This is a genomic window from Streptomyces sp. 4F14 (assembly GCF_048159485.1).
Lineage (GTDB): Bacteria > Actinomycetota > Actinomycetes > Streptomycetales > Streptomycetaceae > Streptomyces.
Genome location: NZ_JBLRVY010000020.1, coordinates 57,672 through 113,965 on the forward strand (window position 1 = coordinate 57,672; position 56,294 = coordinate 113,965).

General features: G+C 71.3%; 51 protein-coding genes (2 of these 51 cut by a window edge). 20 read left to right on the plus strand and 31 right to left on the minus strand.

Annotated elements, in window-relative coordinates; translation table 11 throughout:
• The 4 genes from groL to ACLZOT_RS30375 form a co-directional block, all read right to left on the minus strand.
• Window positions 1-789, minus strand: the beginning of a protein-coding gene (groL, locus tag ACLZOT_RS30360; RefSeq protein WP_416972321.1) for a chaperonin GroEL. The gene continues 837 nt to the left of window position 1, outside the view; only the first 789 of its 1,626 coding nucleotides appear in the window; it begins with the start codon at window positions 787-789; its stop codon lies off the left edge, out of view.
• Between the two features lie 115 nt (window positions 790-904).
• Complete coding sequence (gene groES, locus ACLZOT_RS30365; RefSeq protein ID WP_018543953.1) at window positions 905-1,213, minus strand: co-chaperone GroES; 309 nt, start codon at window positions 1,211-1,213, stop codon at window positions 905-907.
• Window positions 1,214-1,426: 213 nt separating this feature from the next.
• Window positions 1,427-2,275, minus strand: a complete 849-nt coding sequence (locus ACLZOT_RS30370; protein ID WP_416972322.1) for a polysaccharide deacetylase family protein — start codon at window positions 2,273-2,275, stop codon at window positions 1,427-1,429.
• Window positions 2,272-3,201, minus strand: coding sequence for a polysaccharide deacetylase family protein (locus ACLZOT_RS30375; protein WP_416972323.1), 930 nt, complete (start codon window positions 3,199-3,201; stop codon window positions 2,272-2,274). Before ACLZOT_RS30375 ends, ACLZOT_RS30370 begins: the two co-directional genes overlap by 4 nt.
• A gap of 119 nt (window positions 3,202-3,320) precedes the next feature.
• Here ACLZOT_RS30375 and ACLZOT_RS30380 point away from each other — a divergent pair, with 119 nt between their 5' ends.
• Entirely contained in the window at window positions 3,321-4,484 is a 1,164-nt protein-coding gene (locus ACLZOT_RS30380; RefSeq protein WP_416972324.1) for a THUMP-like domain-containing protein, read from the plus strand.
• On the opposite strand, the gene ACLZOT_RS30385 is transcribed toward ACLZOT_RS30380, so the two are convergent.
• The 6 genes from ACLZOT_RS30385 to ACLZOT_RS30410 all read right to left on the minus strand — a co-directional run bounded on the left by ACLZOT_RS30385 (window position 4,435) and on the right by ACLZOT_RS30410 (window position 13,341).
• A complete protein-coding gene (locus ACLZOT_RS30385; RefSeq protein ID WP_416972325.1) occupies window positions 4,435-7,797 on the minus strand; it encodes an NACHT domain-containing protein in 3,363 nt (1,120 codons plus the stop codon). The two genes, ACLZOT_RS30380 and ACLZOT_RS30385, sit on opposite strands and share 50 nt — an antisense overlap.
• Before the next feature lie 68 nt (window positions 7,798-7,865).
• The gene (locus tag ACLZOT_RS30390) at window positions 7,866-9,113 is read right to left on the minus strand and encodes an RNA polymerase sigma factor (protein ID WP_416972326.1); all 1,248 of its coding nucleotides are present in this window, start codon (window positions 9,111-9,113) and stop codon (window positions 7,866-7,868) included.
• A gap of 49 nt (window positions 9,114-9,162) precedes the next feature.
• Complete coding sequence (locus ACLZOT_RS30395; protein WP_416972327.1) at window positions 9,163-9,519, minus strand: YciI family protein; 357 nt, start codon at window positions 9,517-9,519, stop codon at window positions 9,163-9,165.
• Window positions 9,520-9,679: 160 nt separating this feature from the next.
• Window positions 9,680-10,723 (minus strand): LCP family protein, encoded by a 1,044-nt coding sequence (locus ACLZOT_RS30400; protein WP_416972328.1) that lies wholly within the window; start codon window positions 10,721-10,723, stop codon window positions 9,680-9,682.
• A 73-nt stretch (window positions 10,724-10,796) separates the two neighbouring features.
• Window positions 10,797-12,158, minus strand: a complete 1,362-nt coding sequence (locus ACLZOT_RS30405; RefSeq protein ID WP_416972329.1) for an endo-1,4-beta-xylanase — start codon at window positions 12,156-12,158, stop codon at window positions 10,797-10,799.
• A gap of 127 nt (window positions 12,159-12,285) precedes the next feature.
• Window positions 12,286-13,341: a LacI family DNA-binding transcriptional regulator gene (locus ACLZOT_RS30410; protein ID WP_416972330.1), complete on the minus strand. Its 1,056-nt coding sequence runs from the start codon at window positions 13,339-13,341 to the stop codon at window positions 12,286-12,288.
• 149 nt (window positions 13,342-13,490) lie between these two features.
• Between ACLZOT_RS30410 and ACLZOT_RS30415 the strand changes: the two genes are divergently transcribed.
• Window positions 13,491-15,815: a glycoside hydrolase family 3 N-terminal domain-containing protein gene (locus ACLZOT_RS30415; protein WP_416972331.1), complete on the plus strand. Its 2,325-nt coding sequence runs from the start codon at window positions 13,491-13,493 to the stop codon at window positions 15,813-15,815.
• Here ACLZOT_RS30415 and ACLZOT_RS30420 read toward each other — a convergent pair.
• From ACLZOT_RS30420 to tsaB, 4 genes are read right to left on the minus strand one after another with little or no spacing between them, the layout of a single operon-like run.
• On the minus strand, window positions 15,812-16,063 hold the full coding sequence (locus tag ACLZOT_RS30420; RefSeq protein WP_416972332.1) for a hypothetical protein: 252 nt from the start codon (window positions 16,061-16,063) through the stop codon (window positions 15,812-15,814). The genes ACLZOT_RS30415 and ACLZOT_RS30420 overlap by 4 nt on opposite strands.
• Complete coding sequence (gene tsaD / locus ACLZOT_RS30425; RefSeq protein ID WP_416972333.1) at window positions 16,060-17,157, minus strand: tRNA (adenosine(37)-N6)-threonylcarbamoyltransferase complex transferase subunit TsaD; 1,098 nt, start codon at window positions 17,155-17,157, stop codon at window positions 16,060-16,062. The genes ACLZOT_RS30420 and tsaD overlap by 4 nt, the downstream gene beginning before the upstream one ends.
• Window positions 17,150-17,638 (minus strand): ribosomal protein S18-alanine N-acetyltransferase, encoded by a 489-nt coding sequence (gene rimI / locus ACLZOT_RS30430; protein ID WP_416972439.1) that lies wholly within the window; start codon window positions 17,636-17,638, stop codon window positions 17,150-17,152. The genes tsaD and rimI overlap by 8 nt, the downstream gene beginning before the upstream one ends.
• 11 nt (window positions 17,639-17,649) lie before the next feature.
• On the minus strand, window positions 17,650-18,294 hold the full coding sequence (gene tsaB / locus ACLZOT_RS30435) for a tRNA (adenosine(37)-N6)-threonylcarbamoyltransferase complex dimerization subunit type 1 TsaB (RefSeq protein WP_416972334.1): 645 nt from the start codon (window positions 18,292-18,294) through the stop codon (window positions 17,650-17,652).
• A gap of 92 nt (window positions 18,295-18,386) precedes the next feature.
• On the opposite strand from tsaB, the gene ACLZOT_RS30440 reads away from it, so the two are divergent.
• Window positions 18,387-18,929 carry a hypothetical protein gene (locus ACLZOT_RS30440; protein ID WP_416972335.1) on the plus strand — a complete coding sequence of 181 codons (543 nt, stop codon included), beginning with the start codon at window positions 18,387-18,389 and terminating at the stop codon, window positions 18,927-18,929.
• A gap of 19 nt (window positions 18,930-18,948) precedes the next feature.
• Here the strand turns inward: ACLZOT_RS30440 and ACLZOT_RS30445 are convergent, their stop codons facing one another.
• The 3 genes from ACLZOT_RS30445 to ACLZOT_RS30455 form a co-directional block, all read right to left on the minus strand.
• Complete coding sequence (locus ACLZOT_RS30445; RefSeq protein ID WP_416972336.1) at window positions 18,949-20,070, minus strand: Fic family protein; 1,122 nt, start codon at window positions 20,068-20,070, stop codon at window positions 18,949-18,951.
• Window positions 20,071-20,152: 82 nt separating this feature from the next.
• Entirely contained in the window at window positions 20,153-20,362 is a 210-nt protein-coding gene (locus ACLZOT_RS30450) for a DUF397 domain-containing protein (RefSeq protein WP_416972337.1), read from the minus strand.
• On the minus strand, window positions 20,359-21,174 hold the full coding sequence (locus ACLZOT_RS30455) for a helix-turn-helix domain-containing protein (RefSeq protein ID WP_416972338.1): 816 nt from the start codon (window positions 21,172-21,174) through the stop codon (window positions 20,359-20,361). Before ACLZOT_RS30455 ends, ACLZOT_RS30450 begins: the two co-directional genes overlap by 4 nt.
• A 113-nt stretch (window positions 21,175-21,287) precedes the next feature.
• Between ACLZOT_RS30455 and ACLZOT_RS30460 the strand changes: the two genes are divergently transcribed.
• The 6 genes from ACLZOT_RS30460 to ACLZOT_RS30485 all read left to right on the plus strand — a co-directional run bounded on the left by ACLZOT_RS30460 (window position 21,288) and on the right by ACLZOT_RS30485 (window position 25,688).
• Complete coding sequence (locus ACLZOT_RS30460) at window positions 21,288-21,611, plus strand: hypothetical protein (protein WP_416972339.1); 324 nt, start codon at window positions 21,288-21,290, stop codon at window positions 21,609-21,611.
• Between the two features lie 84 nt (window positions 21,612-21,695).
• The gene (locus tag ACLZOT_RS30465) at window positions 21,696-22,514 is read left to right on the plus strand and encodes a L,D-transpeptidase family protein (protein WP_416972340.1); all 819 of its coding nucleotides are present in this window, start codon (window positions 21,696-21,698) and stop codon (window positions 22,512-22,514) included.
• Window positions 22,515-22,527: 13 nt separating this feature from the next.
• Complete coding sequence (gene alr / locus ACLZOT_RS30470) at window positions 22,528-23,676, plus strand: alanine racemase (protein WP_416972341.1); 1,149 nt, start codon at window positions 22,528-22,530, stop codon at window positions 23,674-23,676.
• Window positions 23,677-23,700: 24 nt separating this feature from the next.
• Window positions 23,701-24,927 (plus strand): alpha/beta fold hydrolase, encoded by a 1,227-nt coding sequence (locus ACLZOT_RS30475; protein WP_416972342.1) that lies wholly within the window; start codon window positions 23,701-23,703, stop codon window positions 24,925-24,927.
• On the plus strand, window positions 24,896-25,402 hold the full coding sequence (tsaE, locus tag ACLZOT_RS30480) for a tRNA (adenosine(37)-N6)-threonylcarbamoyltransferase complex ATPase subunit type 1 TsaE (protein WP_416972343.1): 507 nt from the start codon (window positions 24,896-24,898) through the stop codon (window positions 25,400-25,402). The genes ACLZOT_RS30475 and tsaE overlap by 32 nt, the downstream gene beginning before the upstream one ends.
• 133 nt (window positions 25,403-25,535) lie before the next feature.
• A complete protein-coding gene (locus ACLZOT_RS30485; RefSeq protein ID WP_416972344.1) occupies window positions 25,536-25,688 on the plus strand; it encodes a hypothetical protein in 153 nt (50 codons plus the stop codon).
• A gap of 275 nt (window positions 25,689-25,963) precedes the next feature.
• Here ACLZOT_RS30485 and ACLZOT_RS30490 read toward each other — a convergent pair whose 3' ends face one another.
• Window positions 25,964-27,121: an LUD domain-containing protein gene (locus ACLZOT_RS30490; RefSeq protein WP_416972345.1), complete on the minus strand. Its 1,158-nt coding sequence runs from the start codon at window positions 27,119-27,121 to the stop codon at window positions 25,964-25,966.
• A 166-nt stretch (window positions 27,122-27,287) separates the two neighbouring features.
• Between ACLZOT_RS30490 and sigJ the strand changes: the two genes are divergently transcribed.
• Window positions 27,288-28,187 carry an RNA polymerase sigma factor SigJ gene (gene sigJ / locus ACLZOT_RS30495; RefSeq protein ID WP_416972346.1) on the plus strand — a complete coding sequence of 300 codons (900 nt, stop codon included), beginning with the start codon at window positions 27,288-27,290 and terminating at the stop codon, window positions 28,185-28,187.
• 5 nt (window positions 28,188-28,192) lie between these two features.
• Here sigJ and ACLZOT_RS30500 read toward each other — a convergent pair whose 3' ends face one another.
• On the minus strand, window positions 28,193-29,842 hold the full coding sequence (locus ACLZOT_RS30500) for a M16 family metallopeptidase (RefSeq protein WP_416972347.1): 1,650 nt from the start codon (window positions 29,840-29,842) through the stop codon (window positions 28,193-28,195).
• Window positions 29,839-30,750 (minus strand): hypothetical protein, encoded by a 912-nt coding sequence (locus ACLZOT_RS30505; protein WP_416972348.1) that lies wholly within the window; start codon window positions 30,748-30,750, stop codon window positions 29,839-29,841. The genes ACLZOT_RS30500 and ACLZOT_RS30505 overlap by 4 nt, the downstream gene beginning before the upstream one ends.
• Before the next feature lie 111 nt (window positions 30,751-30,861).
• Between ACLZOT_RS30505 and ACLZOT_RS30510 the strand changes: the two genes are divergently transcribed.
• Entirely contained in the window at window positions 30,862-31,233 is a 372-nt protein-coding gene (locus ACLZOT_RS30510) for a holo-ACP synthase (protein ID WP_416972349.1), read from the plus strand.
• A 68-nt stretch (window positions 31,234-31,301) separates the two neighbouring features.
• Here the strand turns inward: ACLZOT_RS30510 and ACLZOT_RS30515 are convergent, their stop codons facing one another.
• The 3 genes from ACLZOT_RS30515 to ACLZOT_RS30525 all read right to left on the minus strand — a co-directional run bounded on the left by ACLZOT_RS30515 (window position 31,302) and on the right by ACLZOT_RS30525 (window position 35,539).
• A complete protein-coding gene (locus tag ACLZOT_RS30515) occupies window positions 31,302-32,588 on the minus strand; it encodes a DUF2201 family putative metallopeptidase (protein WP_416972440.1) in 1,287 nt (428 codons plus the stop codon).
• Between the two features lie 278 nt (window positions 32,589-32,866).
• Entirely contained in the window at window positions 32,867-34,096 is a 1,230-nt protein-coding gene (locus tag ACLZOT_RS30520) for an AAA family ATPase (RefSeq protein ID WP_416972350.1), read from the minus strand.
• 108 nt (window positions 34,097-34,204) lie between these two features.
• Window positions 34,205-35,539: a hypothetical protein gene (locus ACLZOT_RS30525; RefSeq protein WP_416972351.1), complete on the minus strand. Its 1,335-nt coding sequence runs from the start codon at window positions 35,537-35,539 to the stop codon at window positions 34,205-34,207.
• 127 nt (window positions 35,540-35,666) lie between these two features.
• Between ACLZOT_RS30525 and ACLZOT_RS30530 the strand changes: the two genes are divergently transcribed.
• Window positions 35,667-37,091 (plus strand): NAD(P)H-hydrate dehydratase, encoded by a 1,425-nt coding sequence (locus tag ACLZOT_RS30530; protein WP_416972352.1) that lies wholly within the window; start codon window positions 35,667-35,669, stop codon window positions 37,089-37,091.
• A 112-nt stretch (window positions 37,092-37,203) separates the two neighbouring features.
• Entirely contained in the window at window positions 37,204-37,608 is a 405-nt protein-coding gene (locus tag ACLZOT_RS30535; protein WP_416972353.1) for a hypothetical protein, read from the plus strand.
• 57 nt (window positions 37,609-37,665) lie between these two features.
• Here the strand turns inward: ACLZOT_RS30535 and glmS are convergent, their stop codons facing one another.
• From glmS to ACLZOT_RS30555, 4 genes are all read right to left on the minus strand, one after another.
• Window positions 37,666-39,513: a glutamine--fructose-6-phosphate transaminase (isomerizing) gene (gene glmS, locus ACLZOT_RS30540; protein WP_416972354.1), complete on the minus strand. Its 1,848-nt coding sequence runs from the start codon at window positions 39,511-39,513 to the stop codon at window positions 37,666-37,668.
• Window positions 39,514-39,627: 114 nt separating this feature from the next.
• Complete coding sequence (locus ACLZOT_RS30545; RefSeq protein ID WP_416972355.1) at window positions 39,628-40,944, minus strand: hypothetical protein; 1,317 nt, start codon at window positions 40,942-40,944, stop codon at window positions 39,628-39,630.
• Window positions 40,944-42,227 carry a hypothetical protein gene (locus ACLZOT_RS30550; RefSeq protein ID WP_416972356.1) on the minus strand — a complete coding sequence of 428 codons (1,284 nt, stop codon included), beginning with the start codon at window positions 42,225-42,227 and terminating at the stop codon, window positions 40,944-40,946. The genes ACLZOT_RS30545 and ACLZOT_RS30550 overlap by 1 nt, the downstream gene beginning before the upstream one ends.
• A complete protein-coding gene (locus tag ACLZOT_RS30555) occupies window positions 42,224-43,417 on the minus strand; it encodes a hypothetical protein (protein WP_416972357.1) in 1,194 nt (397 codons plus the stop codon). Before ACLZOT_RS30555 ends, ACLZOT_RS30550 begins: the two co-directional genes overlap by 4 nt.
• A 137-nt stretch (window positions 43,418-43,554) precedes the next feature.
• Between ACLZOT_RS30555 and coaA the strand changes: the two genes are divergently transcribed.
• On the plus strand, window positions 43,555-44,544 hold the full coding sequence (coaA, locus tag ACLZOT_RS30560; protein WP_416972358.1) for a type I pantothenate kinase: 990 nt from the start codon (window positions 43,555-43,557) through the stop codon (window positions 44,542-44,544).
• 24 nt (window positions 44,545-44,568) lie between these two features.
• Window positions 44,569-45,504, plus strand: coding sequence for a DUF389 domain-containing protein (locus ACLZOT_RS30565; protein WP_416972359.1), 936 nt, complete (start codon window positions 44,569-44,571; stop codon window positions 45,502-45,504).
• Window positions 45,505-45,793: 289 nt separating this feature from the next.
• On the opposite strand, the gene glmM is transcribed toward ACLZOT_RS30565, so the two are convergent.
• The 3 genes from glmM to rplM form a co-directional block, all read right to left on the minus strand.
• Window positions 45,794-47,152, minus strand: coding sequence for a phosphoglucosamine mutase (glmM, locus tag ACLZOT_RS30570; RefSeq protein ID WP_416972360.1), 1,359 nt, complete (start codon window positions 47,150-47,152; stop codon window positions 45,794-45,796).
• Between the two features lie 243 nt (window positions 47,153-47,395).
• Window positions 47,396-47,926 (minus strand): 30S ribosomal protein S9, encoded by a 531-nt coding sequence (rpsI, locus tag ACLZOT_RS30575; RefSeq protein ID WP_416972361.1) that lies wholly within the window; start codon window positions 47,924-47,926, stop codon window positions 47,396-47,398.
• Between the two features lie 50 nt (window positions 47,927-47,976).
• The gene (gene rplM, locus ACLZOT_RS30580) at window positions 47,977-48,420 is read right to left on the minus strand and encodes a 50S ribosomal protein L13 (RefSeq protein WP_055718822.1); all 444 of its coding nucleotides are present in this window, start codon (window positions 48,418-48,420) and stop codon (window positions 47,977-47,979) included.
• Window positions 48,421-48,757: 337 nt separating this feature from the next.
• Between rplM and ACLZOT_RS30585 the strand changes: the two genes are divergently transcribed.
• The 5 genes from ACLZOT_RS30585 (at window position 48,758) to ACLZOT_RS30605 (ending at window position 55,689) form a co-directional block, all read left to right on the plus strand.
• Window positions 48,758-49,645, plus strand: a complete 888-nt coding sequence (locus ACLZOT_RS30585; RefSeq protein ID WP_416972362.1) for a hypothetical protein — start codon at window positions 48,758-48,760, stop codon at window positions 49,643-49,645.
• Window positions 49,646-49,839: 194 nt separating this feature from the next.
• Window positions 49,840-51,291, plus strand: a complete 1,452-nt coding sequence (locus ACLZOT_RS30590) for a glycosyltransferase family 2 protein (protein WP_416972363.1) — start codon at window positions 49,840-49,842, stop codon at window positions 51,289-51,291.
• A gap of 23 nt (window positions 51,292-51,314) precedes the next feature.
• Window positions 51,315-52,541, plus strand: coding sequence for a glycoside hydrolase family 113 (locus ACLZOT_RS30595; protein WP_416972364.1), 1,227 nt, complete (start codon window positions 51,315-51,317; stop codon window positions 52,539-52,541).
• A gap of 20 nt (window positions 52,542-52,561) precedes the next feature.
• Entirely contained in the window at window positions 52,562-53,656 is a 1,095-nt protein-coding gene (locus tag ACLZOT_RS30600) for a sugar phosphate nucleotidyltransferase (RefSeq protein ID WP_416972365.1), read from the plus strand.
• 14 nt (window positions 53,657-53,670) lie between these two features.
• Window positions 53,671-55,689, plus strand: coding sequence for an acyltransferase family protein (locus tag ACLZOT_RS30605; protein ID WP_416972366.1), 2,019 nt, complete (start codon window positions 53,671-53,673; stop codon window positions 55,687-55,689).
• Here ACLZOT_RS30605 and truA read toward each other — a convergent pair.
• A protein-coding gene (truA, locus tag ACLZOT_RS30610) for a tRNA pseudouridine(38-40) synthase TruA (protein ID WP_416972367.1) crosses the window boundary here: on the minus strand, window positions 55,667-56,294 show its 3' portion. The gene runs 239 nt beyond the window's last position; 628 of the gene's 867 nt are visible here — the last part of the coding sequence; its start codon lies off the right edge, out of view — the gene reads right to left on this strand; the stop codon is at window positions 55,667-55,669. The two genes, ACLZOT_RS30605 and truA, sit on opposite strands and share 23 nt — an antisense overlap.

Consider the following 56,294-nt stretch of genomic DNA (forward strand, 5'->3'; position numbering starts at 1 on the left):
GACCAGGGTCGACAGGGCCTCGCCCTCGACGTCCTCGGCGATGATCAGCAGCGGCTTGGAGGCACCGGCCTGGATGACCTTCTCCAGCAGCGGCAGCAGCTCCTGGATGGAGGAGATCTTGCCCTGGTTGATGAGGATGTAGGGGTCCTCCAGGACCGCTTCCATCCGCTCCTGGTCCGTCACGAAGTACGGCGACAGGTAGCCCTTGTCGAAGGCCATGCCCTCGGTGAAGTCCAGCTCCAGGCCGAAGGTGTTGGACTCCTCGACGGTGATGACACCGTCCTTGCCGACCTTGTCCATCGCCTCGGCGATCAGCTCGCCGACCTGCGTGTCCTGCGCGGACAGCGCGGCGACGGCGGCGATGTCCGCCTTGTCCTCGATGGGGCGGGCGGTCGCGAGGAGGTCCTCGGAGACGGCGGCGACGGCCGCGTCGATGCCCTTCTTCAGCAGCGCCGGGGAGGCACCCGCGGCGACGTTCTTCAGACCCTCGCGGACGAGCGCCTGGGCGAGCACGGTGGCGGTGGTGGTGCCGTCACCCGCGATGTCGTTGGTCTTGGTCGCCACCTCCTTCACCAGCTGGGCGCCGAGGTTCTCGTACGGGTCGTCGATCTCGACCTCACGGGCGATGGTGACGCCGTCGTTGGTGATGGTCGGGGCGCCGAACTTCTTGTCGATGACGACGTTGCGGCCCTTGGGGCCGATCGTCACCTTGACCGTGTCGGCCAGCTTGTTGACGCCGCGCTCAAGGGCGCGACGGGCGTCCTCGTCGAACTTCAGGATCTTCGCCATGACAGCGGGTGCCCTCTCGGAAAATCTGTGGGTGTAAAAAGCACTGCGCCCCTGGCACCCGGCTCCTCCAAGGGATCGCGGGGCCAGGGGCGCAGCTCAAAAAACCTGAGGTGTACTACTTCTCGATGATCGCGAGCACGTCGCGAGCCGAGAGGACGAGGTACTCGTCACCGTTGTACTTGACCTCGGTGCCGCCGTACTTGCTGTACAGCACGATGTCGCCGACCTTCACGTCGAGCGGCAGGCGCTCGCCGTTCTCGAACCGGCCCGGGCCCACGGCGAGGACGGCGCCCTCCTGGGGCTTCTCCTTCGCGGTGTCCGGGATGACCAGGCCGGAGGCCGTGGTCTGCTCGGCGTCGAGCGGCTGGACCACGATGCGGTCCTCAAGCGGCTTGATGGCAACCTTGGAGCTGGCGGTCGTCACGATCCGACCTCCCCCTTCGGAGATCTCACGGGGTTAACTGTCTGAGGTGGCGACCAGGTGGATCCGTCGTCGCGGGTGCCGGACCTGCCCGTCGCGTTGTTGGCACTCTCCAGTGGGGAGTGCCAGACCTGAGACTATGACCGCGATTAGCACTCGGTCAAGCGGACTGCTAATGCTGTGCGGCACGGAGGCCGAGATTCATGCCGTGATACCTCAGAGGTAGTCCTCAAGTCTCCCCACCGTCAGCCCCCTCTCCCGCGCTTCCCGCAGCACCCGTACCGTCCGGTCCCTCAGCGTCGGGCCGCCCGCCTCGTCGGAGTCCATCGCGACGATGTCGCCGGGCAGGAGGTGGCGGGAGCCGCGCGTGTAGACGAGCCCGCCGGGGGTCATGGCCGCGCGCCAGAGGACGACCGTGGAGATGCCGCAGTCGGCCGCCGCGCGCAGGGTCGCCGTGTCGTACGTGCCGTAGGGCGGGCGGAAGAGCCGGGGGCGCAGGCCGAAGCGGGACCTGAGCTTGTCCTGCTGGCCGCAGATCTCCGCGCGCTGTCCCGCGTACGGCAGGCCGCGCAGGGCGGCGTGGTGGAGGGTGTGGTTCTGGAGGTTGGCGCCCACGGCACGCAGCCGCGCGAAGTGGCCGTAGCCGGGGCCGACGACGCTGTCCGTGAGGAACATGCTGACCGGGAGGCGGAGTTCGCGGACCAGGTCGATGAAGCGGGGGTCACGTTCGGCGCCGTCGTCGTAGGTGAGGAAGACGACGGGGTCGGAGGTGGGGATGCGGTCGAGGACCGGGGGGTAGGGGGGTGCGGGGGTGGTACCCGTCGTACCTGCGGGGGACCCCGGACGACCCGCAGTACCTCCGGCGCCCGCACCGCCGCGCCCCGTAGTACCCGTAGTACCCGTAGTACCCGTAGTACCCGTAGCAGGGGACCCCGGACGGGCCCCCTGGATACGCTCCGCCGCCTTCTTGCCGAGGCGTTCGATCGGGTCGACGGACTGGGCGCAGCCGCTGACGAGGGTCAGGGCCACGAGCAGGACGGCCGCCACCAGCCCCCGCACTCTCACAGGTAGTCCTCCAGGCGTCCCACGGCGTACCCCTTCTCGGTGACCATGTTCAGGAACCGGCGGACCATGTCGGGCATCGTGCCCTTCCAGTCGTCCCGGCCCCGGAAGTGGCTCAGGACGATGTCGCCGGGGTGGAGGTCGCGGTCCCACTCGCGGTACTCCCAGTGGTCGACGAAGACCTCCTCGTCCCAGAGTGGGGCGTACTTCACGCCGCACGCCTTCGCCGCGCGCAGGGTGTCGCGGTTGTAGTTGCCGAACGGGGGGCGGAAGAGGAGGGGGCGCTTGCCGTAGCGCTTCTGGATGACGTCCTGCATGCCGCAGATCTCGTGCTTCTGCCGCTGGTACGACATACCGGGGAGGTAGGGGTGGTGGAGGGTGTGGTTGTTCAGGACGACGCCCGCGTCCCGCATCTTCTTGAAGTACCCGTAGTCCTCCTTGACCAGGTAGTCGGAGAGGAACGCGGTGTACGGGACCTTCAGTTCGGTCATCATCCGCAGGAACGCGGGGTCCTTCTCGGCGCCGTCGTCGATCGTCAGGAAGACGACCTTCTCCTTGGTCGGGACGGTCGTGAAGACCGGCGGCAGGCCCAGTTCCTCGTGGTCGTCGACCTCGAAGCCGTCCCGCGTCGTGATCACCGGCTTCCTCGCGGGCGGGGCCGGGGGCGTGAGCGGGACCCTCTTCAGCCCCCACTTCCTCGCCGCCACGACCCGCGCGGCCTGCTCGGCGCGCAGCCGCTCGGCGGACGTCATCGAGGGCCGGGCCCCCGCCTGCGCCCCCTGCCCCGCCGCCGGCCGGCTCTCCCCCGCCGGCCGCTCCCCCTGCGCGCACCCGGACGCGATCACGGCGACCGCGAGGACGGTCACCCCGCCCCGGAACCCCTTCACCCCGAACGCGCGCTTTTTGTATTTTTGTCCCACTGGTTCCATGGTGCGGGATCCTTGCAGCCGACGAGGGTGGGGACGGGGAGACACTGCGGGCGGTGGGCGGCGATCCTTCGGGTGGCGTACGGGAACCGGCGCTCGCGGCCCCGTAGGACAATGGGCCGGTGAACAACCTCGCCCCCCTCCTCACCGACCAAGGCCGTGCTCTGCTCGAAGAGGTGGCCGGCACCTCCCCCGGTGACGAGCTGGCCGTCGCCACCCGGCTGCGGCGGACGTACCCGGCGGAGCTGGTGTCGGCCGCGCTGGGGCAGGCCCGGCTGCGGGGGCGGGCGGTGGTGAAGTTCGGGGCGGCGGACGCCGGGCGGATGTTCTTCACGCCCAACGGGGTCGAGCAGTCGACGCGGGCGAGTGTCGCCTCGTACCGGGCACGGCGGTTCAAGGAGCTGGGGGTGACCTCGCTCGCCGACCTGTGCTGCGGGATCGGCGGGGACGCCATCGCGCTCGCGCGGGCCGGGATCAGGGTGCTGGCCGTCGACCGGGATCCGCTCACCGCAGCCGTGGCCAGGGCGAACGCCGAGGCGCTGGGGCTCGCGGAGCTGATCGAGGTGCGGGAGGCGGATGTCGCGGACGTCGACACGTCGTCGTACGACGCGGTGTTCGTCGACCCGGCCCGGCGTGGGGGGCGCGGGCGGATCTTCGACCCCGAGGCGTACTCGCCGCCGCTCTCCTGGGCGATCGGGGCGGCACGTACCGGGCGGGTCGCTGCCCTGAAGATCGCACCCGGCGTCCCCCACGAGGCCATCCCCGAGGACGCCGAGGCCGAGTGGATCTCCGACGGCGGGGACGTGAAGGAGGCGGTGGTGTGGTTCGGTACTACACCCGGAGCGGTACGGGCCACGCTACTACCCGAGGGGGACACCCTCCTGGGCGCTGGTCTGCCGAATCCGCCCGTGCGGCCGGTGGGGCGTTATCTGTACGAGCCTGATGGCGCCGTCATCCGCGCGCACCTGGTCGCCGATGTCGCCGTGGGCCTCGACGGGGGCGGGCTCATCGACGAGACGATCGCGTACGTCACCTCGGACGAGCTGCGGCCCACGCCGTACGCGTCCGCCTACGAGATCACCGATCAACTGCCCTTCAACGTCAAGAAGTTGCGGGCGTTGCTGCGGGAGCGGGAGGTCGGGGTGCTGACCGTGAAGAAGCGGGGGTCGGCGGTCGAGCCGGAGGAGTTGCGGAAGAAGGTGAAGTTGGCGGGACCGAACTCGGCGACCGTTTTCCTCACCCGGGTGGCGGGGGCGCCGGTGATGCTGGTGGGGCGTCCCGTGTGAGGGGGATGGGCTGGATGGTGCGGTCGCGCAGGATGCGGACGCGGGCCCTGCGGGCGGCTTCGTAGGCGTGGTGGTGGGCCTGGGGGAAGTGGGCGCCTGCGAGGTCGCCGCCGGGGAGGAAGCGGACGAGCCAGGTGACGGCGGTGGGGTCGTCGGCGGTGGTGGCGGCGAGGGTGAGGAGGAGTTCGTAGTCGTCGCGGTGGCCGGTGACGGCGGTGCTCGGGGTGTCCTGGAAGTAGCGGAAGACGGCTTCGGTCCGGGCGGGCGGAACGCGGCGGGGAACCCGGACCAAGCGCTGGGACTGCCCCCGTCGCAGCCCGTGGAGATAGTGATCGACCTCGTCCTCGGGCGAGAGCGCGTAGAGCCAGGCGCAGGACGCGTCCAGCACGTACCTGTCGGTGTACCCGGGATCGACTCGGGTGCGCAGCTCGGCGACGATCGCGTCGAGGCCGTACGGGGTCAGCGCGGCGACGATCCGGCCGGTGTCCCAGAGGAAGCGTCCTTCCTCGCCGGGTTCGACGCGGCCTTGCAGGATCGCCGTCCGGATGGTGTCGAGACCCACCGGCGCACCCCAGGCGGCGAGGGTCGCGGCGGCGGCCACCTGCACCCGTGTGTCCTGGTGGCCGAGGAGCGCTTCGAGTTCGCCGGGGTCGCCGGGGCAGTGGTCGAGCGCCTCCAGGGCCAGGACGCGGACCTGGGTGTTCACGGCGTCGGCCCGGGCGAGAGCGAGCAACTCCTCCCGGTGGACGTGTCCGTGGCCCTCGGCGACGTGGTCGCGCACGGCCTGCATCAAACCGTCCCGGCCGCTGCTCATACCCGCCGCCCGCGACCGCTCGATCAGGGTCGGCACCCCGGCATCGCCGGCCACGTCCAGGTACATCCGGGCCACGTCGGCCTCGGAGTACCGGTCGAGGCTGGACAGGAGCCGATCGGCCAGACCGGGTTCCGAACGGCCCTTGAGGATCTCGCGCACCTCGGGTGCGACCGGGTTGGTGTACCGGTCCCGGCACCGGTCCAACGCGCGCAGCAGGAGGTCGGTCGGCGCACCCTCCGGGCCGAGCGCGCGCAGGATCAGACTCGCGCGTACGCCGTGCCGCAGACGGTTCTGCTCGTCCTGGACCGACTCCAGCGCCCCTTCCAGTTCGGTACGCAGCACCCCCACCGCCCCCTCCACCCGCAACGTCCCCATCGCCGAGATCAACGCATCCCTCAACTCCCCCCGGCACAAGGCGAAAGCCCCCAGCAACCGCTCCCCCACCCGTCGCCCACCGTGCGCCTCCAGCGCCCGCACCAACGCGATCCGCGCCTCGTCCGCCCGGCGGACATCGCAGATGTACGCGATGACGTCGTCCAGTTGCTCGTCCGACCGCAGCACCCCCACCAGCGCCTCGGCCGCCCGCCGCCGCTCCCCCGGATGCGGCGACCGGTCGAGCAACTCCCATACGGCGGCCACGATCCGCCGCCGCAGCCCCACGTCCGCCACCCTCGGACTCCCCGTCAGACACCGCGCCGCCAGCAGCAGATCGGTGTGGAAGAAGTCGTCGTCGGGAAGGTCGAGGAGGTTCACGTCCCGCCGCTCCCCGAGCTGCAACACCCCCGCCAGCAACGGCGTCGCGTCCGGCAACGCGCCCGCGAGCAGCAGGATCACCTCCTCCCACCAGGGGTCGTACCGCGCCCCGACCGCTTGGCGGATGCCCTCCGCACCCCGCTCCAGCAGAGCGGCGGCCGTGAAGTGCTCCTGGAGCGTGAGGTGGAGGAAGCCGTACCAGCCGTGGGCCTGCGGCTTCAGCAGGCCGTACTGGGTGCTGATCTCGTCGAGGATCGTGCGGCTGTCGGCGGGGTCGAGGTCGATCGTGGGGAGGAAGCGGGCGATCCGGTCGAGGAGGTCGTCCTCGGGGAAGTAACGCAGGCCGCGCTGGTGGTAGTGGCGGGCGAGTTCCTTGAGGAGGTCCTGTTTGCGGTCGGTGGTGAAGCGGCTGTAGCGGCTGATCTCGCGGTGCGCGTCCCATTCGCGCAGCAGGACTTCGACGCAGCGCTGGTACAACGCGGCCCGGCGTTCGGGGAGTTCGAGGTCGCGTTCGTAGACGATCGCGATGAGGCTGAGCAACAAGGGGTTCGCGGCAAGGGTCTGGAGCCGCCCGTTCGCCGAGAGGGCGCGGACGAGGCCGGCGCGGCGGCGGTCGGCCGTACCGAACCAGTTCGCGACGAACGTCTCGATCTGCGGCCACTCGAAGTCCAGCGCCTCCAGTACCTGGAACTGGGGGAGGCCGCCGCGCCAGCCCTGGCGGCGGCAGGTCGTGGCGATGAGGGCGCGCGGGAAGCGGGTCGCGAGGCGGGCGATCTCGGCGGTGACCCTGCGGTACGCGGTCTCCGCGTCCTGGGCGTTCTCGCCGCCGAGGACTTCGTCGAGGCCGTCGAGGAGCAACACGGCGGTGCCGTCGGCGAGTTTGTCCGTGAGGTAGTCGCGGGAGCCGTCGAAGCCGTAGTGGTCGGACCAGTGGTCCGCCAAGTAGTCGAGCAGGGAGGGGTTTCCGCTCTCCACGAACCTGAACAGCTCGACGTAGGCGGGGAGTTGGGAGGTGTCCGTGGCCAGGCGGAGGGCGAGGTGGCGGAGCATGGTGGTCTTGCCCGCGCCGGGGTCGCCGACGACCACGATGCGGCGGTAGCGGTTGAGGGCGTCGACCGGGGTGTAGGTGTGGGTGGCGGCGGCACGGGCTTCGGCGGCGGCGCGGGCCCGTTCGGCCCGCTCGCGTTCGGCTCGTGCGTGCCGCTCCCCCGGGCCTTCCGAGTTCTGCGTGTACCAGGAGGGCGGCTGGTAGTCGACGAGGAACGAGCCGGTCTCGTCCGTCGTCAGGTGCGCTTCGTCGCGGTCGAGTTCGTCGGCCGACAGGAACCTCAACGGCTGCTGCTCCTGCACCCCCACCTGCACGTACAGCCGCTCCAGCCGCAGCGGACGCGACATGTCGAGGATCTTCAGCGTGGACAGTTCCTGGACGAGCCGCGCGCAGTACAGGGCCGCCGCGTCCTCCAGCGTGGAGCGGTGCTCGGCGACCCGGGCCGCCGCCTGCTCGATCTCCCGGGCCGCCTCCCGGTCGGCCTTCCGCTGCTCGCGCTCCGTCAACTGCCGGTCGTGGTCCCACTCCTGCTGTCTGAGCCGGAGCTGTGAGTCGTGTTCGAGCTGGATCTTCTCCCGCTCCAGGCTCTGCGCCCGCTGCACCTGCCACAGGGCGACGCCCGCCGCGATCAGGGCGACGAGGATTCCGCCGAGGGCGGTGACGGCGGAGGCGCTGTCCAGCGCGAGGTTCCCCGTCATTCCGCATTCCCCCTCATTCCGCCGATTGTGACAGCTGGGGCGCCCGGTGAACCCCCTTTCGCGGTACGTCAGTTCCCGGCGCGTCCGGCGAGGAGTTCGCGTTCCCTCCCGTTGCCGGCGAGGCGGGCCGCCCGCACGAACTCGGCGCGGGCCTCCTCGGTACGGCCGAGCCGCTCCAGCAGGTCGCCCCGGACGCTGGGCAGCAAGTGGTAGCCGTTCAGGGCGGGTTCGGCGGCGAGGGTGTCGAGGAGGGCGAGGGCGGCGGCGGGTCCCTCGGTCATCGAGAGGGCGACCGCGCGGTTCAACTCGACGACGGGGGACGGGAATCGGGCGGCTAGGGCGTCGTAGAGGGCGGTGATGGCGGTCCAGTCGGTGTCGGCGTAGGTGGGGGCGTGGGCGTGGCAGGCGGCGATGGCGGCCTGGAGGGTGTAGCGGCCGGGGGCGCCGGTCGTGGCGGCCCGGGCGGCGGCCAGCGCGTGGATGCCCCGGGTCAGCAGGAGGCGGCTCCAGCGGTGGCGGTCCTGGTCGCGCAGGAGGACGGGCGTTCCGTCGGGGGCCGTGCGAGCCGGGGTGCGGGACGCCTGGAACTCCAACAGGGAGGCCAGCGCGTGGACTTCGGGCTCCTTCGGCATCAGGGCGGTGAGGTGGCGGGCGAGGCGGAGGGCGTCCTCGCAGAGGGAAGGGCGCAGCCAGTCGTCGCCGGCTGTCGCGGCGTACCCCTCGTTGAAGATCAGGTAGATGACGTCCAGGACGGAGTCGAGGCGGGCCTCCCGGTCGGGGCCGTCCGGGACCTCGAACGCCACGTTGCGCGTGGCCAGCGCGCGCTTCGCGCGGACGATGCGCTGGGCGATCGTCGCCTCGGGGACGAGGTACGCCCGCGCGATCTCGGCCGTGGTGAGTCCGCCGAGCAGCCTCAGCGTGAGCGCTGTGCGCGCGTCCGGGGACAGTGCCGGGTGGCAGGTCATGAAGACCAGCCGCAGGACGTCGTCGTCGATGCCGTCGCCTTCGCCGTACGAGGGGGGCGGCGCCGTCTCCGGCAGGTCCCGGCCGATCTCCGCGAGCTTGCGCGCGTACACCTCGCGGCGGCGGATCAGGTCCACCGCGCGGCGCCTGGCGGTCGCGGTCAGCCAGGCGCCGGGGTTGTCGGGGACGCCGTCCCGGGGCCACTGCTCCAGGGCGGCGACCAGGGCGTCCTGGGCGAGTTCCTCGGCGATCCCGACGTCCCGGACGAGCCGGGTGACCGTGGCGATGATCCTCGGGGACTCGATCCGGAAGACGGTTTCCACGGCCTTGTGGGAGGTGAGCTGTCGTTCCACAACTCACCATGGAACACCCCGGCACTGACAACGGCCCGAAGGCCGCGCCTCACCCCTCCGCGATCTCCCGCACCTCGCAGGTCACCGTCCAGTGCTCCTCGTGCACCCGCAGGAACCGCTCCGCCCAGTGCAGGGCCTCCGCCCTGTCCTTGCACTGCATGATCGCGTACCCGCCGACGACCTCCCTGGCCTCGGTGAACGGCCCGTCGGTGACGGAGATCTTCCCGCCCTCCCAGCGGACGCGGGTCCCCTGGGCGGTCGGGGTCAGCCCGGCCGTGTCGAGCATGACGCCCGCCTTGGTGATCTCCTCGATCAGCTCGCCCATGCGCTGCATCAGGCCCTCGCTCGGACCCTCCGCCGGGGCGGACGCTTCGTCGATCTTCACGAGCGACAGGTAACGGGGCATGGTGACTCCTCGGGTACGGGACCTGTACGGGCCCGGCGGGCGGGGCTGTTCCCCGCCTCTCACACGTACGTCGAACAGGACCCGCCCACATCGACAGGCTCACCGGAAATTCCCGAAGTTTTTTCCGGGGCCGCGTTTTCGCAGGTGAGGGCAGATGCCCCTACCTCAGCGACTCCCACAGCTCGCTCGCCGCCGGTTCCTTCGCCACCACCCGGTTCGGGTCCGACGGGGCGAGGGCCACCGGCATCATCACCGTCGTCAGGTTGGCCACGGAAAGTCCCCGGACGCTCTGGCCCAGCTCCATGAGGTCGGAGAGGGAACTCAGCCCTGTGTCGGTGGTGAGGCTGCCGGTCACCGCGTCGGCGACCTCGTACAGCTTCGTCGGGCTGCTCAACAGGTTCAGGTGGGAGATCTGCCCCAGCAGGGCCTTCACCAACGTCTGTTGGAGACCTATCCGGCCCAAGTCGCTGCCGTCCCCGATGCCATGCCGGGTCCGGGCGAAGGCGAGGGCGGTCCTGCCGTCCAAGTGATGTGTGCCGGCGTCGAGTTGGAGGTGGCTGTCGGAGTCGTGGATGTCCTCGGTGGTCGTCACGGTGACACCCCCGAGCGCGTCGACGAGCTTCGCGAACCCGGCGAAGTCGACCTCGATGTAGTGGTCCATGCGCACGCCGGTCAGCTGCTCGACGGTCTTGACGGCGCAGACGGGCCCGCCGATCTCGTACGCGGTGTTGAACATGACGTTGTGGCCGGCCTCGGTGGACCCGCCCGAGGAGAGGGGACAGGACGGCCGGGTGACGAGGGTGTCGCGGGGAATGCTGACGACGGTCGCCGCCGTACGCCCCGCGTCGAGGTGGACGACCATCGCCGTGTCGGACCGGGCACCCCCCTCGGGCCCGCCGCCGAGTTCCTTGTTCTCCTTGCCGGTTCGCGAATCGGAGCCGAGGACAAGGATGTTGAGGGACTCGGTGGGCAGGGGCGAGGCGGACGGCGAGGGCGTGACCATCGCACGGGCGGGCCGGTCGTCGCCGAGCGCCTGGTCGATGTCGACGCTCTTGATGTTGGAGTCGAGGTGCCAGTACACCCAGCCCCCGGCGGCGACACCGAGCACCAGTACGCCCGCCAGGGTGAGGCCGACGATCTTCAGCACCCTCGACCGCCGGCTCACCTGTCTGCCCTCGTCGCCCTGCTCCTCGTTTCGCGTCACACACCGAACATAAGTCCGGAATGTCAACGCGCCGTAAGGAAAGGGGCCCTGGGACCGATTTCTTCGGAAAATCTCAGGACACGGTCACTGTGGGTACCGGATTGCTCCCGTTCCACGACCCGTTGAACCCGAACGACACCGAACCCCCGTCCGGCACAGTCCCGTTGTACGAGGCGTTGGCACACGAAACGGCGGCCCCCGACTGCGTGCACGTCGCGTTCCACGCCTGCGTCACCGCCTGCCCCGCGCCGAAGCTCCAGGTAGCCCGCCACGACGACAAGGCCGCCCCCGAGCAGGAGATCACGACATTCCCCGTGAACCCGGTGTTCCACTGACTGGTCACGCTGTACGTCGCCTTGCAGGCCCCCGTCGGCGGGGTCGTCCCCCCACCCCCCAGCGCCTCGGAGATCCCGTAATAGGCGGGCTTGGGCTGGAAGTTGGCGTCGTACGGCGTGGCCGCCCCCTGCCCCGGGAACGTCGACTCGACCCACGAGTCGGAGTCGGTGAACCCCCACACCGTGAGGTTCACGCACCGCGCGACGGCGACGCAGGCGGCGGTCACCGCCTTGTAGTCGGCCTTCTGCTGGGCCAACTTGGTGGCGTCGGAAGGCAAGTTCATGCGGATGTCCAGCTCGGTGATCGCGACATCGAGCCCGAGGTCCGCGAACCGCTGGATGTTCTGCTGGAAGGTGGACGGCACCTGCCCGAGGATCAGGTGGGCCTGAAGCCCCACCCCGTCGATCGGCACGCCCCGCTGCTTCAGCGAACTGACCAGGTTGTAGAGGGCGTTGGACTTCGCGTTGACGCCTTCGACGTTGTAGTCGTTGATGTAGAGCTTCGCGTTGGGGTCGGCGGCCCGCGCCCAGGTCAGCGCGTTGGCGATGTAGTCGACGCCGAGCCCGTTGTACCAGAGGGTCGGGCGATACGTCCCGTCCTCGTTGAACGGCTCGTTGACGACGTCCCAGGCGGCGATCCGCCCCTTGTAGCGGCCGACCTCGGTGTTGATGTGGTTCTGGAGCAGCGTGCTCAACTGCGCAGGCGTCCAGCTGCCGTTGGTGAGCCAGTTCGGGTTCTGGCTGTGCCAGACGAGGGTGTGGCCACGCACCTGCTGGTTGTGCGCCTCGGCGAAGTCGACGATCTGGTCGGCCTCGGCCCAGTTGAAGGTGCCTTGAGTGGGCTCGACGGAACCCCACTTCATGGCGTTGCCGGGGGTCAGGGAGGAGAACTGGGCGCCGGCCAGGTCGCCGTACGTGCCGGTGAGTTTGGAGCCGGTCACGGCCGTACCGATGACCTTGCCCTTCGCCGTGCCGAGGTCGCGCAGGGGGGTGTCGGCGGCCTGGGCGGGGGTAGCGGTGGCGGTGAGCAGGGCGGCGACGGTCACCGCCCCGGCGAACAGGGCACTGAGGGACGTACGGGAGGTTCTGGAGGGTCTCATTGCGGGTGCCTCCGAAAGTTTCGGTCGTGCAACCGATTGACTTCGGTGGAGTGTGGGGCCACGCCCCACCCCCGTCAAGGTCACGCACCGCCCCCGTCGATACAGACGCCGCCCTCAGCCCCGTACATCAGCTTCCGGCCAGCGGCGGCACCCCCGTGCTCGACCGCACCACCAGACTCGTCGCCAGCTCCACCCGCGTGGCGGCGGGCCCCTCCGCGCTGCCGTTGTCCGAGCGCCCCAGCTCAAGGACGAGCCGGGCCGCCGCCTCGGCCATCTCGGTGAGGGGCTGGCGTACGGTCGTCAGCGGCGGGCCGACCCAGCGGGCGACCGGCAGGTCGTCGAAGCCGACGACGCTGAGGTCCTCGGGGATGCGCAGGCCCAGTTCGCGCGCGGCCTCGTACAGGCCGAGGGCCTGGAGGTCGTTGCCGGCGAAGACGGCGGTGGGGCGGTCGGGGCGGGCGAGGAGTTCGCGGCCGACGCGGTAGCCGGTGTCGTGGTGGAAGTCGCCGGTGCGGATGAGGTCGGGCTCGACGGGCAGGCCCGCCGTCTCCAGGGCGGCGCGGTAGCCGTCGATGCGGGCGCGGCTGCACATCATCTGCGGCGGGCCGGTGATGGCGCCGATCCGGCGGTGGCCGAGTTCGACCAGGTGACGGGTGGCGGCGAGGCCGCCCTGCCAGTTGGTGGCGCCGATCGAGGGGACGTCCGCGCCGGGGTCGCCGGCCGGGTCCATGACGACGAACGGCACGGAACGGCTGGTCAGCAGCGCGCGCTGGGACTCGTCGAGGCCGGACAGGACGAGGATCACGCCGTGCGGGCGGCGGGCGGCGACCTGGTCGGCCCAGGTCCGGCCGGGGGTGAGGCGGCCGGCGGACTCGCTCAGGACGACGCTGAGGCCGGCGTCGCGCGCGACGTTCTCCACGCCCCGGATGACCTCCAGGGCCCAGGCGCTCTCCAGTTCGTGGAAGACCAGGTCGATGAGGGGGGACCGGGTCGCCTCGGCCCGCCTGCGCCGGTAGCCGTGGGCGCGCAGCAGTTCCTCGACGCGGGTCCGGGTGCCGGGCGCGACGTCGGCCCGGCCGTTGAGGACCTTCGAAACAGTCGGCGCGGAGACGCCGGCCTCGCGGGCGATCTCCGCGAGCGTCGCGGTCTGTGGCCGCGTTTCAGCGGGGTCCGAGGGTGTCATGGCGGCGATCGTATCGCCGCACACCCTCTTGACGAACCCCGTGCGGCGCCATAGGTTCCCGGAACATTCGGAATTAAGCTCGAAACATTCGCGCAGGGACTGCGCGGAACAGTCCGACTGGTGGCTCACCGACCTCTGACAGGAGCTTCATGACCACCGCCTCCGAGACCGGCTCGGCCTCCGAACGCGCCCCCTGGCGCGACTCCTCCCTGCCCGCCGCCGCACGGGTCGACGACCTGATCTCCCGGATGACCCTCCAGGAGAAGACCGCCCAGCTCTACGGCGTCTGGGTGGGCGCCGACACCGAGGACGGCGGAGTCGCGCCCCATCAGTCCGACATGACCGCCGACTACGACTGGGAGGAGCTGGTCTCGCACGGCCTCGGCCAGCTCACCCGCCCCTTCGGCACCGCCCCCGTCGACCCGACGGCCGGTGCCCGCGCCCTCGCCGAGGCCCAGCGCCGCCTGGTCGCCGCGAACCGCTTCGGCATCCCTGCGCTCGCCCACGAGGAGTGCCTCGCCGGCTTCACCGCCTGGCAGGCCACCGCCTACCCGGTCCCCCTCTCCTGGGGCGCCTCCTTCGACCCGGCCCTCGTCGAGCGGATGGCCGCCCGCATCGGCCACGACCTGCGCTCGGTCGGCGTCCACCAGGGCCTCGCCCCCGTCCTGGACGTCGTGCGCGACGCCCGCTGGGGCCGCGTCGAGGAGACGATCGGCGAGGACCCGTACCTGGTCGGCACGGTCGCCACCGCCTACGTACGGGGCCTGGAGTCGTCCGGCGTGGTCGCCACGCTGAAGCACTTCGCCGGGTACGCGTCCTCCGCCGGCGCCCGCAACCTGGCTCCCGTGCGCGCGGGCACCCGCGAGTTCGCGGACGTCACCCTGCCCCCGTTCGAGATGGCGATCCGCGAGGGCGGCGCCCGCTCGGTGATGCCGTCCTACACCGAGCGCGACGGCGTCCCGGCCTCCGCCGACCCGGAACTCCTCACGGGGTTGCTGCGCGAGACCTGGGGGTTCACCGGCACGGTCGTCTCCGACTACTTCGCGGTCGGCTTCCTGGAGACCCTGCACCGCGTCGCCGGTACGCCCGCCCAGGCGGCCCACGCGGCGCTGGCCGCCGGCATCGACGTCGAGCTGCCGACGCTGAAGTGCTACGGCAAGCCGCTCCTGACAGCCGTTCAGGAAGGCGCCGTTCCCGAGGAGTTGGTGGACAACGCTGTCCGTCGGGTCCTCCTCCAGAAGTGCGAACTGGGTCTCCTGGACGAGGACTGGGAGCCGGTCCACGCCGAGCCGGTCGAGCTGGACTCGGCGCAGAACCGGGCTGTGGCCCGCCAACTTGCCGAAGAGTCGGTGGTGTTGCTCGACAACCCGGACGGCATCCTGCCCCTCGCGCCGGACACGCGCATCGCGGTCGTCGGTCCGCGCGCCGCCGACGCGCTCGCGATGCTCGGCTGCTACTCCTTCCCCTCCCACGTCCTCCCCCACCACCCCGGGGTCGTCAACGGCATCGAGATTCCGACCGTGCTGGAGGCGCTGCGCGCCGAACTCCCCGACGCGAAGGTCACGTTCGCCGAGGGCTGCGGGGTCGACGACCCGGACACCGGCGGCTTCGACGAGGCCGTCGCGCGTGCCGCCGAGGCGGACGTCTGTGTCGCCGTCCTCGGTGACCGGGCCGGGCTCTTCGGACGCGGCACCTCAGGCGAGGGCTGCGACGCCGAGGACCTCCGACTGCCCGGCATCCAGGCCGAGTTGCTGGACGCGCTCGTCGCGACCGGCGTCCCGGTCGTGCTCGTCATGCTCGCCGGGCGGCCCTACGCGCTGGGTCGCTGGCACGGGCGGCTCGGCGCGGTCGTCGAGGCGTTCTTCCCCGGCGAGGAAGGGGGGCCGGCCGTGGCGGGGGTCCTGTCGGGCCGCGTCAACCCGTCGGGGCGGCTGCCGGTGAGCGTGCCGCGCGTGACCGGGGGCCAGCCGTGGACGTACCTCCAGCCGCCGCTGGGACTCAAAGGCGAGGTGAGCAACCTCGACCCGACTCCCTTGTACCCGTTCGGACATGGGCGGTCGTACACGGAGTTCGTGTGGGAGGGGATCGGCGAAGGCGCGACGATCCCGACCGACGGTTCGTACGACGTCGGCGTGACCGTCCGCAACGCCGGGGACGTGGCCGGGGCCGAGGTCGTCCAGCTCTATCTGCACGACCCCGTGGCCTCGGTGACGCGGCCGGACGTACGGCTGATCGGGTACCAGCGGGTGGAGTTGGAGCCGGGCGAGTCTCGCCGGGTGACGTTCACGTTCCACGCGGACCTGTCGGCGTTCACGGATCGCGGTGGGCGGCGGATCGTCGAACCCGGGGTGCTGGAGCTGCGGGTGGGGGCGTCCAGCGCGGACACCCGGCACGCCGTTCAGGTCGAACTCACCGGGGAAGTGCGGGAGTTGGGGGTGGACCGGCGGCTGCTGTGTGAGACCGCGGTGGACTAGCCGACACTCTCGAAGCGCCACCGGTGCACCGGGCGGGCGATCAAGTCCCCTTCGGGTTCCGGGAGTTCGGGCAGCTGTGCCTCGTACTCCGCGTCCCACCAGGTGATGACCAGCACCCGGCCCTCGGGGCCTCGCAACGTCTCCCGACGGAGGGGAGATGTCGCGAGGGGCTGGCGGCGGGCCCAGGCGAGGAGTTCCTCGCCCCGGCCCGCCGCCGCTTTGGCCTCCCACATCAACGCGACTGTCATCCGTACAGGTTGTCCTTGCTGACCTCGTGCACGTGATCGTGCGAGTGGGTGTGGCCGGGTACGTGGGGGTCGGTGACCGGCAGCGACGAGTCCGCCGACAGGTCCCAGTCCGAGGCGGCCCGGTTCCGCGCCACCATCTCCGCGCCCAGCGCCGCGACCATCGCCCCGTTGTCGGTGCACAACTTCGGCCGGGGCACCCGCAGTCGGATCCCGGCGGCCTCGCACCGCTCCTGGGCGAGCACCCGCAGCCGGGAGTTGGCGGCGACGCCGCCGCCGATCATCAGGTGGTCGACGCCCTCGTCCCGGCAGGCGCGAACCGCCTTGCGGGTCAGCACGTCCACCACCGCCTCCTGGAAGGACGCGGCCACATCGCGCACCGGCACCTCCTCCCCCGCCGCCCGCTTCGCCTCGATCCAGCGGGCCACGGCCGTCTTCAGCCCGGAGAAGGAGAAGTCGTACGCGGGGTCGCGCGAGCCGGTCAACCCCCGTGGGAAAGCGATGGAGTTGGGGTCGCCCTCCTTGGCGTACCGGTCGATGACCGGGCCGCCGGGGAAGCCCAGGTTCAGGACACGCGCGATCTTGTCGAACGCCTCGCCCGCCGCGTCGTCGATCGTCGCGCCCATCGGGCGGACGTCCGAGGTGATGTCGCTGGACAGCAGCAGCGAGGAGTGCCCGCCGGAGACCAGCAGCGCCATCGTCGGCTCGGGCAGCGGGCCGTGCTCCAGCTGGTCGACGCAGATGTGCGAGGCGAGGTGGTTGACGCCGTACAGCGGCTTGCCCAGCGCGTACGCGTACGCCTTCGCCGCCGAGACGCCGACCAGCAGCGCGCCCGCGAGGCCCGGACCGGCGGTGACGGCGATGCCGTCGAGGTCCTTCGCCGTGACCCCGGCGTCCTTCAGGGCGCGCTGGATCGTCGGGACCATCGCCTCCAGGTGGGCGCGCGAGGCGACTTCGGGGACGACGCCGCCGAAGCGGGCGTGCTCGTCGACGGACGAGGCGACCGCGTCCGCGAGCAGGGTGGTGCCCCGGACGATCCCGACGCCGGTCTCGTCGCAGGAGGTCTCGATCCCCAGGACCAGGGGTTCGTCAGTCATCGTTCTCGGTTCCTCGTACGGGAGTTGCTGCGGGGTCCGTGCGGCGCATCACCAGCGCGTCCACGTTCCCCGGCTGGTAGTAGCCGCGCCGGAAGCCGATCGGCTCGAAGCCGTAGCGCTCGTACAGCTTCTGGGCGCGGATGTTGTCGATGCGGCACTCCAGCATGACTTCGGGGCACTCGAACTCCGTTGCCGCGCGCAGGAGTTCGGTGAGGAGCCGGCCGCCGAGGCCGGTGCCCCAGTGGTCGCGGGCCACGGCGATGGTCTGTACGTCGGCGAGGTCGCCGGACGCGGCGAGACCGGCGTATCCGATGATCCGATCATGATCCTGAAGCGCCACGAGGTACCGCCGGTTCGCCTCCGGCCCCCGCGCGTGTGCCAGCTCCGACCAGAACATGCCCCGCGACCAGGCGTCCTCGGGGAACAGGCCCCGTTCCAGCTCCAGCACGGGATCGATGTCCCACCAGCGCATCTCCCGCATCACAGGCTCGGTCACTTCGGTGTGACCACCTTGTAGTTCTTGGGGACCTGGGCGTCGGGGCGGCGCAGGTAGAGGGGGCGGGGTTCGTCCAGCTCGATGCCGGCCGCGAGCCGCTCGGCGGCCAGCGCGGCGAGGGCGGCGGCGGACACATGCGATGGGCCGGGTACGACCTCGAAGTGCTCCGGGTACAGCAGCGCGCCGGCCCCGAACGCCGGAACGTCCTCGCCGACCTCGGCGGGTCTGTCCACCGCCGGTCCGCTCACCCGCGTACGCCGGTCCTCGTACCGCGCCCAGTACACCTCCTTGCGCCGGGCGTCCGTCGCGACCACGAACGGTCCCTCGACCTCCGCCTCGTACGCGAGCCCGTCCAGCGTGCACACGCCGTACACCGGCACGCCCAGCGCCAGCCCGAACGTGTCCGCCGTCATCAGCCCGACCCTGAGCCCCGTGTACGGCCCCGGCCCGGTCCCTACGACGATCCCCGTCACGGCGTCCAGTCTCACCCCCGCTTCCGCCAGCACACGGTCCACGGTCGGCAACAACAGCTCACCGTGCCGGCGCGCGTCCACCTGACTCGACGCGGCGACTGTCTCGTCGCCGTCGTGCAGGGCGACGGTGACTGCGGGGGTGGCGGTATCCAGAGCGAGCAAGAGCACGCGAACAGCCTACGGCGCGCGGGGGTGGGACACGTCCCCTCCTGCTAGCGTCCGGTGCGAAAACGGACGTTTTGGTGCGGAGGCGGGCGCAGGTGACAAGCAGCAGCGCGGGACTCGTGGCCGGGCTCATGACAGCGGCGATCACGACGGTGGGCGTACTGGCCTGGCAGGCATCCGCCCAGTCGCCGGACGGCCTGAGCAACCCCCTCCCCACGGCCGCCTCCAAAGCCCCCCGCGACGTGAAACACCCCGACGCGCTCCCGGCGAACTCCGGGGCGGGCCAGCGGGTCGTCTACTCCGTCGACGACGACCGGGTCTGGCTGGTCGACGAGACCGGCAAGGTCACCCGGACGTTCCGCGTCTACCCGGGCGGCGTCGACCCCAAGCCGGGCGCGTACGTCGTCTCCTCCCGCGCGGGCGCGGTCACCGCGACGGACGGCACCCACATCGAACACGTCGTCCGTTTCGCGGCGACCCCGGACGGCATGGCGATCGGCTTCAGCGCGGCCGTCAACGGGGCCCTGCCGGACGGGGACACGATGGTCAAGACGGGCGGCATCCGGGAGACCCGTCCGGACGGGGATGCGATGTGGGACTTCGCGACGGTGGGGCGGCGGGTGCTGGTGATCCGGTGAGAACCCCCGGCTTCTCAGGTCAGGGCCGGCGCCGATAGGGGTCTGCGTACGGCTCCATGGACTGGCGGACTTCTTCCCTGACCGGGTCCATGAGGGGCCCTGGGGCGTAGTAGCGGGCGCGGGCCTTGCCGTGGGCGATGAGCCAGCCGCGCGCGACGAGTTCCCGGATGTCGCGGATGGCTTGCTGGTCGCTGAGGTCGGCGTCCTGCTGGTAGACGGTGCGGCGGACCTTCGCGTCCGAGAACGCGGGGAGCAGGGCATAGACCACCCGCTCGTCCAGGCCGGCCGCTTCGACGCCTTCGACCAGGCGGGTCCAGGCCCGCGACATCACGTCGAAGCGCCGCTGGGCCTGCTGGGCCTGGCGGTGGTGGGCGGTCAGGCAGAACCGGACCCAGGGCCGGGTGTCCCGCTCCGGACTCCAGTGCGGGCCGCCCACGTCCTCCAGGATCTGGTAGTAGGCGTACGTGTTCTGCCCCCGGCCGAGCCATTCCTCGATGGACGAGAACTCGGGCGGCATCAGGGCCTCACGGGAGAAGACGAGGGTGGACAGGGCGCGGGACATACGCCCGTTGCCGTCCTTCCATGGGTGGATCTTTACGAGGTTGAGGTGGGCCATGGACGCGCGGACGTGGACGGGGGCGTCGAGGTCGCCCTCGTTGAGCCAGTCGATGAACTCCGACATCAGCGTTGGGACGTCCGCCTGGTCCGGGGCGGTGTAGGCCGGGACCAGAGGGTCGTCGGGGCTGGTGACGTAGACGGGTCCGTCACGCCAGCGGCCGGGGCGCTTGTCGAGGTGGTGGCCTTGCAGCATGAAGTGCAGGCCGTTGAGCAGCCCGGCGTCGTACCGGAAATCGTCACCGGCGTCGGCGAGGGCCTGGATGTACGTCATGCCGCGCTGGTAGCCCTCCAGCTCGACGCGCGTCCGTTCGCCCGTCTCCAGGGGTTCCTCGCCGGACATGAGGGCTTCCACGTCGTCGACCGTCGCGGCATACCCCTCGATGGTGTTCGATCCGGCGATCGCACGGGCGGTGAGGTTGCGGCGGAGTTGGCGTGTCCAGCGGGGAGTGGCCCGGAGCATGTGCCGCAGGGCGCGGCGCATGGCTTCGATCTCGTCGAGGACTCGCTGGTCGTCGGCGCTCAAGAGCGGAGTCGAGTACAGCACCCAACCATGACACGATAATTGTGTCATCAAGTCAAGCAGACGACCCCGACTTTCCTGGGGGTCAGGAAAGTCGGGCCAGGGTGAGGAGGCCGGCGAAGGCGGTGGGGGTGAGGAGGAGGGGCGGGGCGGTGGGGGTCTTGCTGTCGCGGACGGGGACGAGGCCGTGGGTGCGGGCGTAGGAGGGGGACCACTCGACGCACTGGCCGCCCTGGCCGTCGCTGTAGGTGCTCTTGACCCAGGTGAGGCGGCGAGGATCGAGGGTGTTGCTCATCTGGCGTGCTCCTCCATGATCGAGTGGATCAGGGCCAAGGAGTCGGCCTCGGACTCCGCTGCCGCACGGAGCCGGTTGTAGGTGTCCGACCACGTCCGCACGTCAGACGTGGAGTCGTTGACGAACCCCCTGCCTGCGGTCTCCGAGTACAAGACCGTCGCCCCGTTTTCTTGCGTAAGCAGGTTAAACGACTGGCCAGACGCGGGGGCACCTGCGGCGAAGGGGAGAACTTGCAGCGTGACGTGCGGGATCGCGGACATCGCCGCGAGGTGCTGCAACTGTCCGACCATGACGCCTCGGTCTCCAACGACCGTACGCAGCACGGCTTCATGCAGGATCACCCACAGGATCGGCGGCTCCGGCTGCTCCAGGATCTCCCGGCGACGCATGCGCAGTTCGACGAGCGCCTTGATCTGGTCCTCGGTCTCCCGTGGACGTGCCGCTCGGTAGACCGCCTCCGCGTACTCCGGGGTCTGGAGGATGCCCATGATGAAACTGGTGCTGTAGTCCTCGATCTTGGCGGACTCCTTCTCCAACTGGAGATACGGCACGAACCACCCGGGGTTCCCCCGCTCACTCACCCGCACCAGCAACCGCCCGAACGACCCCGGCGTATTGAAGAAACAGTCGCATTTGTCCGCGAAGTGCGGCGACGCCAGCGCCTTCCCGTTCACCACCTTCGAGACGTACGGCTCCTTGTAGCCGGTGGCGACGGCCAGAGCCTTCTGTGTCGCCCCCTTGTGCTCCAGCGCCGCCGCGACCTCCCTGCCGAACCACTCCAGCCCGTCCACAGGCTCCGATTCGTCGTTCACCTGTTCAATTCACCCGCTTTCCAGGGGCCTTGGAAACCTCAGAACCCTTCCGAGCGTACGCATCGATGGCCCATCGTGTGACCCGAACTACCCAGAAAGTCAAGGAGGTTGCCATGGCGCTCTGTTCCGCCATCCTCGTCGTTCCGGAGGAGCTGAGGGAATCCGCGCTAGAATTCCCGCACGGACGTCCGGAGGAGGAGCCGGTCCCGGATTACGTCCGCTGCGAGCTGGACGACCACAAGTACGGTCCCCACACCTGCCTCCTGAGGGACCTCTCGGCGAATGCCCCGGGCTCGGTCTGGATCACCTGGTCCGACCCCCAGAACATCACGGTGGAACAACTCCCGTACTGCCATTCCCGCGGCCCGGAAAAGGGGGACGCGTGCTGGCTGACCGAGGGGCACCGGGGTGGGCACAGTTGGGAGCGGTACGAGTGACTTCACCGCGTGCCCTACACGGCTCGCGGCGCCGGAGGCGTTACGTCTGATCGCATGATGAGCAGACGTACACCCATCGCCCTGATGCTGGCCGGCGTCGTGTTGCTGCCCGGCAGCGCAGCCAACGCCGCTCCCGTCCCGGAGGAAGACCTCGTGCCCGGCGTGAAACAGACCGCGCTGGTCGACACCCCGGACCAGGTGCTGGCGCCGAAGACGTACGCACCCGGCGTCGAGGAGGACGCCGTCGAGCCCCAGGACGCCACCCCCGGCGCCTACGCCCTCGTGGAATACGTACCCCTCGGCGAAGCCGTGGCCCGAGTGAGTTGCAGCAAGAAGACCGGGCCTTATCAGCGGCAGATCGAGCGGTGGCTGAAGCTGAAAGTGGACGGAAAGCAGTCCGCACAGGACTGCAAGAGCATCAAGGCGTTCCAGAAGAAGCAGAAGATCAAGCCCGCTATCGGATTCGCGGGGCCGGTCACGTGGAATCGGATGCAATTCATCTCCGCGAAGAAAAAGCCGAACGCCGCCAAGAAATGCCCCGTCAGGAATTACCGCGTCGCGTGTGTGGATCTCACCCGGCAGATCACCTGGGTACAGAAGGGCGGCAAAGTCGTCTACGGGCCGGTATCCATGCGGAGCGGGCGAAAGGCGCACCCGACCCGCACCGGCTGGTTCAAGGTCTACTGGCGGCACAAGAACCACGTCTCCACGCTGTACAACACCCCGATGCCGTATTCGCAGTTCTTCAGCGGCGGCCAGGCATTCCACGCGGTGTACGGCAGCATTCACACGACCGTCGGCTCGATGGGCTGCGTCAATCTCACCGTCCCCGATGCCCGGAAGCTGTGGGGTGTGCTGAAGAAGGGCGACCGGGTGTACGTCTGGGGGAAGAGGCGGCTCTGAGAGACTGGGGGCGATGAGAGAGACGGAACGGGCGCGGGCCAGGGCGGTGATCGACCTGGCGGCGCTGCGGGCGAACGTACGCGCGCTGAGGTCGAAGGCACCGGGCGCGGCCTTCATGGCGGTCGTGAAGGCCGACGGGTACGGCCACGGCGCGATCCCGTGTGCCCGCGCGGCGGTGGAGGCGGGCGCGACGTGGGTGGGGACGGCGACGCCGGAAGAGGCGCTGGCACTCTCCCGAAAAGCCGGGCTCCCGGACCACGTACGGATCATGTGCTGGCTGTGGACGCCGGGCGGCCCCTGGCGTGAGGCCATCGAAGCCGGCATCGACGTGTCGGTGAGCGCGCTGTGGGCGCTGGAAGAAGTCACCGAGGCCGCCAAGGCCGTACAGAAGACCGCCCGCGTCCACCTCAAGGCCGATACCGGTCTCGGCCGGGGCGGCAGTCAGCCCGCCGACTGGGCCGACCTCGTACGGCACGCACGCGACGCCGAGCGCGCGGGCGCCGTACGTGTCGTCGGTCTGTGGTCGCATCTCGCCTGTGCGGACGAGCCCGGACACCCCTCCACCCAGGCCCAGTTGGACCGTTTCCGCGAGATGACGGCGTACGCGCAGGCGCAGGGCGTGCGGCCCGAGGTGCGGCACATCGCGAACTCGCCCGCGACGCTCACCCTGCCCGAGGCGCACTACGACCTCGTCCGGCCGGGCATCGCGATGTACGGCCTCTCGCCGAGCCCGGACCTCGGCGCTTCCGCCGATCTGGGCCTGCGCCCGGCGATGACGCTCACGGCGCCGGTCGCGCTGGTCAAGCACGTGCCCGGCGGGCATGGGGTGAGTTACGGCCACCACTACGTCACCCCCGGCGAGACGACCCTCGCGCTGGTCCCGCTGGGCTACGGCGACGGTGTGCCCCGGCATGCCTCGGGCGCCGGGCCGGTGCTGATCGGCGGGAAGTGGCGGACGGCCGCCGGGCGGATCGCGATGGACCAGTTCGTCGTGGACCTCGGAGGTGACGAGGTCGAGGCCGGTGCGGAGGCGGTGTTGTTCGGACCGGGTGATCGTGGGGAACCGACAGCCGAGGACTGGGCGCAGGCCGCCGGGACCATCGGGTACGAGATCGTCACCCGCGTCTCCGCGCGCGTTCCCCGCGTCTACGTCGGTGGGTAGGACTGTGGTGGAGAGGAGCGGTACGTGAGCGAGAGCGGTGTGGAGACGATCGTCTCCGCCACGGGGGACGCCGCGGGCAACTGGCGCCGCGCGACCGGCATCGCGGGCGCCGCGATAGGGGTGATCGCGGCGGGCGCCGCCGCGGGGGTCGCCCTGGAGCGGATGACGGTCGGGCGCGGCATGCGCAAGAAGGCCCGCCTCGCGCTGGACTCCACCGGTCCGTACGGCGCGCTGCGCGGCACCCCCGGCAAGGCGTACGCCGATGACGGCACCGAGCTGTACTACGAGGTCGACGACGTCGAGCCCGAGGGCGGCTCCGCGCCCCGGCGCCGGCGGCTGTTCGGGCGTAAGGCGCCGGCTCCCGTGACCGTCGTCTTCAGCCACGGGTACTGCCTGAACCAGGACTCCTGGCATTTCCAGCGGGCGGCGCTGCGGGGTGTCGTACGGACCGTGCACTGGGATCAGCGCAGCCACGGGCGGTCCGGGCACGGGGTCGCGCAGCTCCAGGACGGGGTGCCGGTCAGCATCGATCAGCTCGGGCGGGATCTGAAGGCCGTCATCGACGCGGCCGTGCCTGAAGGGCCGGTCGTGCTCGTCGGGCACTCCATGGGCGGCATGACCGTCATGGCGCTCGCCGATCAGTACGGCGACTTCGTGCGCGAGCGGGTCGTCGCAACCGCCTTCGTCGGGACGTCCTCCGGGCGGCTCGGGGAGGTCAACTACGGGCTGCCGGCCGCCGGGGTCAACGCCGTGCGGCGGGTGCTGCCGGGGGTCCTGAAGGTGCTCGGTCAGCAGGCCGCGATCGTCGAGAAGGGGCGGCGGGCCACGGCCGAGCTGTTCGCGGGGATCATCAAGCGGTACTCGTTCTCCTCGCGGGACGTCGATCCCGCCGTCGCGCGGTTCGCGGAGCGGATGATCGAGGGGACGACCATCGATGTCGTCGCCGAGTTCTATCCGGCGTTCACGGAGCACGACAAGACCGGGGCGCTGGCGTGGTTCACGGAGATGCCGGTGCTGGTCCTCGCGGGGGTCGGGGATCTGGTGACGCCGAGTGAGCACAGCGAGGCGATCGGGGATCTGCTGCCGGACGCGGAGTTGGTGCTGGTCCCCGACGCGGGGCATCTGGTGATGCTGGAGCATCCCGAGGTGGTCACGGATCGGCTCGCCGACCTGCTGGTGCGGGCCGGGGCGTTTCCGGCGGGGGCTACCGTGGGTGGCTATGGAAGCAGCAGCACCGCACAGCCTGGTTGAGCTGACCGTCACGTCCCCCGAGCAGATGCGTGACCTCGGTCTTCGGCTCGCCTCGATCCTGCGTGCCGGGGATCTCGTCATGCTCGACGGGGAGTTGGGGGCCGGGAAGACGACGCTCACGCGGGGGCTCGGGGAGGGGCTCGGGGTGCGGGGGGCCGTGACCTCGCCGACGTTCGTCATCGCCCGTGTGCATCCGTCCCTGGGGGGCGGTCCTCCGCTGGTCCACGTCGACGCGTATCGCCTCGGCGGCGGGCTCGACGAGATGGAGGACCTCGACCTCGACGTCTCCCTGTCCGACTCCGTGATCGTCGTGGAGTGGGGGGAGGGGAAGGTCGAGGAGCTGACCGACGACCGGCTCGTCATCGGGATCCAGCGGGCCGTCGGGGACACCACGGACGAGGTCCGGCACGTGTCGCTGCGCGGGCTCGGTTCCCGGTGGGCCGGGGTCGAACTGGGCCGTGTGCTCCAGGTGTGAACATTCCGACGCGCTGTCGGCAAAATATTGCGTCCCCGGCATCGGGCGTGGTCATATGGTATCCAGTTCGTGGTTAGGTCTACCTAAGTAGCCTTCCGCGCTCGCCCCCGACCCGCTGGAGGCGTCCATGTCCATGCCGGTTGTTTCTATGCGTGAGCTGCTCGCGGCGAGTGCTGCCGCGGAGGCGGTGTCGTTGCCTCCGCTGGCACCGATGCCGGCGCCTCCGGCGGAGGAGCCGGAGTGCGGGGTGGCGGAGGAGGCTGTGCGGGTGAGGGACGCGGCGTAGGGGGCTGCGGAGCGTGTTGGCGCGGGGCCTGGCGTAGAGGGCCGGGGACGCCGACGCGGCGACGCAGGACTCGGCGTCGTTCGCCCCGCCCTGGCGCGGGGAGCAGCGCGGGGCTCGGCCTCTGAGTCGGGCCCGTGCGCGGGGTGGTGTGGAGTGCGGGAGCGGTGCCGGGGCTGACGGCGGCGGGCTCTGTTGCGGCGCCTCAGTTCCTCTGCCCGGCTCGGCGCACCCAGAAGTCCCAGCACCCCAGCACCCCAGCACCCCTCCCCAGCGTCTCAGTAGCCGATCGCCTCGCGCAGCAGCAGGACCGTGCCCCGGCCCGGCTGCGGTTCGGCGTTCAGGATCAGTAGGCGGTTGACCGCGCTCGGTTGGCCGTACACCGCCTGGGCTCGGACGCTTTCCAGGGGGAGTGCGTGCTCCTCGATCCGGCGCAGGGCGGTGGGCAGGTCCGGTACGACCTTCTGGGCGCCGATGATCCAGATCGCCCGGCCCGCGCCGCCGGCGGATGCCGGGAGCTGGCTGCCGGTGGCCGAGGCGATGACCAGTGCGCCGGTCTCGGTGACGGCCGTGACGCTGGCGACGTAGACATCGGGCGTGGCCACCAGGCGGCGTATCCGGTCGGACTCCGTGGCGCGGTCCATCTTCACCACGCGCGGCCTGATCGCCTCGCAGTGGCCGCCCTCCTCGATGTCCCGGGTGATGCCGGAGAGCCGGAGGGTCTCGCTGGCCCCCGTGAACACGGTCGCGCCGGCCGGGATCAGCTCCTTGACGCGGGCGCGGGCCGCCTCGGCGTCGTCGAGGAGTTCGACGGTGAAGCCGTTCGCGCGGAGCGCCTCGACCGTCCGGGCCAGGCGGTCGGGGGACGCCGGGGCGTCGAAGCCGGTCACTCCCTCACCGGCACTCCCCACACCGACCCCCTCCACACCAACCACCTCTCCGCCGGCCCTCCCCGTACCAGCCACCCCCTCAGCAGCCGCCCACTCCTCCGCCGCCCCCTCCCCCGGCGCTGCCCCCTTCAGGGGGGTCGTGTCGAGGTACCTGACCTCGTAGACGCGTTCGGCGAACCGCCAGCCTTCCGGCGTACGGCGGTAAGTGTCGTGGTAGATCGCGAAGTTGAGGCCGGAGCGGCCGTCGAGGACGCGGGCGATCTCCTCGATGTACGCGCGGCCCGTGGCCGTGTCGCCGTCGATGCGGATGACGCCCGGGTGGGTGTTCTGGACGAAGAAGTCCCACTGGGCCTGGAGGCGTTCGCCGCCGAGGCGGATCTCCTCGCGGCCGGTGAAACGCACCGGGATGTTCGGCATGCTCAGCACGCCGTCGGTGGTGAAGAGCGCGGCGAGGCGGGCCCGGTCGCGCATCATCGCCGCGTCGGTGAATTCGCCGCGCAGGGCCTCGATCTCGACGCGGTCGGCGGTCTCCTGGAAGTCGTTCATGTCCGGTGTCCTGTCCTGGGGAAGGCGTGTCGCTGTCTGCCGTTCCGACAAGGCAGCCCCGGGAGATGTGAGGCGAGTGTGAGGTAGGCCACCGGACCTCACATTCCGCCGTGCTGTTCTGTCGTACGTGCCGTAAGGAAGAGGGAACGCGGACGAGGGAGCACGTATGACCACCCCATCGGAACCGTCACGGCTGGACGCCGTCATGAGCGAGCGGCGGCACCTGCTCAACCTCGGCTACCGGATGCTCGGCTCCCTGGCCGACGCGGAGGACCTCGTCCAGGAGACGTACGCCCGCTGGTACGCGATGTCCCCGGCCGAGCGCGAGGCCATCGACGTGCCGGGCGCCTGGCTGACGAAGGTGGCGGGCCGGATCTGCCTCAACCTGCTGGGCTCGGCGCGGGCCCGGCGGGAGACGTACGTCGGTGAGTGGATCCCGGAGCCGCTGCCCGACCCGGCGGCGACGGGTGGCGACCCGGCGGACCGGATCACCCTCGACGAGTCGGTGACGATGGCGTTCCTCGTCGTGTTCGAGTCGATGACCCCGGCGGAGCGGGTCGCGTTCGTCCTCCACGACGTCTTCCGCTACCCCTTCACCGAGGTCGCCGAGATCGTCGGCCGCAGCCCGGCGGCGTGCCGGCAGCTGGCGACCTCCGCGCGCCGCCGCCTGACGCCCGCGCGAACGGAGACCGCCCCCGGCACGGACCGCCAGGCGAGCGTCGTCCGGCGTTTCAAGGCGGCCTGGGAGGCGCAGGACATCGAGGCCCTGGTCGGCCTCCTCGACCCGCGCGCCACCGCGACCTCCGACGGCGGCGGCCGGGTCCTCGCCCACCTGCTGCCGATCGAGGGCGCGGAGCCGATCGCCCGCTTCTACCTCCAGGTCGCCCAGGCGTCACCGCCCCGCACGATCCGCGAACGCACCGTCAACGGCCTGCCGGGCCTCGTGATCGAGTTCGAGGGCCGGGTGGAGACGGTCTTCGCCTTCGAACTCGCCGACGACGACCGGATCGCCCGCATCTGGGCGGTCCGCAATCCGGACAAGCTGGCGCCGTGGCAGGCGCCGTGACGGCCTCAGCGGCGTAGGCGCCGGGCCTGGTACAGCGCCAGCGTGCCCGCCGCCATCGGCGCCCACATGATCCACACGGTGACGATCACGTCCGTCGTGGAGGTGCTGTCGGTCGTGATGATCACGGCCAGCAGGGCCCAGAGGGCGGTCAGCAGGCCGAGGCACCACAGGCCCGCTGTCCACCCCGAGGTGGATCTGCCGGGTGGAGACGGCACCGCCCGCCGGGGCTGGGGGACGGTCGAGGGGTCGCGGGGCGGGAGGTGGACGACCAGGTGGGAGGGGATCGCCGCGTCGATGGCGGCGATCCGGTCCGGGGTCACGCCCTTGAACAGGGTGGGTTCGACCGTGACCGAGAAGCCGTCGTGGCCGGTGAGGGTGCGGGAGCCGTCGGGGCGGGTGGTCATGGCGGCGCAGGTGGCGTAGTGGACGGTGACCGGGCCGCCGGGGGTGGCGAGGCAGACGCCTTCGGGGCCGATGGTGAGGGTGACGCCGTCCGGTGAGGGGTGGGTCGTACCGGTGACGGTGGTCGAGGAGTACTGGGGGGCCAGGGTGAGGCCCGCCCAGTCGACGCCCCGGCCGGGGACCTGCATCAGCGCGTTGGACCAGGTCTCCTGGGCGACCTCGTGGACGTCGGCGAGGGTCACGGCGTGCAGGTCCGCCCGGCGTTCCTCGACCGACTGGACCGGGCGTCCGAGGAGGAGGCTGAGGGCGTTGCCGGGGAGGAGGCCCGCGCCGGGGTCGTCGTACTGCTTCGTCACCCGCGCCCGGGACGAGTCCAGTTCCTGCTGGGTGAAGGTGCCCGCGCGCAGGCGGGCGAGGGTGTCGACGAAACCGCCGATGACCGCGTCCTGTTTCTTGGGGAGGGCGTCGGCGTAGGCGGTGATCGTGGCGTGCGTGGCGTCGCGTACGGAGTAGTCCGCGTCGGCCTGGTAGGAGTAGCCGCCCTCCTGGCGCAGGTCGTGGAAGAGGGCGCGGCCGAGGAGGTCGGTGTAGATCATGGCGGCGGCACTACGGCGTACGACGGCGGAGAGGACGACGTTGCCGTCGTCGCCGTGGACGTAGGCCGGGGTGACGGGGAGGGCGTCGCTCGCCGGCGGGGCCGGGATGCGGGTGCCCGGCGGGAGGGTGAGGTCGAGGCCGGCGGGGACGTGGTCGCCGGTGAGCCAGAGCACCGCGTTGTCGCGGGTGAACCGGGTCTGGGCCCAGTAGCGGACGGCGTCCGGCGTGAGGCTCCACGTGCCCAGCTCGCTGTAGCTGCTGAGGCCGTAGCCCTGCGCCCCGTACCGCCACAGGGGGAGTTGGGACGATCCGCCGCGTCCGGCCGCCTCCGTACGGAGGATCTCCTTCTCCGTCTCCAGCCGCTCCAGCGGGAGTTCGCGCAGGGAGGCGCAGACGCTGTTGAGGTAGGTGACGACCTCCTGCTCGGTGCCGGTGACGTGGAAGAGGGTGTACGTGTTGGCGGTGGCGCCGTTGTAGTGCAGGTCGGACAGGCCCAGGCGGTGCAGGGCGAGGTGTTCGACGAGGTGGGTGAGGCCGGCGGTGGCGAGGGTCTCGTCGGCTCGGCCCACGCGGAACATGAGGCCGGCGGTGATGTCGCTGCCGGACCCGCCGGGTGCGTACAGGGTCGGGATGCCCTGTGTGACCGTGCTGTTCATCGGGCGACCGCCTCTCGCGCGGACTTGCGGTACTTACGGAACGCGGCCCCCGGGTCGGACAGGTAGGCCCAGGGGAACTCGGCGGCCCGGTCGCCGAGTTCGGCGAAGTGGGGGGCCGCGTCGGCGTGGTGGCCGCCGAGGGAGAAGGCCATCGCGAAGGTGCTGTGCGCGGCGATCGTGGAGAGGTCGGGGCGGTACGCCGGGTGCCGTACGGAGATGGCGGCGGCGTTGCGCAGGTCGTCGAGGACGTGCACGCCGCGCAGGTACGGTCCGCCCCGGTCGCCCAGTGACAGCCAGTGCTCGATGTGCGCGTCGGCGACGAGGACGCCGGTCGGGGCGCCGTCGGGGGCCGCGCGGGTCGCCTCCGCGGCGAAGGCGTGCGCCTCCTCCCAGGTGCCGCCCCACTTCGGGCAGAGCTGCTGGAGGAGGGCGGCCTGGGCGCCGTACACGTGCGGGTGGTGGGCGCGCAGGCGGTCGTAGCGGCGGCGGGCCTCGGTGGTGCCGAGTTCCAGGCCGCGGGCCAGGGTGATGCGGATGTACCAGGCGGGGGCGTACGCGGGCTGCTCCGCGCAGACCTGGATGAGGAGCTGCTCCGCGCGGCGCAGCCAGGCGTGGAAGGTGGCGAACTGGTCCCGGGAGACGTCCTGCGCGTAGCCGTCGCCGCGGACCTCCCAGCCCATGAACAGGTACCGCTTCGCGAGGATCGTCCTCGGCAGGGGGTCGGCGGGGAAGTCGGCCGCCGCGCGCGCCAGGAGGTGTTCGACGCCGCGGATGTCCGCGACGGCGTTCAGCGCGGCGATGACGTCGTCCACACTCCCGAGCCGGCCGAAGAGACCCCGGACGCCGTTCCAGTCCCCCGCCCGCGCCGCGTCCCTCAACGGGATCAGTTCCGGTGCGTTGTCGTACATGTCGAAGCTCGGCCCTGCGCCGCCCACTCTGTCCCCACCCCTGGCTTGATTCGTACATCTGTTTCAGGACGCCGCAGGTTAACAGGCGGGGTGACCTCTAAGGTGCTCGGCATGAGCATCATCGGAGTCGGTATCGACGTGGCCGAGATCGAGCGGTTCGCCGTGTCCCTGCAACGCACGCCCGGCCTCGCGACGCGGCTGTTCCTCCCCTCCGAACTCCATCTCCCGAACGGTGAACGCCGGGGGCCCGCCTCGCTCGCGGCCCGGTTCGCCGCGAAGGAGGCCCTCGCGAAAGCCCTCGGCGCTCCCGCCGGGCTGCTGTGGACCGACGCGGAGGTGTATGTCGAGGAGACGGGGCGGCCTCGGCTGCGGGTGACGGGGAGCGTGGCCGCGCGGGCCGCCGAGCTGGGGGTGACGGGGTGGCATGTGTCGCTGAGCCATGACGCGGGGGTGGCTTCGGCGGTGGTGATCGCGGAGGGGTAGGGGGCGCGGGGTCGACGGCAGGACGGGGGCTCTTCCGGTACGGCCATCAGGCTGCCGCTCGGCTCCCCTCACCCGATCTCCACCACCTTCGCCCACCCCGGCGGCCCCTCCGGGACGTAGTTCGGGTCGGTCTCCCGCCAACTGCCCCTGCCCGTACGGGGGAAGAGGCCGACGACCGTGCGGCACGGCGGCTGGGACGGCCACGGGGTCTGGCCGTCCGTGAGGGCGACGACGACGTCCGGGCGGGTGCGCAGGGCCGCGGTGAAGCCCTCGCAGAGATCCGTGCCGCCGCCCCCGATCAGCGGGATGTCCTCCGCCCGGCACAGGGGGTGGGCGACGTGCGCCGCCGCGTCGCAGGAGACGACGGTGACCAGGTCGCGGCGCCCGCCGACCGCGCGGGTGATCGCGGCGACCTCCAGGAGCGCCGTACCGAGTTCCGCGTCGCTCACCGAGCCGGACGTGTCGATGACGACGGCCACGCGGGGCGGGCGGCGGCGGAGGCTCGGCAGGACCAGGCGGGGCAGGGACGAGGCACGCCGGGAGGGGCGGCCGTACGTGTAGTCCTGGCCCGCGCCCGCGCCGGACACCGCCGAGCGCAGCGCCGCGCCGAGGAGGCGCAGCCAGGGCTGGGGCGGGTGGAACGCCGCCTCCGCCCAGCGTTTCCAGCCCTCCGGGGCGCTCCCCGGGCGCCCCTTGATCGCCTGGGCGACCCGGAAGCGTACGGCGTCCCGCTGCTGCGCCGTGAGCCCGTCGGCGCCGTCCGGGCCGAGGTCCCAGCCGCGCGTACGTCCGTCGGCGCCGCTGCCGCAGTCGAGCCAGAGGGCGTCGCCGGTGAGCGAGCCCAGGCGGAAGCGGCTCGCGTACTCCTCCATCAGGAGCCCCGTCGGCAGCTTCAGCGTCCCCGGCGTGACCGCGCCGGCGGGGTGGGCGAGGCCGTCCCCGTAGATGTCGTCGTTGATCTCCATGTCCGCCGCGATGTTCATCCGCAGCCGCTCCCCCGGCCCGTCGAGCCCCTGCTCCTTCACATACCGCTCACCGCGCCCGTGATGGTCCCGCAGCAGATGCGACACCTCGTGCACCCACACCCCGGCCAACTCCTCCACCGACGTCCGCTCCACGAACCCCGGCGACACGTAACAACGCCAGTGCTCATCCACGGCCATGGTCGGCACGCTCTCCGACGGGACGACACTCAACGCGAAGAGGGCGGAGGAGAGGTAGGGACGGGCACGGGCGGCTTGGAGGCGGGCGGTGTAGAGCTTGTCGGTGTCGAGGGGGCGTACGGGGGTGAGGGGGCGGGCCGGCGTCGGGGGCTCGGGGGTGGTGTGGTCCGGGGCGGGGGTCGCGCTGCTCACCTGGTCCTGTGCGCGGGTCTGGCCCGGCGCCGGGGTCGCGCGCGGCGACCGACTCAGCGCGGGAGTCGGGTCCGGCGCCGAGACTCCACGCGACGACCGGCCCGGCGTGCGGGTCTGGTCCGATGCCGGGGGCTCGCCGGTCGCCAGGTCCGGCGTGCGGGTCTGGGCCGGTGCCGGGATCGCGCGCGGCGACCGACCCGGCACGGGAGTCACGTCCGGCGCCGAGGCTCCACTCGGCGTCCGGCTCGGGGGCATGGCCTCGGTGTTCGTTCGCCTCGTCATCGGCCCGTCCCCGCCTTCTGCCTCTGCTGGTTCCTCACCCTCGCCGTCACTCGGTCCGCGTCGCGGGACAGGGCCACCACCCCGGCGAGCCGTTCGATCTGGGCGGGGACCTCCCACTCCTCCTGGCGTAGGGAGGCCAGTGTTGTCGCGGGGACGACGACCAGGTCGGGGGCGCCGGTGTCCAGGGCTCTGACCAGGACCGACCATGCGGAGTCCCAGCGGGACCGGGTGAGGCGGTTGCGGACGGCTTCGACGACGCCGTCCAGGACGGCCTGGCGGAGGTCGCCCCGGTGGGGCAGGTCGGCGGCGGCCGGGTCCGCGAGGATCGTTTCGGGGTCGGGCAGGTCCATGCGGTCGACGCAGGCGAGGAGTTCGAGGCCGGGACCGTCGCCGACGGTGCCCCGGACGAGGAAGGACAGCACCTCGCGCGAGGACCCGGCGGCCTTCGCGAACGCGGTCAGCCGCAGCGCCATGTCCCAGCTGCGGGGCGACGGCCAGGCCCCGCCCCGCCGCGTCTCCGCGCCCGGCAGCTGGTGCACCAGCTTGGGCCGCACCTCCAGCAGCCCGCACACCGCCCGCCGCGCGTACTCCACGGCCTCGGCGAGCCGCCCGGGATCGAGTTCCGGCAGGGTCGCCCGCGGCCAGGTCCCGCCGAGCCCGCGGACGACGACCTCGTGGTCGTGCGCCCACTGGAGGTGCACGAACCGGTTGGCGAGCGGCGCGCTCAGCTCCCAGCCGTCGGCCGCGGAGGACCGCGGGTTCGCGGCGGCCACGATCCGTACGCCGGCCGGCAGCCGCAGCGCGCCGATCCGCCGCTCCAGCACGAGCCGCAGCAGCGCGGCCTGGACGGCGGGCGGCGCGGTCGACAGCTCGTCCAGGAACAGCAGCCCCTTCCCGGCGCGCACCAGCCGCACCGCCCAGTCCGGCGGAGCCATCGGCACGCCCTGGACGGCGGGGTCGTCGCCGACGACGGGCAGCCCCGAGAAGTCGGAGGGTTCGTGGACGCTGGCGATGACGGTCGTGAGGGGGAGGTCCAGGGACTCGGCGAGCTGGGTGAGCGCGGCGGTCTTGCCGATCCCGGGCTCGCCCCACAGGAGGACGGGGAGGTCGGCGGCCACGGCGAGTGTCAGGGCTTCCAGCTGCTGGTCGGGGCGGGGTTCGGTGCGGGTGTCGGAGAGGAGGGCCAACAGCTCGTCGGCGAGGGAGAGTTGGGCGTTTTCAGGCATGGGTGATCACCGTTTCGGGGAGAGGGGTCGTTGAGGTGGGGCGGGGTGAGGTGAGGTGCTTCTTGAGCAGGTTCCTTGCGCGAGGAACCCTGAACAGGCGCGCGGGGCTTACCGCTTGGGCTCAGGCCGCCGTGAGTACCGCCGGGCCCGCTGCCGCCTCCCGGTCCACCCCTCCCGCGCACGTTCGGGCGCGTCCACGCTCAACCCCGCCCGGTACAGCCCGTACACGACCCGCCGCTCGGCCGCCTCCGCCAACGCGTCCTTGAGCGGGCCGTCCCTCAACACCGCGTCAGGGCCGAGGAGTTCCTCGACGACGGCGAGCGCGCCGGCCGTGTCGCCGTGCTCCAGCCGCCCCTGGACGCCGGTGAGGCAGTCCGGCCGCCGATGCGCCTCGTCGATGACCCGCAGGCAGGGCAGGGGAGTTCCCGTGAGTGCCATCAACAGCTCCTCCCTGCGGAGCTGTTCGGGCGCGTGGTCGAGCGGCGAGAGGACACCGCCGACGAGGCCGATACGGTGCCGCTCACCCCGGCAGTCGACGTAGCGGTGCGCCTGATCGGACGCAGGCTCGGAGGACCGGGCGTGCCCCGGCACCAGCGCTTCGGCGACGAGCGGATGCAGCGCGTCGGGCTCGACGGCCCCCGCACGGAGGAGGACGAGGTCGGGGAGGGGGTGGGTGGAGGCGTCGGGGAGGAGGGGGAGGGGGGAGGAGGTGAACTTCACGGCGTGCCGGGGCAGTTCGCCGTACTCCTCGAACTCGCCACCGCCCGCTTCACCGCCCACCGGCGTCTCCCGTGTGTCCACCACCCCCCGGCGCCCGCCCACCCGCACCTCCACCGGCCCCGCCGGCAGCCCCTCGGCGTCCAGCAGGAGCGCGGCCTCGGTGGGCCAGCGCCGCGTGGCGTGCTGGTCGTCCGCTGAGGCGCGGTCCGGCAGTTCGCCGGTCCTGCGCGCGTCCCACAGGTGCCGGTGCAGGTCGAGGCGGAAGCGTCGGCTGGGGTGGGGGTGCGGGTGGCGCCGCGCGAGGGTGTCGCGGGCGAGGTCGCCGTCCCACAGCGCGAGGCTGATGCGCTGTCCGGCGTCCGCCCAGGCGGGAGGCGTCCGGACGACGAGCCACAGGGGGCGACCGTCGGTGTCGTACCGGGCCAGCGGGATGGTCAGCGCCGGTCTGAGGAGGCCGTCAGGGCCGGTTCTCGGCAGGTGCCAGCGCAGCAGATCCGGCGCGAGATGGCGGAGGTCGGCCCGGATCCGGGTCACCGGCGCCGCGCCGTACGCGCGTTTCGCGGACCCGAGGTCCAGGTCCACTTCGACGCGCGCCGCGGCACAGGCCCCGGCCCAGTCGCCCGCCTGTCGGCGGGCTGTCGCGGTCTTGATCATGGCGGGCGGTACGGCGTAACGGCGTACTCGCGGCCAGAAGAGGGTGCCGTCCGTGAGGTGGTGTGCCATCAGCACTCACCTTGAGCGGACGGGGCCCCCAATCTCATAAGAGAAGAGGTAGTCATCGGGGGGATGGTAACCACAGGGCGCGGCGGGGGCGCAAGGGGTTTTCCCCGGGGGGAGGCAGACTGGGCGTATGCGTACTGCTTATCGCGTGGAGACGGTCCGGCGGGTCGAGGGTGAGCTGATGGCCCGGGTGCCCGAGGGGGCGTTGATGCAGCGGGCCGCCGCTGGACTCGCCGTGGCCTGCGGGGAGTTGATGGGGCGGGTGTACGGGCGTCGGGTGGTGCTGCTGGTGGGCAGCGGGGACAACGGGGGTGACGCGCTGTACGCGGGCGCGCGGCTCGCGCGGCGGGGTGCGGGGGTGACGGCGGTGCTGCTGTCGCCGGGGCGGGTGCACGAGGGCGGGTTGCGGGCGTTGCTGCGGGCCGGGGGCCGGGTCGGGGAGGCCGGACTCGCCGTGCCGGTCGCCGACTTGGTGGTCGACGGGATCGTGGGGATCGGCGGGCGCGGGGGGTTGCGGGAGGACGCCGCCCAAGTCGTGCGGCTCGTCGAGGAGTTCCGCGTTCCCGTCGTCGCCGTCGATCTGCCCAGCGGGGTCGACGCGGACACCGGCGAGGTGCGCGGCGCGGCCGTCCGGGCCGACCTGACGGTGACGTTCGGGACGCACAAGCCGGGGCTGCTGATCGATCCGGCGCGGGAGTACGCCGGGGTCGTCCGCCTCGTCGGTATCGGCCTCGACCTGCCCGCGGACGCGGACGCGGAGGCCCTCCAGCATGCCGACGTCGCCCGCCTGCTCCCTCGGCCGGGCGCGGCAAGTGACAAGTACCGCCGGGGAGTTGTGGGCATCGCCGCCGGTTCGGCGCGGTACCCGGGCGCGGCGGTCCTCGCGGTCGCCGGGGCGCTGCGGGGCGGCGCGGGGGCCGTACGGTACGTCGGTCCCGCCGGGGGCGCGGTCCTCGCGCGCTTCCCGGAGACCCTGGTGACGAACGGGAGCCCCGAGGAAGCGGGCCGGGTCCAGGCATGGGTGACCGGACCGGGCGCCGGGGACGACGCGGGCCCGGTCGCCGAGATCCTCGCCCTGGACGACGTACCCGTCCTCGTCGACGCGGACGGCCTGCGCCTGGCGGACGCCGGGACGGTACGCCGCCGTACGGCCCCCACCCTCCTCACCCCCCACGCGGGCGAGGCCGCTGCGCTCCTGGGCGTCTCCCGGGACCAGGTCGAGGCCGAACGCCTCGCATCGGTACGGGAGTTGGCGTCCCGCTACCGGTCGACCGTCCTCCTCAAAGGATCCACGACCCTGGTCGCCGCCCCCGACGCCCCCGTCCGCGTCAACCCCACAGGCACCCCCTGGCTGGCCACCGCAGGCAGCGGCGACGTCCTCTCCGGCCTGACCGGATCCCTCCTGGCGGCGGGCCTGCCACCGCTGGACGCGGCGAGCGTCGCGGCGTACCTGCACGGCCTCGCGGGGCGGTTCGCGGCAAAAGGCGCACCGACGACGGCGTACGACGTGGCGGAGGCGCTGCCGGGAGCGTGGCGGGACGTGAGCGGGACGTAGGCGGACGCCGCACAGCCCTGGACGCTTCGCCGATCAGGTGTGGACGCTGCGCCAATGACAGACCCCCTCCCTCCCCGGATAGTCGTGACCTTCACGTCAACGGGAGGAAACCATGAAAGCCGTGAGAAACGCCTCGCTCGTTGCCGGGCTCGCCCTGACCGCCACGATGGGCCTCTCCACCCAGGCCCAGGCGTCCGCCAACAGCGGCTGGGTCTACACCGCCAACCGCAGCGGAGCCGCGTTCTTCGACGCGGACCTCAACGGCCAGCCCGGCATCGAGAAGCTCACCGTCTGCGACAACAAGTCGGACGGGCGCGGCATCAGGGCCCAGGTCTACGGCAACAACAACGGCACGAGCGTCTGGCTCATCCAGTCCGACCCGTCCAACGACGGCCACTGCGCGTCGATCGAGGGCAACTACTACATCGAGGAGACCCCCGTCACCGTCATCGTCTACGAGTACTGGGGCGACAACACCAACGACGAGGGCAAGGGGGTCGGCTCGGGCATCGCCTAGCCGTTCCACGTCGCGCGCCGGGACGGGTACGCCTCCGGCGCGCGACCCCGCCGCCCCCTACTCCACCGTCACCGACTTCGCCAGGTTCCGGGGCTGGTCCACCTCGTTCCCCCGGGCCGTGGCCAGTTCGCACGCGAACACCTGCAACGGCACCGTGGCGACCAGGGGTTGGAGCAGCGTCGGCGTGGCGGGGATCCGTACGAGATGGTCGGCGTACGGCACGACCGCCTCGTCCCCCTCCTCCGCGATGACGATGGTCCGTGCCCCCCGTGCCCGGATCTCCTGGATGTTGGAGACGATCTTGTCGTGGAGGACGGACCGCCCCCGGGGCGAGGGGACGACCACGACGACGGGAAGGTCGTCCTCGATGAGGGCGATGGGCCCGTGCTTCAGCTCGCCCGCCGCGAACCCCTCGGCGTGCATGTACGCCAACTCCTTGAGTTTCAGGGCCCCTTCCAGCGCGACGGGGTACCCGACGTGCCGCCCGAGGAACAGCACCGTGTTCTTGCCGGCCAGCGAACGGGCCAACTCCCGTACGGGCTCCATGGTTTCGAGGACCCGCTCGACCTCCCCGGAGATCTCCGCGAGGTCCCGGACGACGGCCCGGATCTCGTCGCCCCACTTCGTGCCGCGCACCTGCCCGAGGTAGAGGGCGACGAGGTAGCAGGCGACGAGCTGGGTCAGGAACGCCTTCGTGGAGGCGACGGCGACCTCGGGCCCGGCGTGCGTGTAGAGCACGGCGTCGGACTCACGGGGGATCGTCGACCCGTTGGTGTTGCAGATGGCCAGCACCTTGGAGCCCTGCTCACGCGCGTGCCGCAGCGCCATCAGCGTGTCCATGGTCTCCCCGGACTGGGAGATCGCGATGACCAGCGTCCGCGCGTCGAGGATCGGGTCCCGGTACCGGAACTCGCTCGCGAGCTCCACCTCGCAGGGGATCCGCGTCCAGTGCTCGATCGCATACTTCGCGATGAGCCCGGCGTGGAAGGCGGTCCCGCAGGCGACGATGACGACCTTGTCGACCTCCCTCAACTCGGAGGCGGCGATCCGGACTTCGTCGAGCGTCAGAGCGCCGGAGCCGTCGATCCGCCCGAGCAGCGTGTCGGCGACCGCCTTGGGCTGCTCGGCGATCTCCTTGAGCATGAAGTAGTCGTACCCGCCCTTCTCGGCGGCGGAGGCGTCCCAGTCGACGTGGTACGAGCGGACGGCGGCCGGCGCCCCGTCGAACCCGGTGACGGTGACGCCGTCGCGCCGCAGCTCGACGACCTGGTCCTGCCCGAGTTCGATCGCGGAGCGCGTGTGCGCGATGAACGCGGCGACGTCGGACGCGAGGAACGCCTCCCCCTCGCCGACCCCCACGACCAGCGGCGAGTTGCGCCGGGCGCCGACGACGACGTCCGGCTCGTCCGCGTGCACGGCGACCAGCGTGAACGCGCCCTCCAGGCGCCGGCACACGAGCCGCATCGCCTCCGCGAGGTCCGCGCACCCCGAGAACTCCTCGGCGAGCAGGTGCGCGACGACCTCGGTGTCGGTCTCGGACGCCAACGCGTGCCCGCGCCCGGCGAGTTCGGCCCGCAGCGCCGCGAAGTTCTCGATGATCCCGTTGTGGACGACGGCGACGCGCCCGGCGTTGTCGAGGTGCGGATGGGCGTTCGCGTCGGTGGGCCCCCCGTGCGTGGCCCACCGCGTGTGCCCGATCCCCGTCCCCCCGGCCGGCAGCGGCGCCCGCACCAGCTCCTTCTCCAGATTGACGAGCTTCCCGGCCCGCTTGGCGGCGGCGAGCCCCCCGTCCGCGAGCACGGCGACCCCCGCCGAGTCGTACCCCCGGTACTCCAGCCGCTTCAGTCCCCCCATCACGACATCGAGCGCCGACCGAGACCCCACGTATCCCACGATTCCGCACATGCGCGGCAGCCTAAGGCCGTCCGGCCACCGAAACAGGGCCCAGCGTGCCCGATATCGGAAATTCCCGCCGGGGTTCAGCCCCCCCCGGCGGGAACAGAACTCACACGGACGCCGCTACGAAGAACGCCTCCGCCGTACGACGAGCGCGCCGCCCGTCACGACCAGCGCGCCCGCGCCCACCGCGAGGCCGGCCACCGGGACGCCCGCGCCGGTCTCGGCGAGCGCGCCGCCGCCGCCCGCCGGGGACGGCACCGACGACGGGGAGGCGCTCGGCTGCGGGGTCGCCGAAGGCGTGGGAGTGGGCGTGGGGGTGGGCGTCGGCTTCGGCGTCTTCGCGAACCTGAACACCAGCTCCGTACGGTCGTTCGCCCGGTTGTCGTCCAGCGGGCTGGACGAGTAGATCCGGGTCGGCACCCGGTACGTCGTCCCCGCCGCCTTCTTCGGGAACTTCCAGGTGAACGCGAACGTCACGGACTCGCCGCGCTCCAGGTCCTTGTCGATGGCGCAGTACAGGACCCCGATGTCGGGCTGACAGGCAGGGTCGTACCCGAGCTCCGGCCAGTAGTCGTAGCCGATGTCGAGGTGCGCGGCGCTGGCCCGGACAGGTCCGGGACCATGGTTGGTGACGGTCACCTCCGTCGGCACCTCCTCACCGACCTTCACCAGCCCCTTGGGCGCGGTGGTCCACTCGATCCCGAGATCCGCCGGCACCTTGACCGTGACCTTCGCCGACGCGACGTTGTTCTCCGGCTTGCTGTCGACCGCGTCCCCGATGTCCGCGGTCGTCGTGAACGCCAGCTCGGTGCCGGGCGCCACGTCCGCACCGACCCTGACCTGCACCTGCGCCGACAGCAGCTCCAGGCCCCGGGCCGGCACACAGGTGACGCTGCGCCCGTCGGCGGACGGCTTGCAGACCGCGTTGGCCGCGTCGTCGATGTTCTTCACATACGTGACCCCGACAGGCAGCTTCAAGGTGAGCCCGAGCTTCGTCACGCTCCCCGTCTCGACGCTCGCGATGGCCCGGATGCCCATCAGCCTGCCGGGCGCGATGAGGTCGTCGTCGGGGTAGAGCCGCGACACGACGTCGACCGGCGCGGGCGCGGCACCCGGTCCGGGCTTCGTCCCCGGCTCCGGCGCGGGCTTGGTCCCCGGCTCGGGGGCGGTCCCCGTACCCGGCGCGGGCTTCGTACCCGGCTCGGGCGCGGACCCGGTACCCGGCTCGGGCGCGGGCTTCGTACCCGGCTCAGGCGCAGTCCCCGTACCCGGCACCTCCCCCGCCCCGGAACCGGGACCAGCCCCGGAACCGGAACCGGCCCCGGTCTCCGCCCCGGCCCCCGCCTCCCCCTGCGCCGCCCAGGCCCCCGGCCCCGCGAGCAGCGCCAGCGCCGCCGCTCCGGCCGCGACCGCGACGCGTCCCCCTCGTGCGTGCATCAGATCTCTCCCCTGATTCGTCTCTCGTCCGGAGCGCGTCGTCGCGCCCTGGTCCCTACGACGGCGAACAGCGCCCCACCCAGGGCGACCAGGCCCGCCGCACCCCACAGCGCCGGCCCCACTCCCCCGCTCCCGGTGTCCGCGAGCCCCCCGGACCCGCCCGACGGCCGCGCGGACGGGGTGCCCCCCGGCGAGGCCGAGGCCGAGGCGGAGGCGGAGGCGGAGGGTGTGGGCCCGCCCGTGCCCCCCGCCTTCACGATCCGGAACACCGCCTCCGCGCGGTCGTTCGCGGAGACGGGATCGTGCCGGCTGGCCGAGTACAGCTCACCGAGCAGCCGGTACGTCGTCCCCGCGGCCTTCTTCGGGAACGTCCAGGTGAACGCGTACGAGAAGCTCTCGCCCGGCGCGAGATCCCCTTCCCGGTCGCAGATGATCACCCCGGGGTCGACCCAGCACGGCGGATAGGCCGGCATCTTCGTGGGCCAGTAGTCGAACCCGGGATAGAACTTCACGGTCCCGCTGCGGGACACCCCGGGCCCGTGGTTGGTGACGGTGAACACGGTCCGCACCTCGGTCCCGGCGGCGACCGGCCCCGAGGGCTCCATGCTCCACTCGACCCCCACGTCCGCCTTCTCCATGACGGTGATCGTCCAGTCGTTGCGGTCGTTCGAGGGGTTGGGGTCGACGGCGTCCCCGATGTCCACGGCCGCCGAGAACTTCAGCTCCGTCATCGGCGCCAGCCCGTCGTCGGCCTTGACCTTGATCTTCGCCATGACCTGCTTCGTGTTGCCGTCGTCGGCGAGGCAGGTCAGCGTGCGCCCGCCGGAGGGCTTACAGGTCCCGTTGGTCTGCCCGGCCGTGTTCCCCTCGTACGTCACCCCTTCGGGCAGCGTCAGCTTCAGCGCGAGCGCCGGCGTCGTGTCGAAGAGGTTCTCGCCGATGGCCCAGATCCCGAACGACTCCCCGGCCCAGATGGTCCCGAGGTCGGGCCACATCCGGGCGGTCGCGTCGATACGGGGCTCTGCCTTGGGCCGCCCGGCGGGGGCACCCGGCGAGACCGAGGCCGAGGCGGACGGCGACGACGATCCGGACGGCGCCGGGGCGGACGTACCCGGCCCGTCGGAGGACGACGGCGAGGACGAGGACGAGGGCGACGGCGAGGACGACTGCGCGGAGGCCGGTGAGCCCGCCCCACCCCCGTCCGCCCACGCCACCGGCCCCGCGACCAGCGACAACACCGCCACCCCGGCCGCCGCGGCGACCCACGCTCTGCGCCCGCTCATGACCGCGCCCGCCTCCTCGCCTGCACGAGGACGAACAGCCCGCCCCCGAGGACGATCAGCCCCGCGGCCGCGCCCAGCACCCCGGGTCCGACCCCGGCGCCGGTGGCCGCCAGCCCCCCGCCGGAAGCGGACGCGGACGGCGTGGGCGCCGGCGCGGAGGCCGAGGCGGAGGAGGAGACGGTCGGCGTCGGCGTCGGGCTCGGCGTGGACCCGCCGACGATCTTGAGGACCAGCACGTCCGTGTCGTTGCCGGGAACCGGGTCGTCGGCGTCGCTGAAGAGGGTCCTGGACGACGCCTTCAGCGTCTTCCCGGGGGCGAAGTCCTTCGGGACGCGCCACTTGAAGACGAACGTGCGGCTCTCCCCCGGAGCGAATCCCGCCTCCCACTCGCAGATCCACTGGTTGCTCTCGGCCCAGCACGGCTCCAGGGGGTACTCGTAGGGGAACCAGCCGTTGGTGAGGGTCCACATCTGCACGCCCCCGGGCCCCCGCGAGGTCCGGTCGGAGTGGTTGGTGACGACCAGCTTCGTCGTGATCGACTCCCCGACCTCCACGGTCGACTTCGGGGCGTACCACTTCACCCCGAAGTCGGCGCCGGTGCGCACCTGGAGGGTCGTCGAGGCGGTGTTGTCGGCCGGGTTGGCGTCGGGCTCGTCACCGGTGCTCGCGGTGGCGGTGACCGGAAGGTCGGTGCCCGGCTTCAGCGAGCTGTCGACGATCATTTGCAGCCGGTACGACAGCGCCCGCGCCGGGGTGTGCTTCGACGTACAGGTCACGGTCCGCTTGTCGGCGGAGTTCACGCACGTCTCCTCGGGGTCCGACAGGTCGGAGAAGTACACCAGCCCGGCCGGTACCTTGATGACCGCCATCAGCTTGTCCGGCGCCCCGCTGACGATGTCCGCCTTGACCGTGAGGAAGACCCGGCTCCCGGGAGCGACGTCCCCCGGCGGGAACCCGATCGACATCCGTACGTCCACCGGAGCGTCCTTGGCCCGCGCCGACGGCGACCCACTGGGCGACGGCGACCCCGACGGCGGAGCCGATACCGACGCGGACGGCGACCCGGACGGCGCCCCGGACGGCGACGGCGACACCGTGTCCGCCCCGGCCCCCGTCACCCCCACAGCCCCCAGCACCACCGCCGCGGCCCCCACCGCAAGCCCTCTCAGCACACCCGACCCGCCACGCATACCGCGCCCCCTCGTCTCCCATGTGGCCCGAAGTGACCCGTTGGACAGCCGACACACAGGAACGGTTGTACGCGACCGAATCCCCGGCGTGACGGACCCCACCCCCCGCCCCGTTCAAACTCCGTTAACAATGGACTGTGATCTCTCCGGTCTCCTCGATCCCCCGGAGCGCCCACCGGCACAGGCCGGAGGCGACTCCCTACGTCGACCTCACCCGCGCCGAGTGGAGCGCGCTGCGCGACAAGACCCCCCTCCCGCTGACAGCGGAGGAGGTCGAGAGGCTGCGCGGCCTCGGCGACGTCATCGACCTGGACGAGGTGCGGGACATCTACCTCCCGCTCTCCCGCCTCCTCAACCTCTACGTCGGCGCCACGGACGGCCTGCGCGGCGCCCTCAACACGTTCCTCGGCGAACGCGGCTCCCAGTCGGGTACGCCGTTCGTGATAGGCGTCGCCGGCTCGGTCGCCGTAGGAAAGTCCACCGTCGCCCGCCTCCTCCAGGCGCTCCTGTCCCGCTGGCCGGAGCACCCCCGCGTGGAGCTGGTCACCACGGACGGCTTCCTGCTGCCCACCCGCGAACTGGAGGCCCGCGGCCTGATGTCCCGCAAGGGCTTCCCCGAGTCCTACGACCGCCGCGCCCTCACCCGCTTCGTCGCCGACATCAAGGCCGGCAAGGACGAGGTGACCGCCCCCGTCTACTCCCACCTCATCTACGACATCGTCCCCGGCGAGAAACTGACGGTCCGCCGCCCCGACATCCTCATCGTCGAGGGCCTCAACGTCCTCCAGCCCGCCCTGCCCGGCACGGACGGCCGCACCCGCGTCGGCCTCGCGGACTACTTCGACTTCAGTGTGTACGTCGACGCCGCGGCCGACGACATCGAGCGCTGGTACCTCAGCCGCTTCCGCAAACTCCGGGCCACCGCCTTCCAGGACCCCGACTCCTACTTCCGCAAGTACACGCAGGTCTCGGAGCCGGAGGCGCTGGACTACGCCCGTACCCTCTGGCGCACCATCAACAAACCGAACCTCCTGGAGAACATCGCCCCCACCCGGGGCCGGGCCACCCTCGTCGTCCGCAAAGGCCCCGACCACAAGGTGCAGCGCCTGCACCTGCGCAAGCTGTAACCGCCACCTGTTAGAAAAGGCGCCATGCTGCACCTGCGCCTCATCACCCCGCCCGACACCACGGACGACGCGGTCCGCCTCATCGAGAAGACCGTGGGCACGACCCACCTCGTCGTCCTCCCCGGCGCGGCCCGCAACCCCTACGGCGACGTCGTCCTGTGCGACGTCGCCCGCGAGGCCGGGGACGGGCTCCTCACGGCGCTCCAGGGCCTCGGCCTCGACCGCACGGGTTCCATCGCGGTCGAGAACATCGACCTCTCCCTGTCCCTCCGCGCGGACAAGGCCGAAGCGGAGGCGCCCGGCGAGGGCGCGGACGCGGTCCTCTGGGAACACCTCACCGACGCGACCCACGAGGAGTCGACCCTCTCCCTGACCTACGTCGCCTTCCTCACGCTGGCGACGATGATCGCGGCGTGCGGGGTCGTCCTGGACAACGCGATCCTCATCGTCGGCGCGATGGCGGTGGGCCCGGAATTCGGCCCCCTGGCAGCCCTCTCCACCTCGATCGTCCGCAGAGCCCCCCGCCTCGCGCTCCGCGCCCTGACCGCACTCCTGGTCGGCTTCGCCGTAGCCATGATCCTGACGGTCGCCTTCAGCTGGCTCATGGACGCGGCCAACCAGTTCCACGAGTCCGACCTGGAGGGCGACCGCCCCAACACGGCCTTCGTCTACGCCCCCGACGCCTTCAGCTTCGTAGTGGCGGTCCTGGCAGGCGCCGCCGGCACCCTCTCCCTGACCTCAGCGAAATCAGGCGCCCTGGTAGGCGTGGCCATCTCGGTAACCACAGTCCCCGCAGCGGCAAACGCAGCAGTAGCCCTCACATACGGCGACACAAGCCAAACCTGGGGCTCGACGGTCCAACTCCTGCTGAACCTGCTGGGCATCGTGCTGGCGGGGGTGGCAACGCTGCTGGCGCAGAAGTGGCTGTGGAAGAGACAACGGGTGGGTACGGCCGGTTAGTTGACTGCGGGCGCATCGTGGCTGATCGCGCAGTTCCCCGCGCCCCTAGATGACTGGGTGCGGCTAAGTGGTTGGGTGCGGGCGCGACAAGCCACAACGTGCCCGCAGCCAACCACTCAGCGATGCCACGTCTTCAGGGGCGCGGGGAACTGCGCAAACAACCACGACGCGCCTGCACTCAACCACTCAGCCGCACCCAAGTCTTTTCAGGGGCGCGGGGAACTGCGCAATCAGCCACGACGCGCCCGCACCCCCCCCCCCACAGCCCCACCCCTCCCGAACCCGGCATCTACCCCAGCGCCGACTTCACCGCGTCCGCCAACCGCGACGCCACCGACTGCGCCTGCCCCTGATCCGCCGCCTCGACCATGACGCGGACCAACGGCTCCGTACCGGAGGGCCGCAGCAGCACCCTCCCGGTCGCCCCGAGTTCCCGCTCGGCCTCGGCAACCGCGGCAGCCAGCTCCGCGGACGTGGACACACGGGACCGGTCGACATCGGGGACGTTGATCAGCACCTGGGGCAGCCGTTGCATAACACCCGCGAGGTCCCGAAGGGACTTGCCGCTAGACACGACGCGAGCCGCGAGCATGAGCCCGGTCAGCGTCCCGTCACCGGTCGTAGCGTGATCGAGGATGATGACGTGCCCGGACTGCTCACCGCCCAGCGCGTACCCGTGCTCCTTCATGGACTCCAGCACATACCGGTCCCCCACAGCGGTCTGCACGAGAGAAAGCCCCTCGCGTTCGAGCGCCAGCTTGAACCCGAGGTTGGACATGACGGTGGCGACAACGGTGTCGGCCCGCAGAACCCCCCGCTCCCGCATGTCGAGCGCGAGCACGGCGAGAATCTGATCCCCGTCGACCTCGTCCCCGGTGTGGTCGACGGCGAGGCACCGGTCCGCGTCCCCGTCGTGGGCGATCCCGAAGTCGGCCCCGTGGGAGAGAACCGCGGCCTTGATCTTGTCGAGGTGGGTCGACCCGTACCCGTCGTTGATGTTGAGCCCGTCGGGCTCGGCCCCGATCGTGACGACCTCGGCGCCGGCGCGGGAGAACGCCTCCGGCGACACCCGGGCGGCAGCCCCGTGCGCCTCGTCGAGGACGATCTTCAGCCCGTCGAGCCGGTTGGGAAGGACGCCGATGAGATGGGCGACGTACCGGTCGAACCCCTCGTCGTAGGACCGGACCCGTCCGACCCCGTCCCCGGTGGGCCGCTCCCAGGGCTCGCCGTGGCGGTGGGACTCGTACACGGCCTCGATCCGGTCCTCCAGCTCATCGGCGAGCTTGTGCCCGCCGCGGGCGAAGAACTTGACCCCGTTGTCCGGCATCGCGTTGTGGCTGGCGGACAGCATCACGCCAAGGTCAGCACCGAGCACCCCCGTGAGATACGCCACGGCAGGCGTCGGCAGCACCCCCACCTTCAGCACATCCACGCCCGCACTGGCCAGCCCCGCGACGACGGCCGCTTCCAGAAACTCTCCGGACGCCCGCGGATCCCGCCCGACGACAGCGGTGGCCCGATGCCCCTCGAACGTCCCCGCCTCGGCAAGCACATGCGCGGCCGCGACGGACAGCCCGAGCGCCATCTCGGCGGTCAGATCCGCGTTGGCCACGCCCCGCACGCCGTCGGTGCCGAAGAGTCGTCCCACTTGTCCTCCTGAGGAAGCGTCACTTACGGAGATCATCCGATCACATGAGCCTATGAGCGTCTTGTGCCGTTATACGCCCAAGGCGGCAATAAACGAATGCCCCGACAGCACGGGCGTGCCGCCGGGGCATTCGGACAAGCGCGAAGGGTAGGCAGCGAAGCTGCCACCCTTCAGGGGCGCGGGGAACTGCGCGACCAGCCACAACCGGACCGGCAGACGAAATTCGGCGCCCCCAGCGGAGCGTCAGCGCTTGCTGTACTGCGGAGCCTTACGGGCCTTCTTGAGACCGGCCTTCTTACGCTCGACGGCGCGGTCGTCACGGCGGAGGAAGCCCGCCTTCTTCAGCGCACCGCGGTTGTTGTCGACGTCGGCCTCGTTCAGCGCACGGGCGACACCGAGACGCAGCGCACCGGCCTGACCGGAGACACCGCCACCGGCGATACGGGCGATGACGTCGTAACGGCCTTCGAGCTCAAGGACCTTGAAGGGCTCGTTGACTTCCTGCTGGTGCACCTTGTTGGGGAAGTAGTCCTCAAGGGTGCGACCGTTGATCTTCCACTTGCCGGTGCCCGGGACGATCCGGACACGGGCGATGGCGTTCTTGCGACGACCCAGGCCGGCGGCCGGCTGGGGGTCACCGAAGCGGCCCGCGAGGGACTCGGAGGTGTAGTCACCCTCCAGGACGACCTCGGACTCGGTGGTGTAGCTCTCGATGTCGACGTTCTCGATGTCGACGTCGTTGTCGAGCGGCTGCTCGGCGGTGGTCTCAGCCACGGTGTTTCCTCAGATTCTCTTGGCTAGGTGAAGGGTCTGCGTGGCCGGGATTACTGCGCGACCTGGGTGATCTCGAACGGCTGCGGCTGCTGCGCGCCGTGCGGGTGCTGGTCACCCTTGTAGACCTTCAGCTTCGAGAGCATCTGACGGCCCAGCGTGTTCTTCGGGAGCATGCCCTTGACGGCCTTCTCGATGGCCTTCTCCGGGTTCTTGTCCAGCAGCTCGTCGTAGCGGACGGAGCGCAGACCGCCCGGGTAGCCGCTGTGGCGGTACGCCATCTTCTGGGTCCGCTTGTTGCCGGAGAGGTGCACCTTGTCGGCGTTGATGATGATGACGAAGTCACCGGTGTCGACGTGGGGCGCGTAGATCGCCTTGTGCTTGCCGCGCAGGATGGAGGCGGCGGTGCTGGCGAGACGGCCCAGGACAACGTCCTGAGCGTCGATGACGTGCCACTGGCGAGTCACGTCGCCGGGCTTGGGGCTGTACGTACGCACTTAGCAGCCTTCTTCTTCAGGGATGGGTGCTGACACATGGCATCACTGAAGCGATCGTGCAGCTGGGGACGACAAATCTGCCGGGAACACTGCCCGTATGCCGCCCACTGGTAACTGCTCCAGGGAACCTAGGTAAGGGCCTCTCGTATGGACACGAGGAAGCCGATACACAACGACTAGGCAGAATACCCGCCGCCCCGCGGACGGGTCAAAACGAGCCCGTACGGGGACGCCCTGGGAACTGCCTCACACCCAAACACGACATCTGCGGGCGAGCGGGTTTCAAAGCTTACCGAGGCCGCCCCGCCGGTGTGTCGCCCCGTCTAGGATGCGGCGCATGAGCTATGGGCAGGGGGGACCTCAGTCCCAGTGGGATCCGTGGAAACCGAATTCCCAGCAGCCGTGGACCCCCGAGAACGCGGGCGGCCCGGCGGGTCCCGACTGGGCCGCCCTCGCGGAGGCGTCGGAGTCCCGCAACAAGCGCAAGCGGGTCTTCCTGATCGGCGGCGGCGCGGTGGCGACCCTGGCGGTCGGCACGGCCGTGGCGATAGCCGTGGCCTCGGCGAACGGCGGCGGTGCCACCGCGAACAAGCCGACGTCGTCCCTCCCGGCGGCCGGCGATCTCCCGAGCCCCTCCACGGCCCCCTCCTTCGCGCCGACGACGGCCCCGCCGCCGCTGAACCCGAAGGAGTTCATCTCCAGCAAGGCGAAGGACACCGCCCCCAACGGCCCGCACCTCCTCTTCCCGGGCACACAGGTCACCCTCGCGGACGGCACGTACCGCAAGGGCCCGTCCTCGGACACCACCTCCTGTGACACCGCCTCCCAGGGGTCGCTGCCGAAGGTCCTGAAGGACAACGGCTGCACCCGCGTGATGCGCGTGACGTACGTGAAGGACAAGATCGCGACGACGGTCGGCGTGGCGGTCTTCGACACCGAGGCGCAGGCACTGAAGGCGAAGCAGGACGCGGACGACAAGAGTTTCGTGAAGCCCCTGTCCGGCAACGGCATCGGCGCCTTCTGCAACGGCGCGATCTGCCGCTCGACGACCAACTCCTACGGCCGGTACGCCTACTTCACGGTCTCGGGCTTCACGGACGGGAAGAACGTCACGAAGACCGACACGGCCGTCTTCAGGGCGGGCGACAGCCTCGCGGAGTTCGCCTTCCAGCAGATCAACCGACGCGGCGAGACGCAGGCGTCGGAGGCGGCCACCGCCTCCTGACCCTCCCCGAAAGCCGCCGTGGCCCAACTCCCGTGGGCCACGGCGGCTTTCGCGTCTCCGTTCACAAACCCGTGCACACGGAATTTTCACATGTGAAACACCTGTGCGAGTATCGTGCGGCTACTTGGCCGGATCCCGTGGGGGGAAGCGGCTGAAAACCACCGCCGATCTCCCGGGAAGCCTGAGTACCTGTCATGACATCGACCCTGGTCGACGGCGACCCGTCGTTCTCGCGCCACGGCGCGAAGCTCGCCCAGCGCACGGCCGACTGGAAGCCGGGCATCCTGCCGTTCCTGATCCCGTTCGTCCTGCTGGTCTTCTTCGGTCTGTGGAGCTACCAGCCCAGCGACTCGGTGATGAGCTGGATCCTGACCGTCGTCTGGTCGCTCCCCGTCGCCGGTGTCCTGGTCGGCATCCAGGGCGCCCTGCTGATCCGCCGCCGGGTCCGCCTGAGCGACCGCATGACCCCGCCGGCCCCCGCCGACCAGGACTTCCTGATCGCCCTGTGCCCGACGATCGGCCGCCACGACACGTACCCGGCACTGGAGCGCTCGGTCCTGTCGTACGTCGAGCACCTCCCCGACTGGTTCCCGTACCTGCGGGTCGACATCCTCACCGAGGAGGGCTGCGAGGCCGCCGAGAAGATCGACCGCCTCGCCGCCTCGCACCCCCTGATACGTGTCATCACCGTCCCGAAGGACTACGTCCCGGCCAACGGCACCCGCTTCAAGGCCCGCGCCAACCACTACGCGCACGAGCTGCGCATCGCCGAGGGCGAGGCCCTGGACTACGTCTGGGTCCTGCACATGGACGACGACACCGGCGTCGGCCCCGACACCGCGACCTCCCTCGCCCAGTTCATCAACCGCCAGCGCCGCGCCCACCCGGACGAGGCCAAGCACATGGCGCAGGGCATCCTGACCTACCCGCGCGAGAACGCGGTGTCCCTCTTCACCTGGCTCGCGGACGCCGTACGCCCCGCCGACGACATCGCCCGTTTCCGCGCGCTGACCGGCATGGGGACCCCGGCCGCCGGGGTGCACGGCGAGCTGCTGGTGCTGCGGGCCTCGATCGAGGCGGAGATCGGCTGGGACTTCGGGCCGAAGGAGATCGTGGAGGACGCGCGGCTCGCGCTGACGTTCTGCCGCAAGTACCCGGGCCGCAGCGACTGGTTCAACGGCCGCTGCTACGGCGCCTCCCCCGCCAACGCCAAGGACTTCGTCAAGCAGCGCGAGCGCTGGGCCTGGGGCCTGGTCGCGCTCTGCTTCAACCGCAAGGTGCCGCTGCGCTACCGCTGGTTCCTGTCCGTGTGCGTGACGACCTGGATCCTGGGCCCGCTCCAGCACATCGGCGCGGTCCTGCTGCTGGGCTGGCTGGTCAACGACATGAACACCTCCCCGGTGACCCAGTCCGTGGTCATCCTGTGGGCGCTGAACTTCGCCTACGTGATCTGGACCTACTGGGAGGGCCTGCGCCTGAACGCGCTGGCCTCGCTCAGCGGGCGGCGCAAGTGGTGGGAGCCGGTCGTCGTGGTCGCGCTGATCCCCGTGTTCTCGGTGCTTGAGGGGCTCGGTGGCCTGCGCGGCTTCATCAAGTTCGCCAAGCGCGAGGAGAACAAGTTCGTCGTGATCGCCAAACCGGCCTGACACCCCCGGAGAAGAACACCCACATGCGCTCACGTCTGCTGCTGCTCGCGATCTTCCCGGTGACGGTCCTCGGCATCGTCCTCGGCACCCCGTTCCTCTTCGGCGACCATCCGGTCCGCTGGGAGTCGGGCTCGTCCCTGCCGAAGCTGGTCCTCGACGGCGCCCCGGAGGACACCCCGGCCCCGTCGCCGAGCGACTCCGGCACAAAGAGCGGCAGAAACGTTTCTGCTCCCCGCCCCACCAACGCCCTCCAGGTCACCAAGCCCTGGAAACCCGGCATGCCCCAGTGGGGCGTACAGATCTACTGGGAAGAAGAACCCCGCAAACGCCCCGCCGACTTCATCGAGAAGCAGGCCGAGAAGCAGGCGAAGTACCTGATCGGCCTGGGTGCGAACTCCGTCTCGATCTCCTTCCCCTTCTTCACCGCGAGCCCCACCTCGGACACCCTCTCCGCCGAGGCGAAGACCCCCTCGCCGGAGCGTCTCCGCACGGTCCTGCACGTCTTCGAGAAGGCGGGCTTCCGTACGACCCTGCGCCCCGTCATGGACGAACGCGCCCTGACCCCCACGGACGACTGGCGCGGCAGCATCGCCCCCGCCTCGGACTCCGCCTGGTTCAGGTCCTACGGCACGTTCCTCGCCCCCTACCTGGCCGTCGCCCAGGCGGAGCAGGCGGACACCTTCGTCATCGCGACCGAGCTGAACTCCATGGAGGGCAAGCCGGGCTGGGAGAAGGCCGTCACGGCCGCCGAGAAGATCTTCAAGGGCGAGATCTCGTACGACGCGAACTGGGACAACTACGTCTCCGGCCGCATCGCCATGCCGGTCAACCACCTCGGTGTGGACGCCTACTTCCCGGTCGAGGTCCCCGACACGGCGTCCGTGAAGACGCTGGTCGACGGCTGGAACACCTGGCTCGACAAGAAGTCCACCGGCCCCCTCCCCAAGATCACCGTCGCCGAGGCGGGCATCGGCGCGATGAAGGGCGCCTACCACGCCCCCGGCGACTTCTACGCGCGCCGGGCGGTCGACCCGGACGTCCAGGCCACCTGGTACACGGCCGTCTGCCAGGTCGTCCAGGAGCGCCGGATGAGCGGCGTCTACTGGTGGTCGATCCACTTCGACGACGACCCGAACACCCCGCCGGACGACGAGCACGCCTCCCGGCTGGACTTCGCGGGCCGCCCCCTCACCGAGCGCGCGGTCAAGACCTGTTTCTCCTCGGCGTACGCCGGCCCCGGCACCCCCTGACCAGCGAGGCAGTCACCCCCATGCGAGAAGCCATCATCCTCGTGGGCGGCAAGGGAACCCGCCTGCGCCCCCTCACCAACCACACCCCCAAGCCCCTCCTCGGCGTCGCCGGCACCTCCTTCATCCGCCACCAGGTCGCCAAGCTGATGGCCGCGGGCGTCGACCACCTGGTCTTCGCGACCTCGTACCTCGCGACCCTCTTCGAGGACGAGTTCCGCGACTTCACGGGCCTGGAGATCTCGTACGCCGTCGAGGAGGTCCCCCTCGGCACGGGCGGCGCGATCCGCAACGCGGGCAAGCTCCTGCGCGGCGGCCCCGACGACCCGGTCCTCGTCCTGAACGGCGACATCCTGTCCGGCGTCGACCTCAGGGACGTCGTACGCCGTCACGAGGCGCGCGGCGCGGACGTGACGCTGCACCTCACCCGGGTCGCGGACCCGCGCGCGTTCGGGCTGGTCCCCACCTCGCCCGACGGCCGTGTCCTCGCGTTCCTGGAGAAGCCGAAGACGGCCGCGGAGTGCGTGACGGACCAGATCAACGCCGGGTGCTACGTCTTCCGCCGCTCGGTTCTGGACGCGATCCCGGACGACCGCGAGGTCTCCGTCGAGCAGGAGACGTTCCCGGACCTCGTCGCCGGCGGCGGCCTGGTCCACGGCCACACCACCGACGACTACTGGCGCGACCTCGGCACCCCCCTCGCCTTCGTCCACGGCTCCGCCGACCTCATCACCGGTACGGCGACCTCGCCGCTCGTCGCAGCCCCCGCCGAGGCGCTGGTCCACCCGACGGCGACGGTCCACCCGACGGCTCACGTGACCGGCGGCTCGACGGTCGGTCCGTACGCGGTGATCGGCGCGGGCAGCGTCGTACACCGCTCGATCGTCGGCGAACGCGTCACCGTCCAGGACGGCGTCGGCATCCACGAGTCCGTCGTGGACCACGACTCCCTCGTCGGCACCGGTTCGACCCTCCGCGAGACGGTCGTCGGCTGCCACTCCCACATCGGCGCGCACAACGAACTGCCCGAGCGGCTCCGCCTCGCCTGCGGTATCCGCATCCCCGCCGGCGGCGTCCGCGTCACCGGCTCCGCCACCGCCTGCCCCACGGCCCACTGAGTCACAGGAGAAGAGTGACCCGCCACCGCTCGGCCCCCGAACGCCTGCGCAAGTACCGCCCCGACATCCAGGGCCTGCGTGCCGTCGCGATCCTCATGGTCGTCTCGATGCACTGCGGCATCCTCGACATCCACGGCGGCGTGGACGTCAGCTTCGTCCTCAGCGGCTTCCTCATCGGCAGCCAGCTCCTCGCGGAGATCGACCGGACGGGGAAGGTGTCCCTGACGAAGTTCTGGGCCCGGCGCTTCCGCAGGCTGGCGCCGGGTGCCGCGTTCGTGATCGTCGCCGTGGGTGTGCTGTCGTGGCTGTACGCGAGCCCCTTCAAGTTCCGTGAGTACATGGACGACGGCCTCGCCGCCTCCGTCTCCCTCATCAACTGGCGGCTCGCCGAGAACGGCACCGACTACTTCGCGAACGACGGCTCCCAGTCCCCGTACCAGCACTTCTGGTCGCTCGGCATCGAGGAGCAGTTCTATCTGCTGGCGCCGCTGCTGCTGGTGACCGTGGCCTGGCTGAGCCGGCTCGTCCTGCGCAACCGGGTCCTGGTCGGCGTGTTCCTCATGGCGGTGGTCGGCGGCTCGTTCTGGCTGGGCTACAGCACGACGACGCCGGACCAGCCCCTCGCCTACTTCGGCACCCACACCCGGATCTGGGAGCTGGCCTTCGGCGTCCTGGTCGCGCTGTGGGCGCCGTTCCTGTCCCGCGCGCCCCGGGCTCTCGCGGCGGCCGTCTCCTGGCTCGGCCTCGGCACGGTCGTCGTCACCGGTCTGCTCATCACCGAGCACACCCCGCTGCCGGGCTACGCGGTCGCGGGCCCCGTCCTCGGCGCGGCCCTGATCATCGCGGGCGGCTGCGCGAACCCCACCTCCGGCGCCGAGAGACTCCTCGACAACCCGGTGTTCAACTTCATCGGCAAGGTCAGCTACGGCTGGTACCTGTGGCACTGGCCCCTGCTGATCCTGTGGCCGCACATCATCGGCTGGGACTTCACCACCTCCGACCGCTACCGGGTCGCCGTCCTCTCCTTCCTCCTCGCCGTCGCCACCCACTACGCCGTCGAGAAGAGGTTCCGCGACAACGTCAACCTGGTCGTCCGGCCCTGGCGGGGCGTCCTGACGGGCAGCGCCCTCACCGCCTCCACCGCCGGCGTGATGGCCCTCGCCCTGCACGTCGTCCCCCTCGACCTCGCCACCACGACCACCGCGAACACCCCCGCGACCGGCTACCGGGGCCCCGGCTCCGTCGCGCAGGCCGTCGCCGCCAGGAACGCCCCCGAGGTCAGCGAGAAGGCCCTCCTCGCCTCCCCCGACGACCAGACCCGCCACGGCTGCATCGACAACCTCGACGTCACCGAGTTCGTGATGCGGGACGACTGCGTCATGGGCACGCCGGGCTCGAAGACCACCATCGCCGTCCTCGGCGACTCCCACGCCTGGCAGTGGGGCGACGCCTTCGACAAGCTCGGCCGCGACCTCGACACCGAGGTGATCACCCTCGCCAAGGGCGGCTGCTCCCCCGCGGCGTACGACATCACCCGCGACGACCTCGGCCGCGCCTACACCGAGTGCGTGTCCTGGCGGAAGTCCGCGCTGGCCCACCTCCAGGAGGTGAAGCCGGACGTCATCGTCGTCGCCGGCCGCGCCCAGCCCACCGCCACCCGCGCGGGCGCCGAACAGACCTTCGCCGCCCTCGAAGCCACCGGCGCCCGGCTCGCCTACCTCACCGACACCCCCTACCCCGGCTTCAGCGTCCCCGACTGCCTCGCCGAGAAGTCCGACGACCTCGCCTCCTGCACCACCCGCGCCACCCGGTCCCTCGACCACCCCGACCGCCGCGCCATGGAGCGCGAGGTCGCCGAGGCCCACGGCGCCGAAGTCATCGACACCACCCCGGCGTTCTGCGCCGACGGCCACTGCCCCGCCGTCATAGGGGGCCGCGTCGTCTACTTCGACTACAGCCACATGACCGGCACCTACGCCGAGTCCCTCACCCCGTTCCTCGAACCCACCTTCAGGAAGCTCCTCGCCGGCTGACGTGCACGACCCCCCGCACCCGACGGGCCTGCACCTGCCTCTCGGCCAGCAACTCGTCCGCCGGGTAAGCGACTTCCTCCAACGTCAGCCCGTTCGGCCGCACCACGTGTACGGCGCTGTCGCGCACCCCGGCGTCCAGCACCCGCCGGGGCCACCCGGCGTCCCGATGCCCGTCCCCCACGAACAGCAACGCCCCGACCATGGACCGCACCTGGTTGTGGCAGAAGGCATCGGCCCGCACCTCGACCTCGACCACCCCGTCGTCCCGCCGCCGCACCCCGAAGTCGAAGATCTCCCGCACGGTGGAAGCGCCCTCCCGCTTCTTGGCGTACGCGGCGAAGTCATGCTCCCCGACCAGGGACTTGGCGGCGGCGTCCATCACGGCGACGTCCAACGGCCAGTCGTGCCACAGCACATGACTCCGGAGCAACGGATCGACCCCGCCGGCCTGATCCCCCACCCGGTACACGTACCGCCGCCACAGAGCGGCGAACCGCGCGTTGAACCCCGCCGGAGCCTCTGAAACCCCCCACACCCGCACATCTTTAGGCAACCTTCCGGCCAGCCGCTTGAGCAACTTCTCCCGATGCTCGTCCCAGAGGGCG

What these genes read in the sequence shown, in the direction of transcription:
- ACLZOT_RS30375 (WP_416972323.1), bottom strand. Translation starts at nt 3,201, where the DNA reads ATGGAACCAGTGGGACAAAAATACAAAAAGCGCGCGTTCGGGGTGAAG.
- ACLZOT_RS30385 (WP_416972325.1), bottom strand. Translation starts at nt 7,797, where the DNA reads ATGACGGGGAACCTCGCGCTGGACAGCGCCTCCGCCGTCACCGCCCTC.
- ACLZOT_RS30395 (WP_416972327.1), bottom strand. Translation starts at nt 9,519, where the DNA reads ATGCCCCGTTACCTGTCGCTCGTGAAGATCGACGAAGCGTCCGCCCCG.
- ACLZOT_RS30405 (WP_416972329.1), bottom strand. Translation starts at nt 12,158, where the DNA reads ATGAGACCCTCCAGAACCTCCCGTACGTCCCTCAGTGCCCTGTTCGCC.
- ACLZOT_RS30410 (WP_416972330.1), bottom strand. Translation starts at nt 13,341, where the DNA reads ATGACACCCTCGGACCCCGCTGAAACGCGGCCACAGACCGCGACGCTC.
- ACLZOT_RS30415 (WP_416972331.1), top strand. Translation starts at nt 13,491, where the DNA reads ATGACCACCGCCTCCGAGACCGGCTCGGCCTCCGAACGCGCCCCCTGG.
- ACLZOT_RS30420 (WP_416972332.1), bottom strand. Translation starts at nt 16,063, where the DNA reads ATGACAGTCGCGTTGATGTGGGAGGCCAAAGCGGCGGCGGGCCGGGGC.
- tsaD (WP_416972333.1), bottom strand. Translation starts at nt 17,157, where the DNA reads ATGACTGACGAACCCCTGGTCCTGGGGATCGAGACCTCCTGCGACGAG.
- rimI (WP_416972439.1), bottom strand. Translation starts at nt 17,638, where the DNA reads ATGCGGGAGATGCGCTGGTGGGACATCGATCCCGTGCTGGAGCTGGAA.
- ACLZOT_RS30450 (WP_416972337.1), bottom strand. Translation starts at nt 20,362, where the DNA reads ATGAGCAACACCCTCGATCCTCGCCGCCTCACCTGGGTCAAGAGCACC.
- ACLZOT_RS30460 (WP_416972339.1), top strand. Translation starts at nt 21,288, where the DNA reads ATGGCGCTCTGTTCCGCCATCCTCGTCGTTCCGGAGGAGCTGAGGGAA.
- ACLZOT_RS30465 (WP_416972340.1), top strand. Translation starts at nt 21,696, where the DNA reads ATGCTGGCCGGCGTCGTGTTGCTGCCCGGCAGCGCAGCCAACGCCGCT.
- alr (WP_416972341.1), top strand. Translation starts at nt 22,528, where the DNA reads ATGAGAGAGACGGAACGGGCGCGGGCCAGGGCGGTGATCGACCTGGCG.
- tsaE (WP_416972343.1), top strand. Translation starts at nt 24,896, where the DNA reads ATGGAAGCAGCAGCACCGCACAGCCTGGTTGAGCTGACCGTCACGTCC.
- ACLZOT_RS30485 (WP_416972344.1), top strand. Translation starts at nt 25,536, where the DNA reads ATGCCGGTTGTTTCTATGCGTGAGCTGCTCGCGGCGAGTGCTGCCGCG.
- ACLZOT_RS30490 (WP_416972345.1), bottom strand. Translation starts at nt 27,121, where the DNA reads ATGAACGACTTCCAGGAGACCGCCGACCGCGTCGAGATCGAGGCCCTG.
- sigJ (WP_416972346.1), top strand. Translation starts at nt 27,288, where the DNA reads ATGACCACCCCATCGGAACCGTCACGGCTGGACGCCGTCATGAGCGAG.
- ACLZOT_RS30500 (WP_416972347.1), bottom strand. Translation starts at nt 29,842, where the DNA reads ATGAACAGCACGGTCACACAGGGCATCCCGACCCTGTACGCACCCGGC.
- ACLZOT_RS30505 (WP_416972348.1), bottom strand. Translation starts at nt 30,750, where the DNA reads ATGTACGACAACGCACCGGAACTGATCCCGTTGAGGGACGCGGCGCGG.
- ACLZOT_RS30510 (WP_416972349.1), top strand. Translation starts at nt 30,862, where the DNA reads ATGAGCATCATCGGAGTCGGTATCGACGTGGCCGAGATCGAGCGGTTC.
- ACLZOT_RS30520 (WP_416972350.1), bottom strand. Translation starts at nt 34,096, where the DNA reads ATGCCTGAAAACGCCCAACTCTCCCTCGCCGACGAGCTGTTGGCCCTC.
- ACLZOT_RS30525 (WP_416972351.1), bottom strand. Translation starts at nt 35,539, where the DNA reads ATGGCACACCACCTCACGGACGGCACCCTCTTCTGGCCGCGAGTACGC.
- ACLZOT_RS30530 (WP_416972352.1), top strand. Translation starts at nt 35,667, where the DNA reads ATGCGTACTGCTTATCGCGTGGAGACGGTCCGGCGGGTCGAGGGTGAG.
- ACLZOT_RS30535 (WP_416972353.1), top strand. Translation starts at nt 37,204, where the DNA reads ATGAAAGCCGTGAGAAACGCCTCGCTCGTTGCCGGGCTCGCCCTGACC.
- glmS (WP_416972354.1), bottom strand. Translation starts at nt 39,513, where the DNA reads ATGTGCGGAATCGTGGGATACGTGGGGTCTCGGTCGGCGCTCGATGTC.
- ACLZOT_RS30545 (WP_416972355.1), bottom strand. Translation starts at nt 40,944, where the DNA reads ATGCACGCACGAGGGGGACGCGTCGCGGTCGCGGCCGGAGCGGCGGCG.
- ACLZOT_RS30550 (WP_416972356.1), bottom strand. Translation starts at nt 42,227, where the DNA reads ATGAGCGGGCGCAGAGCGTGGGTCGCCGCGGCGGCCGGGGTGGCGGTG.
- ACLZOT_RS30555 (WP_416972357.1), bottom strand. Translation starts at nt 43,417, where the DNA reads ATGCGTGGCGGGTCGGGTGTGCTGAGAGGGCTTGCGGTGGGGGCCGCG.
- ACLZOT_RS30565 (WP_416972359.1), top strand. Translation starts at nt 44,569, where the DNA reads ATGCTGCACCTGCGCCTCATCACCCCGCCCGACACCACGGACGACGCG.
- ACLZOT_RS30585 (WP_416972362.1), top strand. Translation starts at nt 48,758, where the DNA reads ATGAGCTATGGGCAGGGGGGACCTCAGTCCCAGTGGGATCCGTGGAAA.
- ACLZOT_RS30590 (WP_416972363.1), top strand. Translation starts at nt 49,840, where the DNA reads ATGACATCGACCCTGGTCGACGGCGACCCGTCGTTCTCGCGCCACGGC.
- ACLZOT_RS30595 (WP_416972364.1), top strand. Translation starts at nt 51,315, where the DNA reads ATGCGCTCACGTCTGCTGCTGCTCGCGATCTTCCCGGTGACGGTCCTC.
- ACLZOT_RS30600 (WP_416972365.1), top strand. Translation starts at nt 52,562, where the DNA reads ATGCGAGAAGCCATCATCCTCGTGGGCGGCAAGGGAACCCGCCTGCGC.